Source organism: Psychrobacter piscatorii (assembly GCF_904846415.1).
Lineage (GTDB): Bacteria > Pseudomonadota > Gammaproteobacteria > Pseudomonadales > Moraxellaceae > Psychrobacter > Psychrobacter piscatorii.
This window is the reverse complement of the sequence record NZ_CAJHAR010000026.1, coordinates 1-53389: the sequence shown is the minus strand read 5'-3', so window position 1 is coordinate 53389 and position 53389 is coordinate 1. Positions and strand designations below refer to the sequence as shown.

The window sequence follows — 53389 nt, the reverse complement described above, 5'->3', positions numbered from 1 at the left end:
AACTGGGGCAAACACCGCTGGTGATACGTTACATATCTATCTATCGTTATTTACAGTAAAAATACTTACATAAATTAACAGTTAGTATATGATGGATAAAGATTGCCTGAGTTTTATCGTAAGCAGTAGACCTCTTGCAAAAGTCATAGTCTAAGCTCGGAATTAATGATACCAGCAAACAGCTTCATTCTAAGATCATAGCGCTGACGACGGTTGCGATATTTATGAGCCACGATTTTAAACAACTTGATTAAGCCTATTTTGTGCTCAACCACAATACGGAACTTTGCCAGATAGTGATTGGCCTGTTTGCATATCTCCAATAACTGACCACCACGAGGTTTCTTAAATGGTGTGAAGGTTTGCTTATGTAGATTTGCTATACCCTGATAACCACTGTCTGCTAGATAGTTAGTATTCTCAGGTAACCAATCAGGACAAGTATCTTTATACAGCTTAAAATCGTGGATTGACCCTTTGCAGGTTTGTACATCAAGTATCAACCCTGTTTGCCAATGAACGATAACCTGCGCTTTTAAGGTGTGTTGTTTTTTCTTACCGCTATAGTAGTCGCTTTGGTTTTTTTTGGACGCTCAATAGGGGTTTCGGTGGCATCGACAATGACGACTGACCAATTGGTATCCTCATCGACACGACTAGGCAGCTTTTTAGGCAATTCAAACTTGCCAGAGTCAATCAGGATGTCTTCTACTTTACGAATGATACGGCTAGCAGAAGACTCATGAATACCAAAGTCCATACTGATATGATAAAGCGTGCGGTATTCACGCCAATAAGTCAGGGCTAATAGTATTTGTGCTTTAAGACTGAGCACACTTGGTCTGCCTGATTTGGTCTTAGATGCTTCATGCTTTTGCATGGCCTCAAGCATGTCATAAAAGGTGGCTTTATGAATGCCTGTATAGCGTTTAAAACCAGCGTCACTTTGTTTGAGTAGCTTATCTATGTTTGGCATGGTTCCTAAAAAGTTATGAGTGTCTTCTTATTTTAATTCCCTTTGCTACTTTTGCAAGAGGTCTATTTTATAAGGAAGTGGTACGGATGGATAAAAGATATCAGGTGTTTGTGAGTTCTACATTTGCAGATTTAAAAGATGAGCGAAGCAATGTCATTCAGACACTCATGGAAATGGACTGTATTCCCGCTGGAATGGAGCTTTTCCCTGCGCTTGATGAAGAGCAGTTTGAATTCATCAAAAAGGTCATAGATGACAGTGATTACTACTTACTCATTGTGGGTGGTCGATATGGGAGTGTAGCCGATGAGGGTATCAGTTATACGGAAATGGAGTACGACTATGCTATCAGTCAAGGAGTAAAGGTCATAGCGTTAGTTCATGGTAGTCCTGAAAAGCTATCAGTTGAGAAGGTAGAGATGAATCCTGAAGCTCAAGATAAGTTAGAAAAATTTAGGAATAAGGTAACTACAGGACGTTTGGTGAAGTTTTGGGATGATGCAAAAGAATTATCGGGCTTAGTTGCGCTTAGCCTTCCTAAGACAATAAAAACTTATCCTGCTGTGGGATGGGTGAGAGGGAACCAAGCGGCTGACAACACTGAATTATTAAAGCAGTTGAATGATCTTAGACAAGAGAATAATGAGCTTGAAAAAAAGATTCAGGAACTAGAGAAAAATAAAAGTGAAATACGAGATTTAGCACAAGGTGATGATAAATTTTTAATATTTTTGAGATGTGATGTAGCAGATAAAGGGCAGATAGAGACAAAGTCGTGGCAACAAGAAGTAACTTGGAATAATTTATTCAAATGTATTGGCCCAAAAATTCTGACAAGACAGAACGAAAGTGTCATTTTTAATGCTTTAAGCGAATATGCAGCTTCAAGAAAATATGAAGACTTCAAATTGGCACAAGTAGATTTTACTGACTTTGAGAGAATAAAAGTTCAATTTTTATCACTAGGCTATATTGATTCTACTGGTATCGGAGCCACTAGCTATTGGGAGATCACTTCTAAAGGTAAAAATTATTTGTTTAAAATAATGTCAATAAAACGTGACAGTGAAGAAATGAGTGATGAATAAAACCGCCGTCATCGGCTTTCTCGGAACGACCTTGGACAATGGCTTTAATGACAAGCGTTGGCAGCGCTGGCGTCCGAGCGTCAGCCTGTGCCTGCATGATGACCTGCTGGTCGATGAGCTGCATATCCTCTATAGCAAGCGCGATAAGCGATTGTTTAACGTCATCGTTGATGATGTGGCAAAGGTCAGTGCCGATACCAAAGTCATTGGTCATCAGGTGACGCTGGCGAGTCCGTGGGACTTTGCCGATGTCTATGCCGAGCTGTATGACTTTGTCACAGGCTTTGCCTTTCGTGAGGACACGGAATATTTGCTGCATCTGACCACGGGCACGCATGTCGCGCAGATATGCTGGTTTTTGCTGGTTGAGGCGGGGTTTTTGCCTGCCGATTTGATTCAGACCTCGCCGTGTCCTAAGCCCGACCAATACGACCCACAAGGGCGCTACCAAATCATTGATTTGGACGTGTCGCGTTATGACAGTTTACGCGCACGTTTTGAGGCAGAAAAAGCCCAGCACTGGCAAACCCTGCAAGCCAATCTCGTTACCCAAAACGCCGCGTATCAAAAGCTGATAGCCGATATTGAAAAGGTCGCCACGCGCTCCAACGCGCCGATTTTGCTGATGGGCGCGACAGGGGCAGGCAAGTCGCAACTGGCGACGCAAATCTATGCGCTCAAGAAAAACAAAGCCAAAAACAAACAGGTACTCGGCGCGTTTGTCGAGGTCAACTGCGCCACCTTGCGCGGTGATACCGCAATGAGCGTGCTATTCGGTCATGTCAAAGGCGCGTTTACGGGCGCGGCATCGAGCCGTGAGGGTCTGCTGAAATCAGCGGACGGTGGTTTGTTGTTCTTAGATGAGATTGGTGAGCTGGGGCTGGACGAGCAGGCGATGCTCTTGACCGCGCTTGAGGCACAGCGCTTTTATCCGCTTGGTAGCGACACCCCGATTGATGTGTCATTTCAGCTGATGGCGGGGACGAATAAGGATTTGCGCCAAGCGGTCGCGAATGGGGAGTTTCGTGCCGACCTGTTTGCGCGCCTGAACACGTGGACGTTTTTTTTACCGTCGTTAAAAGATCGTATCGAGGACTTGCCCGCCAATATTGATTACGAGCTGGCGCGTCTCGGCAGTGAGCAGCAGTACCAGTACCGTTTTGAGCCTGAGGCGCGGGCGTACTTTGAAGCCTTTGCCATGAGTCACGCGGCGACATGGCAGGGCAACTTTCGCGATTTAAGCGCCAGCATGACGCGCTTAACGACATTGTGCGAAGGCAAAGTGATTCGTATGCCCGATATTAAAGCAGAAATCACCCGCCTTAAGCATCTATGGGCATTACCTAATAGCGCGCAGCGTCAAGCGGACAAGACGTATGCGCCCAGCCTAACCGAGCAGCAAGCGCACGCGGACACGGTGCTGAGCCGTCATCTATCAAGCGACGACAAAGACGCGCTCGACCCCTTTGACGCAGTGCAGCTCGCATATGTGATTGAGGTTTGTATTAATCATAGAAACCAAGCGCCAGCAGGGCGCTATCTGTATGCCAACTCTAGAAATCAGCTAAAAAGCAATAACGACAGCGACCGACTGCGTAAGTATCTGCTAAAGTTTGGACTGAGGTTTGATGGGTTAAAACGATAATATTAAAAAGGAGAGGATATGAATAACACAGGATTTGTGGCAGGCACGCTCGTTCATACGGATAAAGGTTTAGTACCGATTCAGGATATTAAAGTGGGCGATAGGGTACTCTCCAAGCCTGAAGATGGTAGTGGTGATATAGAGTATAAGCCTGTGGTTAAGACCTCTGTGCATGAAAACAAAGAGATGTGGATCGTGCGTTTAGAGAAAAATCTTGAGAAGTTTAATAAAGATCGAGAGATGGTTGATTATCAAACATACAAGTCAGCTAGTCCCATTAGTCATTTTCTAGCGACGCCCAATCACCCTGTTTGGGTCGTTGGTGCCATGGAAAACCCGCAAGAAGATATTGAGTTCTATGATCAGCCTCACTTTAAACGTGTGGATGAACTACAGCAGTATGAAATTGTTGTGAATGCCGATGGGGTGATGTATACCGTTGAGCGTGTACAACCTACCTATCAAGTCGCTAATGATAATCTAGAATTCAATCCAAATTATTACTGGTATCAAGAGCACTATCATGAAGATTACTACGATGATTATGTGCAAGATGCCGAATCGCACATGCTCGACTATAGCGAAGCAGAATATAAGGGTACAGGCTATGTTAAAGACGTCAGCTATTACCAACAACACGGTTATCTCGATATTGGTATCAAAGATAAGAAAGGTAAACTACTGCTAACGAATCTTTTAAAAGACAATCAAGGCGAGCCTATTCCTTATACGACAACCGTCTACAACTTTGAGGTGGCAGACAACCATACCTACTTCATTGGTCGAGCAGGACTATGGGTGCATAACACCAATATTATCAACCAGTCCCATAAAAAAATAAGGGAATCACGTCTATATTATTATCCTAGAAGTGGCAGATCATCATACATATTTTGTTGGACACGATGCGGTGTGGGTGTTGGACGCTAAAGAGCCAGCCAATTAACCAGCTCTTTAGTTTATATCAGTAGAAAAGCATTATGACTGGCTAAAAGGCTTATATCTTCATCATGTCACTGTTTTAAATTCCACTCCCAATCCGCTCCGCCAACGCCTGCAATTTTGGCACTATGATTGCCGCATAGTCGTCCGCTTCCCAGTTGGCACTTGGCACACTAGCATTAAGCGAATACGCGTATTGTCCTGTTGCGACATCATATACCCCAATCGCGACCGCTAAGATATCAGTAGAAAACTCCCCATCAGAGACGGTATAGCCGTATCTCTCATAATGCTCTGCTGCGCTGGCTAGGGCAGTTTGTGCATGGTTGAGTTCCTCAACAGATAAATTCTCTTTCAAATTGCTAATAATCATTGCCTGTCTCGCTTGCGAGCTTACTGCATAAAAAGCCCGCCCAATAGCAGTACGTGCCACCGGCACCGCTGAGCCAACTTGCAAGTTGACCGATAGGCGTGCAGGACTACGACAGCAAGCGTGATAGCGCATCTCTCCTTCAACTTCGGTCGCTAGATTTACCGATACCTCATTTTCGCTAGCGAACTGACGTAATAATGGTTCAGCTGCTGCGACCATGTCATGACGACTCCATGCGGTCGCGCTTAAACGTACCGCACTACTACCCAATTGATACTGTCCGTGCTCAGTGACACGTAAAAAACCAAGCGTGGTCAAGGTATGAATCAGGCGAGTAATGGTCGCTTTTGGCAGTTTGGTCATCTGACACAACTGCTGATGGGTAAGGCGCTCATGATGTTCAAAGGCAGCCAGTATGATCAATCCACGACCTAATGCCGTCACAAACTGTCGGTCGTTCTCTTCCTTGCTTTGACCAATCAGATGATCCATTCGTTCGAGTAGTGAGGTAGCTGTTGATGTAGATGTTGTCATTTTATTTCCATTTCCCTTAATGATTATCTCTTTTGATGCCTATTTTTCAATAAAGGTTTACAGGGCGGCGAAAGTTTGCTTAAATAGTTTTATATTATGAAACTAAGTTTCGCACAGCGGAATAATAAAGTCAATGACTTGTTAAACCAAATGATTTATTCCTCACTACTCGTCAGTCAGGATGACTGATATCAAGGAGATCCAAATGGCAACATCTACTAGCCCGCGCTTTGATTGGGAAGATCCTTTTTTATTACGCGACCAGCTCACTGAAGAAGAACGTATGGTCACCGACAGCGCCCGTCAGTTTTTTCAAAAAGAGCTCATGCCCGGTATCGTTCAGGCCAACCGCAATGAGAATTTTGACCGTAATATCATGCGTCAAATGGGTGAGATGGGTCTGCTTGGCGTCACAATTGAAGGTTATGGCTGTGCTGGTTTGTCCAGCGTTGCTTATGGTCTGATTGCCAAGGAAGTAGAGGCGGTCGATTCGGGCTACCGTTCAGCGATGAGCGTGCAGTCAAGCTTAGTGATGCATCCGATCTGGGCGTATGGCACAGAAGAACAAAGAGAAAAGTATCTGCCAAAGCTGGCTACAGGTGAGTACGTCGGCTGCTTCGGTCTGACTGAGCCAGATTCGGGTTCTGATCCTGCATCGATGTCAACGCGTGCGCGCGCAGTCGATGGTGGTTACGAGCTGACGGGTAATAAAATGTGGATTACCAACAGTCCTATCGCTGATGTGTTTGTGGTGTGGGCAAAAGATGATGCGGGTGATATTCGCGGCTTTGTATTAGACAAAGGTATGAAAGGGCTATCTGCACCGAAGATTGAAGGTAAGTTTTCACTACGTGCATCGGTCACCGGTGAGATCGTCATGGACAAAGTGTTCGTCCCTGAAGCCAATGCTTTCCCCGATATTCGTGGTCTAAAAGGGCCATTTGGTTGCTTGAATAAAGCGCGCTATGGTATCGCTTGGGGCAGTATGGGCGCAGCAGAATTCTGCTGGAAAGCGGCCCGCCAGTACACGCTAGATCGTAAGCAGTTTGGTCGTCCATTAGCCGCCACGCAGTTGGTACAGTTAAAGCTTGCCAATATGCAAACCGAAATCACCTTAGGTCTACAAGCCGCGTTACGTGTCGGTCGTTTGATGGATGAAGACAACGCTGCACCAGAGATGATTTCACTCATTAAGCGTAATAACTGTGGTAAAGCGCTCGATATCGCTCGTATCGCCCGCGATATGCATGGTGGTAATGGTATCTCTGACGAGTTCCACATCATCCGTCATGTGCTAAACCTAGAAGCCGTCAATACTTACGAGGGTACGCATGATATTCATGCGCTGATCTTAGGCCGTGCGCAGACGGGTATCCAAGCATTCTTTTAAAAAGTTTTTTTGTACAACTGTATTTTATGACGTACGTTGCTGCTTGGCTTTTTGAAAAAGAGCATTGACAGTAGCGTACGTTTTTCAGTTGTTATTCACCATTTATTTATCAGTGTGTCATTGAAAAACACGAAAAACTAGATGATGAATAGCAATTTTCTAATCAGAAAATCGAAGAATACGCCAAAGAGTAAGGGAATCTCATGACAGATATGACGGACATGGATAGTATGCCAGAGGGCGCATTGCAGGGTATCAAGGTGCTCGATTTATCAAGAGTGTTGGCAGGTCCTTCTTGTACGCAAGTGCTCGCTGATCTGGGCGCAGACGTCATCAAAGTTGAGCGCCCTCATATCGGTGATGAAACGCGCCATTGGGCACCGCCAACATTTAGCGATGACACCTCAGCTTATTACGCTACCATCAATCGCAACAAAAAATCGCTCACGGTAGACATCACCACGCCAGCAGGGCAGACCATTATTAAGCAGCTCATTGCTGATAGTGATATTTTGGTCGAAAACTTCAAAGTCGGCGGTCTTAAAAAATACGGCTTGGATTACGACAGCCTAAAGCAAGACAATCCGCGCTTAATTTATGCGTCATTGACAGGGTTTGGGCAGACAGGGCCAGATGCCAAGCGTCCCGGTTATGATTATATTATCCAAGGGTTGTCGGGGCTGATGAGTATTACGGGCCCTAGTGATGGCGAACCGCACAAAGTTGGTGTCGCAGTGGTTGATTTATTCGCGGGCTTACAACTGACCATTGGCATCCAAGCGGCGCTATTGGCACGTCAACATACTGGCGTCGGTCAACACGTGGATGTCGCATTGCTCGACAGTGCACTGTCTATGCTCGCCAATGTCGGCATGAATCATTTGGCTTCAGATAAGATTCCACCAAGACTGGGCAATCAGCATCCTAACATCGTGCCTTATCAAGTGTTTGCTGCTGAAAGGGAGGCGCACTTTATTTTAGCCTGCGGCAATGACCATCAGTTTGCCAAACTGTGTGGGGTATTATCAGTCAATTGGCACACTGATGAGCGCTTTGCGACCAATCCTAACCGCGTTGCCAATCGCGAATTTCTGTGTGCTGAATTGACTAAAATATTTGCCAAGCAGCCTCGTGCTTACTGGTTAGAGATTTTGGATCAGGTGGGCGTACCTTGCGGTGCGATTCATAATGTCGCTGAAGCCTTAGCCATGCCGCAAGCACAAGCCCGTGAAATGATCGTCAATTTTGCGGCACAAGGCAGCCCCGTCCGCGCCCTTGGCAATCCCATTAAACTCTCCGCATCCCCTGTCAGCTACCGTACACCGCCGCCGCGTTTAAGCGAACATACTGATAGCACACTTGCAGATTTGGGTTATGATAGCGAGATGATCGCCAAGCTAAAAGCCGACGGTATCGTATAGAGTAGTATTTATAAATGGCTGTCTGCAAGATCAAGTAAGTGGCGCACCAGTTAGAAAAGTAAACCGTTTAAAGGATGCTATACAAAAGCTAATCTCAAACAAGGAATGTTGAGCATGAAAATATACAGCCATGAAAACCTAAGTCTGCACAGACCGCTACCTTATTTTTCTTATGGCAAGATGCATGAGCCGCTCGAGATACCAGAGCGTATGACCGAACTGCTAAAAGCACCAGTGGCGCTGGGTCTGGAGGTGACCACTGCCACAGATATTGGCATTGCGCCCATATTGGCGGTTCATGATTTTGGGTATGTGGAGTTTCTCAAGCATGGCTATGATGAATGGATGGCGGTCGAGGAAGACTTGGGCGCACAGGTGCAAACGGGTATTTTTGTGCCGTATGACAATCCCGGTATTGGCATCATGGCAAAAGCCGCCAAGTATCAAGCCGATGATAGCGCCCCTATCAGTGAGCATTCTTGGACATCGATTTATTGGTCGGCGCAGACCGCCCTCAATGCTGCCGAAGCTTTATTAGACGATAATACATCAGATAACGAGCTTGCCCAAAATAAAACACAGCTTTGCTTCTCACGTCCGCCGGGGCATCATGCACGCAAGAGCGCAGCGGGCGGATTTTGTTATCTGAATAATGCCGCTATCATTGCCGAACATCTACGCCAGAAATACGCAAAAATTGCTATCATAGACACCGATATGCATCACGGTCAAGGCATCCAAGAGATATTTTATGAGCGCAGCGATGTGCTCTATACCTCGGTACACGGTAGCCCGGTCAATTTTTATCCAGCGATCACAGGTCATGAGTTTGAAAAAGGCATAGGCGTAGGCGCGGGCTACAACATCAATTTCCCGATGCCACATGGCACCGATGAAACTGGGTTTTTTGAGTATGTTGATAAATCGATTGAGGCGGTGACGCTATTTGATCCTGACGTTATTGTTCATGTCTTAGGTTTTGACGTCTATGAGGCTGATCCAGAAGCGAGATGTGCGGTCAGTACAAAGGGCTTTGAGATATTGGCACAAAAGATGATCGCTTTAAACAAGCCGCTGATCGTTTTGGTTGAAGGTGGTTATTACTTGCCCAAGCTTAATGACAGTCTGCAAGCCTTTTTGTCAGGGCTGATGCCAAACGATAGTAGTCGCTAAAAAATATTAACACTAAAGCCAATCAGTTTTAGAAGTCAGTCAGTTGCAGGGTTTGATGGTCATAAGCCCTGCAACGACTGCCTTTGAGTCAGCAGTTATTAGTCAGCCATAAACCCCAAGTGCTGCTCAATCTGCTCAGCCAATTCAATTAATACCGCACTAACCTCAGCCCGTTTAGACTCATACTCTCCTTGCAAAAAACTCACCGCCATGCCAGCGACCGCCGTGCCTGACGCATTACGAATATAAGTACCTAAGCAGTACATCCCATCACGCAACTGTCCATCATCGAGTGACAATCGACTTTCCTGAGTCGCTGCAAGCTCGGTGGATAAATCCGCAAAGTTTTTGACGCCATGTTGGGTCATAGGCGTCGGGAATTTATCCTTATACAATGATTTTATGCTGTCCATCGACAATGTGGATAGCATGGCTTTGCCTGTCGCCGAAAACACCGCAGGCACGCGCACCCCTGCACGAAAGGTAAAACCAAGCGGGGCAGGCGACTCATGGCAGGCCAAAAACACCACTTCTCCCAAATCCAGTTTTGACAACGTCACGGTATGTTGAAGTAATACTGGATATTGCACAATCAAATCTTTAAATAACCGTACGACGCCTTGCTGCTGCTCATATTTTCCAGCCCAATACATTAGATATGAGCCCAAATAAAAGCGGCTTTCAGGATCTTTATAAATGACATGCTTGGTCAGCAAGCTCTGCAAGATATTATGAGTAGAGCTGCGCGGAAGCCCCAGTTCTTTGGCAATATAAGCGGCTGTCAGAGGCTGGGCACTATCGGTAATCAAGTCCAAAATCTGAAAGGTTTTGTCTAGGGCAGGTACGGCAGTCGAGCTCATAAGTAACCTATAAAGTGAAATAAAATAAAGGAGTACAAGAAAATTATCAAAATAATGAGATTAAAGGTTGCAAATCGCGTCATATCGTTCTTATAATGATGTCTCGTATATAGAATAAGTGTTCAGTATATTGAACAAAAAAACAATTATCAATAATTATTTAATGGCTACGGCTATATCCATTCTCATACACATACCTCTATATGACAAGGAGCGTCAACATGTCAAATACGCTACAGTTATCAAATCCAGACCTACTCAAACAATCTTGCTTCGTGAAAGACGGCTGGCACTCTGCCAGTGATGAAGCCGTACTTGAAGTCAATAATCCATTCAACGATGAGCTTATCGGTACCGTGCCTAGCCTTACGACCGATGATGTCAATGAAGCCGTTGCTTATGCGCATGAGGCTCAAGTTGATTGGGCGGCAAAAACCGCCAAAGAGCGTTCAGAGCTGCTGCAAAAGTGGGCCGATCTTATCGATGCCAATAAAGAAGATCTTGCGATCATCATGACCGCTGAACAAGGTAAGCCGCTTACTGAATCACGCGGCGAGATCGGTTATGCCAATAGCTTTATTCGCTGGTTTGCCGAAGAAGGCAAGCGCGTTTATGGTGATGTCATTCCTGCCAATAGTACGCAATTACGTCACGTCGTGCTCAAGCAGCCCGTCGGTGTTTGTGCCGCTATTACCCCTTGGAACTTTCCAGCCGCGATGATCACACGAAAAGTCGCTCCAGCGATGGCAGCAGGCTGTACCATTATCGTCAAACCAGCCACCGAAACGCCATTTTCAGCATTGGCATTGGGCGCTTTGGCAGAGCAAGCGGGCATTCCTGCAGGCGTGCTCCAAATTGTGACGGGTAAATCATCAACTATTGGTGAAATCCTAACGGGTGATGCACGTATTCATAAGCTGTCGTTCACGGGCTCGACAGAAGTCGGTCGTACGCTAATGGCACAATGCGCGCCGACTATTAAGAAGCTATCATTAGAGCTGGGTGGCAACGCGCCATTTATCGTCTTTGATGATGCAGATTTAGAGAAAGCCGCTGCAGGCCTCATCGCCTCTAAATACCGTAATGCAGGTCAGACCTGTGTGTGCGCCAACCGTGTGTACGTGCAAGATAGCATCAAAGATGAATTCTTAGACGTCTTTGTCAAAAAAGTCGCTGAGCTAAAAGTCGGTAACGGCTTGGAAGAGGGCGTCGATATTGGCCCGCTGATCAACAAAAAAGCGTTAGATAAAGTTCAAGCCCTGCTAAAAGACGCCTTGGATAAAGGTGCCAAATTGGTCACGGGCGGTAGTGTCAATGACGCTTCAGAGTTGACGTATAACCCGACTGTTATCACTGATATTAGCAGTGATATGGATATCGCTTCTGAAGAAATATTTGGCCCGATTGCAACCATCTTTACCTTTAAAGACGAAGCAGAAGTGATTCGTGCTGCCAACGATACCATTTATGGCTTGGCGGCTTACTTCTATAGTGGCGACTATGCCCGCTCATGGCGCGTCACCGAAGGGCTGGAGTACGGCATCATCGGCCATAATACCGGCCTCATCTCTACAGAAGTTGCCCCATTTGGCGGTGTGAAGCAGTCTGGCTTTGGCCGTGAAGGCTCAAAATACGGTATCGAAGACTATATTACGACCAAATACTGGTGTTCTGACATCAGCTAATAAATGGCTCGGCTAGCATTTAGCAGAAAATTCGTTTAACAAAAAATTTAATAAAACATTTTAGATGTCGAATGGTGTTTTATCTTAAATAAACATCCCTCGATATCTAAAAGGTATCAACTGAACCGCCATTCACGAGATGGCATTTATGTTACGAACACAGAAAAGGACATTCCCATGACTACCAATCAATCATTACTTGAGCGCCGCAAAGCTGTTTTACCAACAGGACTTGGGGTTGCCTTTCCTATCTTTGCAGAAAAAGCAAAGAACTCAGAAATCTGGGACATCGAAGGCAAGCGTTATATCGACTTTGTCGGTGGTATCTCAGTATTGAACACCGGTCACAGCCATCCAAAAATCACCCAGCGTGTGCATGAGCAGCTCGACAAATTCACGCACACTGCGGCGCAAATGATCAACTATGAGTGCTATGTGGATTTGGCTGAAAAGCTGTGTGAAAAAGCTCCAATCAGCGGCGACACCAAGGCGTTCTTTTTGACCACTGGCGCAGAAGCGGTAGAAAACTGCATCAAGATTGCGCGTGCTAAAACCCGTCGTCCAGGCGTGATCTCTTTTGTTGGTGGCTGGCATGGTCGCACGATGATGTGCATGAGCCTGACTGGTAAAGTACTGCCATACAAAAAGAACTTCGGCCCAATGCCAGGACCTGTGTTCCATGCATTGTTTCCTGCAGAAGAGTTGAACGTGACCGAAGAACAAGCGCTACACAGCCTTGATATGATCTTCCAAGCAGATATCGATCCGAGTGAAGTGGCGGCGATGATTGTTGAGCCAGTCCAAGGCGAGGGCGGTTTCCATCAGGTAACGCCATCATTTGCCAAAGCACTACGCGAGATCTGTGATGAGCATGGCATCGTGCTTATTTTTGACGAAGTACAGTGTGGTTTTGCGAGAACCGGTACGTTGTTCGCCACTGAGCAGTTAGGCGTTGAGCCTGATTTGATGACTGCCGCGAAGAGTTTGGCGGGTGGTTATCCTATCTCTGCGGTCATCGGCCGTGCTGATATCATGGATGCGCCGCAAGTAGGCGGCTTAGGTGGTACTTACTCTGGTAACCCACTGGCTTGTGTGGCCGCGCTTGCTGTCATGGAAGTGATCGAAGAAGAAAACTTACTGGAGCGTAGTATCGAGATTGGCGATACCATTGCTTCATTCCTAAAAGGCTTAAACCTAAGCAGCATTGGTCACATCCGCTATAAAGGCGCGATGCTAGCGTTTGAGTTAATCGATAGCGAAGGCAAACCTGATGCAGCAGCAGCAGCCAATCTAAAAGCAAAAGCATTTGAGCAAGGCTTGCTACTTGCATCTTGTGGCATGTATGGCAATGCTATCCGTGTGATGGTGCCATTAACGGTTGAAGACGACGTGCTACAAGAAGGTCTTGATATCATCAAAGGTATCCTAGCGGCTTAATAGTTATCGAGTGTCATTTACTTTAGCGATGGATCGCTTTTAATCAAACATTGATTTTGATTGAAAAGTTATAGTTAAGATAACGGCAAGGCTGCCCTTATGACACTCACATGGAGTGTGATTTTAAACGGCGCCTTGCAAGTCAAGGCGCCGTTTTTGCTATGTGAATATCAAACAACGAGCAATCGGCTTTCTTTGGCGGAAACGATATATAGTAAATATGATGAGTGATATCTCATTAAACAGAAATAGTGTAACCATAAAAGGTTCACACGGATGACACACAGACAAGGAGTAGGTTATGTCTGAATTAAAGAAAACGTTAGGTGTGTTCGATATCATTGCGCTGGCATTCGGTGCGATGGTTGGTTGGGGCTGGGTCGTGCTGGCGGGTGGTTGGATTATCTCGGCAGGTATCTGGGGCGCAATTAGCGCCTTTTTGATCGGCGGTCTCGTGGTGGTTTTGATTGGTGTGACGTATGCTGAATTGGCAGCATCCATGCCTATCACAGGGGGCGAGCACACGTATACACACCGTGCACTGGGGGTGAATGTTTCCTTTATTTGCTCATGGAGTATTTTGTTTGGTTATTTTTCCGTCGTCGCTTTTGAGGCGGTGGCACTGCCAACCGTTGTTGAATATGTTATTCCCAATTACAGCCAAGGTTATCTTTGGAATATCGCTGGTTGGGATGTTTATGCCACGTGGGTAGCGGTCGGTATGCTCGGCTCAATCATTGTTACATGGCTCAATATACGCGGTATGGAAGTCAGTGCGTGGTTCCAAAAGCTGGCAGTTGTCGGTATTTTCTGCGTTGGTATCTTACTGTTCGTTGGTGCGTTGTTGTTCAATCCTGAAACCTCCAACTCAGTACAAGCACCAAACTTTATCGGTGGTATGGGCGGCATCATGACTGTGATGGTGATGGTACCGTTTTTATTCGTGGGCTTCGATGTGATTCCGCAAGCCGCAGAAGAAATCAATCTAACCCGTCCAAATATCGGCAAATTTTTGATTGTCTCTATTATTATCGCTGTGCTTTGGTATGTGGCTGTCGCTTGGAGTGTGGGTAAAACACTCCCACTATTACAAGCGCAAGACTCAACATTGGCAACTGCGGATGCGATGACCAATGCTTGGAATGGTAAATGGGCGGGTACGTTGCTCGTTATTGGCGGTGTATTGGGTATTTTATCAAGCTGGAATGCGTTTCTTATCGGTGGTAGTCGCTTATTGTACGCCATGGGTAAAACGCACATGTTGCCACAGTTTTTGTGCAAATTACATCCTAAGTACAACACCCCAGTCAATGCGATCTTGTTGATCGGTGGCCTTGCGACACTAGCGCCATTATTTGGCCGCAAAATGCTTGTGTGGATTGTTGATGCGGGCGGCTTTGGTATCGTTATCGCTTATACTTGTGTTGCATTGTCATTCTTAGTGCTACGCTACCGTGAGCCTGATATGGTACGTCCATTTAGAGTACCAGCAGGTAAATTGGTTGGTATCATCACTATTATTTTAAGTCTAGGTATGTTGGCGCTGTACCTACCGGGTATGCCATCAGCCCTAGTTCCTATCGAGTGGTGGATATTCCTTGGTTGGACGGTTCTTGGCGGTGCAATGTATGGCTATGCGTCAATGAAAAACCCTGGTAAGAGTAAAGAGATTATGGATCATGAGCTACACGAGCTCAAAATTGTTAATCAACAATGGTTAAAAGAAAATCCATATAAATAATAGTCTCATTTTAGTCAGTTAACTATAAAAAGCCTAACGTCAAACGCTAGGCTTTTTTTATGGTTTTTATGCTGCTTGAAAATGAGTCAATAGGTTTGAGACGTCAGAATAGAGCTTGAAGTGACGTGCTGATTCTTTTTTTAAAGGGTTAATGGCAATTTAATTTTCCCATATAGAAGTATTTGAGGTTTTAAGTAGAACTGTATCTATTTTTACTGTCATTGAACGATGAATGGTTAGATTTTATAAAAAGCTTGTTTTTAAACGCTTAAAAGATGTCCAGCACCCCTATATTCTTCTGTACAAATATTTATTCATGTGTTTTTTTGTAATTAGCGAGAAAGTATTATATTCATTTATTGACATTTGAAAGTAAAAAAGTAAAATTACGTACTCTTGTTTGCTTTTTTAATTTTGTGGACGATAGAGATATGATTAAAAGTGGAGATAAACTCAAATGTACCTGCGGCAATGATTTTTTTATAGAAGGCTCGGTTTATACTGTAGGTAATATCATAAGCGATAAATTTTTCCAAATAAATGTTGGTGCGAATGACGAGCATTGGTATGCAACGAAAGATAGCGAAGGGATATATGTTCGCTTTAATGCAGAAGACCATCTAGTAAATGATGCTTTTTTCGCTTTATTAAAACGCCAATACTAGATTTTTTAAGCAGTCTTTAAAACTTAAGTGTGCGTTTGAGATTCAGATGAAGATATGAAGCACTATTTATTATATGGTCATCAATAAATTGATTGGTCATTTGTTCGAGGCTTACAGAGTAAGGTTATTCTGCAAGTTTCCTGAACCAGTAAGTTTTCTGAACCAATAGCCATCTACAACATATCTATCATTTTCGGCAGTTACTTGGGCAGCCGTACTTTAGTGCTTTTGTCAGTAGATTTAAGTATCAAGCGATTGATTAAAGTACCGCTGCTACCCGATATCGTCAGTAAATTTCACGAAAAAGCCTAACGCCAAACGTTAGGCTTTTTTAGTTTGTTCAATAAATTGCTTATACGATTAAGATTTATCGCGGATCAGCTTATAGTTTAAGAATTCAGTGATACCAAGTGTACCAAGCTCGCGACCAAATCCTGAGCGTTTAACGCCGCCAAACGGTGTGTTTGCTTCCGTACCAGAAGGTGCGTTGATCGTGACCATGCCCACTTCCAATTTGTCAGCAATGTCAGCAGCTAGGGCAGTATCTTGCGTTTGGATAGAAGCACCAAGACCGAAAGGCACATCATTGGCGATCTTGATAGCGTGGTCGATATCACGAGCCTTGTAGACGACCGCGACAGGACCAAACAGCTCCTCACGGTAGACATCCATTGATTCAGTGACGTCTGTTAGTACCGCAGGTTTGAACCATGCACCAGGCTTATCTTTGACCAGGCCACCTTCTACTAGGACCGTCGCGCCTGCTTCAACGGCACTATCTAATTGCGCTTGCAAGTTGACCGCGGCAGCCTTTGAAGACATCGGGCCGATAAAGGTTTTTTCATCAAGAGGATCGGCCAATGTCATACTACGTACAGCATCAGTGAAGCCCTCAACGAAATTGTCATAGACAGACTCAAGAACGATTAGGCGTTTGGCGGCGTTACAGGCTTGGCCGGCATTGCCAAAACGACCAGAGATTGCGCCTTTTATCGCTTGTTTGATGTCGGCATCTGCTGCAACGATAAAGGCATCGGAGCCGCCCAGTTCTAATACGACTTTTTTGAGTGCGTCGCCTGCTTCTTTGGCAACGGCTTGCCCAGCGCGTTCAGAGCCAGTGAGTGAGATGCCTTGTACACGCTTGTCATGGATAATAGTCGCTGCCTGATCGTTGGTGGCAAAAACATTGTTATAAACGCCTTCAGGTACGCCGACTTCTTTGAACATATCAGCAATAATTTCTGCAGTCTTAGGGCATTGAGGCGCGTGCTTTAAGATAATAGTATTACCCGCCATAAAGTTTGGCGCGACAAAACGTGCCACTTGATAATGCGGATAATTCCACGGCATGATACCGAGTAGGACGCCAACAGGACGTTTTTCTACCGACGCTGATCCTGAGTCAACATCAATGGTATTCGGCGCGAGTAACTGCTCAGCATTGTCTGCATAGTAACGATAGATTTCAGCGACCAGACCGATTTCACCCTTGGCTTGTGCAACGGGCTTACCCATCTCATTGGCGACGATGCAAGCCAGCTCGTCTTGACGTTCCAGATAGCTATCGGCAATTTTATGCAGTAGTGCACTGCGCTCACTCAATGAGACTTGACGCCAGTCTTGATAGGCGTTGTCAGCTTGTTCGATGACTTGCTGGATGTCTTGTTCAGTGGCAGTAGGATAAGTAGCTTCTAGTTCGCCAGTGGCTGGATTGTTGATTTGATAATCACTCATAGTTATGTCCTTTAGTTTAAAATATTCTTGGGTTCAAAATCCATTTGGGTCTATATTTTTATGCGGGTGCTTTTGACTAATGATTTTGGTTGCTGCTGGGTAATACAATGAATATTACCGCCGCCATAGACAATCTCTTTTGTGCGTACTCCCACTACTTGATGCTGCGGAAAGACTTTTTCAAGCTGTGCGATGGCTAAAGCATCATTTATATCATCATATTGCGGTACGATGACCGCATCATTACAAATGAGAAAATTGGCATAAGAGGCAATACAGACATCACCTGTCAAGCGCGGTTTGGCATCGTTAGATTGGACAATGTCATAGTCATCAGGCAAGGTCACTGGCTGCTGGGTGCAGCAAAGCTTATGAACTGTTAAGCGTCTGCCTTTTGCATCGGTCATATTTGAGAGTTGTTCATAGGCTTTTTGCGTGGCGTCATAAAAAGGATGCTCAGGGTCGTCAGTGTATAAACACACCACTTCACCAGGCCGCGCAAAACAGGCGATATCATCGACATGACCTGTGGTCTCGTCAGGATCGATTCCATCATCAATCCACAGCACTTTTTGTACATTGAGATAGGCTTTTAGTTTATCTTCAATTTGTGCTTCAGTCAGATGTGGGTTGCGCCCCGGGCTTAGCAGGCACATACGTGTGGTTAGAACCGTGCCCTCACCATCGACATGAAACGCGCCGCCTTCCATCACAAAGTTATCTGTGCGATAGCGGCTAATATCTAAATGCTCACACAGTCGTTCTGCTAACTTATCATCGTCGTCCCAAGGCGAGTAGAGGCCATCATAGTCGCCGCCCCATGCATTGAACGTCCAGTCACAAGCGCGTATCTCGCCAGCATTATTGACTAAAAATGTCGGCACGATATCACGCGCCCACGCATCATCACTCGGCATGGAAATCACGTCGATATCGGCAGGCAAGCTATCGCGGCACTGCTGATAATCATCAGGATTAACCAGTACGCCAACTTCACAAAACTTGTTAATTGCCAATGCAACATCAGTATAAGCCCTCTTGGCAGGAGTGGCTTGTTGTCGCCAGTTATCCGCACGGTATGGCCATACCATCCATACTTTTTCTATCAGCTCGAATTCTGCTGGCATGTAAAAGCTGTCTTGCTGTGGTGTCGTGTCGGTCAGTAATTTGGACATAAAATCACCTTATCGCATTCATGCGACGATAAAAGTAGTAAGAGATAATTGAAAATAGGGTATCTATTAGCCATGAGTCAGCAGCGTGCCATACATAGATGGACGGCGGTCACGGAACACGCCCCATTGGCGGCGCTCGATAGCCAACTGATCTAAATCAAAGGTCGTACTAATGACTTCGCTAGTCCCCGCAGAGGCTTCTTGTATGATCTCGCCGCGACCATCAGTGATAAATGAGCCACCATAGAACTGCATGGTACTGTCATTACCATTTTGGCTGATGGTTTCCGTGCCGATACGGTTGGATGCGATGACGGGCATCAGGTTGGCAGCAGCATGGCCTTGCATACAGCGCTGCCAATGACCTTTTGAGTTGATACCGAGTGTTGGTTCATCACCAATCGCAGTCGGATAAAATAATAGCTCTGCACCCATCAATGCCATGCTACGGGCGCATTCAGGGAACCACTGATCCCAGCAAATACCTACCCCAATCTTGGCATATTGGGTTTCCCAAACCTTAAAGCCTGTATCACCGGGGGTGAAGTAAAACTTTTCGGCATAAGGAATGCCATCTGGGATATGAGTCTTGCGATAGGTACCGAGTATTTCGCCATCGGCGTCAATCACGGTCACGCTATTAAAAAAGGTATTGCCCGATTTTTCATAAAAGCTGATCGGTAATACCACTTCTAGCTCCTTGGCCAACTGTTTGAAATGATTGATAGCGGCATTATCAGCAACGCTCGTCGCCAGCTTAAAATAATCAAATTCATGAACTTGGCAGAAGTACGGCGTCTCAAACAACTCTTGCAGTAAGATAATATTGGCACCTGCTTTGGCGGCTTTGGTGACCAAATCAGTGGCAGTGGCGATGTTTTGTTGGATATCCCAACCACAGGCCATTTGCGTGGTGGCAACGGTAACGTTTCGCATGATTTAAATCCTTTTAATAATAGATAAGTAATACGGTATAAAGATAATAGGTTTTATGGTTTAACCAACCATTAGAGACTGTTGGTTAAACCATAGTGACAACGCTAACATTGGGTTTGGCTTACGCCATCATGTAACCCAATCCTAAGAAAGCTGCGACAGATAAACCGGCTCCTAGCATGGCATAGGGGAACTGGGTAAAGGCATGCTGCATGGGTGAGCAGCCAGCACCTTGCGCGGCAAGTAATGATGAGTCGCTAAAGAAGCAGGCATGACTACCAAACGAGGACGCGGACAACAACGCACCAATCATAAGCGGCGTACTCACACCAAGAGCAAGCGATATCGGGAAGACAATCGGCATTGCCAACACATACAGCCCCCAACTTGATGATGTGGCGAAGGTTAAGAACGCCATGACTGCAAAGATAACCGCAGGGAAAATAATAATCGTCATATAAGGGGTGATGGCTTCGATCACATAGGTGGTCATGCCAAGATCATCATTGATGGCTTTTAAGAAAAATCCGCCAATAACCGTTGAAAGTGGATAAAGCATGACTTTAAAGCCTTTAAAGATAGACTCTACTTGCGTCTCAAAGCTCAAAATACCTTGCATCCAATAGATAATGACGGTGACAAAACAGGTGAGCAACGCACCGCGCAACAGATCGACTTCGAAGTAAATGGTTGAGACAATAAGCAAGATCATCGGAAAGGCAAAGTTTGCGATATTGGCTTTGAACGATAATTTGCGTTTGGCCTGGACATTTGAGACCAATTGCTCTTCGATAAAGGCTTCAGGGACAGGGTGGCCTGATTTGGCACGTTTCTCAGCTTTTTTCATCGGTCCCCAGTCACCTAATATGCCGTACGCGACCAAAAATACGATTAGGAGAGCGAACCACGCATACGCCATGTAAGGAATGGCGCTGATATAAAGGCCAAGACCAGCACCATCTGCGGCCACACCGTTTTCTTCTAACAGACCTGCAAAATACACCGCCCATGTAGAGATAGGCACGATTACACACATCGGTGCTGCGGTGGAGTCGACGATATAGGCGAGTTTTTCGCGAGAGACACCATACACATCAGTCAGTTTTTTGACAGACGTAGAGACGGCAAGGCAGTTTAAATAATCATCAATAAAGACCACAATACCCAAGGCGAACGTTGCGAGCAATGACTGGCGGCGCGATTTAATGATTTTTTGTAGCCATTCGCTAAACCCATCAAGACAACCACTAATTTCAAGCAATTGAATGAGTCCGCCCATCAGACCACAGACGAGCACAATCCAAATAATGGTCTCATTACCCAATACCATTGACATATTGTCTGCAAAAGGGGAGACCAGATCAAAGGGGTTAAGCATCACAAGGCCCGCGACACAGCCTGCCATCATAGATTCGAACGGTCGCCTAGAGATAATGGCGGTGACGAGCACCAATAACGTCGGTAATAAGGATAGGGCTCCCCACGACTCGTCTGGGCCACGAGTCGTTGATAGCCACGCAAACGCTAAATAGATAGCGAGTGCGCCTAACACGGTGAGAAATACTCGCTTATTGTGATACTGCCCCTCGACAGCATCATTGAGTTTCATGTTCATACTTACGCTCCCTGTAAAACTCTATTTTTAGGACAAATTCTAGGTGTAGTTGATGTCAGGTAGAAAGTAGCGAATTGGCTTTCTATCTAACCCTGCCACAGCACTCCATTGCTATGACAGGTAAATCTAATAACAGTCATTAAGAGCGTTGTATTTGTTCAGTGCTCAGTATTTAAGACTCAGTATTCGAGGTGTTAGTGGGTTTATAGGCCAGTCGTATCTTTTAGTGCATACCACCATGAGCCCATCACTGAATAGGGCACGCGCAGTGCTCGACCGCCCGGGAACGGAATCCATGGGATTTGAGCAAAAGTATCAAATTCTTTGGTTTTACCATTAATGGCATCGGCCAAGATTTGTCCGAACAGATGCGAGCCTGTCACGCCATGACCACTATAACCATGGGCGAAAAACACCCGATCGTGTAGCTTACCCATTTGTGGTACGCGAGAGAATGACAAAGCAAAATTACCGCTCCATGCGTAGTCAATTTTGACATCACGCAGCTCTGGAAAGATCTTGTTCATGTTTGGTCTGATCTTGGCGGTGATATCAGCGGGGTCTTGTCCGCCATATACTGTGCCGCCACCGAACAACATGCGCTTGTCTGCCGAGAGACGATAGTAATCGAGAATATAGCGTACATCTTCGACACAGACATCGGTGGGTAGCAGCTGATCGGCTAAATCACCTAACGGCTCGGTCGCGATGATTTGTGTCGATACGGGCATGACTCGGTCAGTCAACTTAGGAATCACTTTATTAAGATAAGCATTACCGCACAGAATCGCTTGTTTACAAGTGACAGAGCCAAACTCAGTGATGACTTTGATAGAATCATCGGCATACTCAATATCTACCACCAAGGTGTTTTCATAAATAGTGCCGCCACCTTGTTCGATAGCCGCCGCTTCACCTAGTGCAAGATTTAATGGGTGAATATGTCCGCCTGAATGGTCAATGACGCCGCCCACATAAGCATCTGATTTGATATGTTCTTGCATGCCTTGCTTGTCCAGCATCTCTCTATCATGCATACCGTGGCTTTCCCACAGTGCATGCGTCTCTTGTAAGTCTTTTAGCTGTCCTTTGTTCAACGCAGCAAAGATATTCTTTTCTTTGAGGTCGCAATTGATATCGTAATCGTTGACAAAACGGCGAATGATTTTGCCGCCACGGGTAACCAATTGACCGACAAAGTCAGCACTTTGTTGGCCATACGACTTTTTGATTTTTTGTAGACTGGCATTTAAGCCATTGACGATCTGACCACCATTACGGCCTGAGGCGCCCCAACCAATCTGCGCGCCTTCGAGTACGACAACTTCATGATCGGTTTCAATCAGATGCAGGGCAGTCGATAAGCCACTAAAGCCGCCACCAACCACACAGATTTCTACTTGGATGTCATTTTCTAGCGTCGGTCTATCAGGCTTAGGATTGCGACTGGCAGCGTAATAGCTGTCAGGATATTGACCTTTGTCTGAATAGTGCGGGATATTGCGCGTGTTGTTAGACATATTACACATCCTGTAAATAGGTGAGGTATTCAAGGTTGGTGACTTGCTGGGCAAAGCGTTTGGCTTCTTGCTTTTTGACAGCGATCAATAGCTCAATCATCTCGCTTGGGAAGAGCGAATCAATGATGTCGCTGCTTTCAAACTGACGGATCGCTGAGAGCCAATCTAACGGTAAGGTTTTGAGCGTGGCTTCGTCGTAAGTAATACTATTGACGGGTTCTGGCGCCTCTAGTTTGTTTTCGATGCCATATAATATACCTGCCAATACGGCACTACAAACCAAGTAAGGGTTGGCATCAGCGCCAGACACGCGGTGCTCGATACGACGTGCTTTGGTATCGCCACCAGGGATACGTACGGCCGCTGTGCGATTCTCATAACCCCATGACACATTGTTCGGAGCGAGCGTACCGGGGGTAAAGCGACGATAAGAGTTAACGTGCGGTGCAAACAATAATGTACAGTCCGACATGGTTTTTAGAAGGCCCGCAACCGCATGGCGCAAAATCTCTGAACCCTCATCTGTGCCGTTATCAAAGACGTTGTTGCCGTCTTTATCTAACAAGCTGCAATGCACATGAAAACCGTTGCCAGATTGCAGACCAAAAGGTTTTGCCATAAAAGTGGCGGTGAGCTTACGGCGAGCAGCTACTGCTTTGACGACCTGCTTGAACAAAATCGCATCGTCCGCCGCTTTGAGCGGATCGTTCACGTGTAATAAATTAATCTCAAACTGACCACAACCATTTTCAGCCAACGCCGCATCAACAGGAATATCGAGCTTTTCGCACTGCGCATAGACATCATCTAAAAATTCATCGAACTGCAATAAATCATTGATGCTCAAAATTGAGGTTTTATTCAGTCTCAGTCCGCTTTTAGGGCGGATAGGCGGTCTTGGCGTTTCCCCTTCGGTATAGTCAACCAAATAAAATTCTAGCTCCGTTGCCATCACTGGGGTCAGACCAAGCGCTTGGAATTTTTTGCTGATGTAATCTAACACATGACGAGCATCACCGTAGTAAGGTTCATTGTCTTCCGTATAGAGCCAAACGGGCAGTAACGATGAGGGCGCGCTGGTGTTAAGAAGGGGATAAGCGGCGCGCCCTGTCGGTTTGGCAATCGCATCGATATCGCCATTACACTGAGAAGATTCAATAACATCCGCACCCCAGATATCGACCCCTAAAATTGACATCGGTAGTCGTATGGCGCCTTTTTCTGCTTTTTCCATTTGATCGAATGGGATGCGCTTACCACGAAGTAAGCCATTAATATCACCTGCTGCAACATAGACGTATTCTGTGTTATTTGCAGATTCGACCATTCCATTGGTTGTCATCATATCTATTCTTCCTATGAATTTTAGAGCTATTGGGATTGTGGTTATGACAGTTATTGCACCTAAGTACGTATGAATCTGTGATGAAAATGACGATAAATGTTTGATAAAACAGTAATTTATAAGAAAGTTATTATTTACTGTTTATATTCATTAAGAGGTACTTATCAATCTAATATAGGTATGAAAACTATAGTTGTCAATTTTTATTTAAAATTATCGTTAAATCACCCATTTTTCTCTAATTTATGCAAATTAGACCAATTTATATAAAAAAACTACTGATATTGAAGTTTATAGTTTACATTTAATCGAATGCTATGGTAAATTTTAGCTAAACAAGGAATCAAACAATATCGCCTGCTAGGCTTCATTGTTATCAATAGGGAAAACGACATGAAAAATTCTAGACCTATCATCGCGATTGTTGCTTGTCACAAGATGGTCGATGGTCAGCCCTCTCAAGCGGTATATCAAAAATATATCGATGCGGTGAATTTTTATGGCGGTAATCCTATATTGCTACCAAGTACAGCCGCTGATGACGAAAATTTCGATGCACTGCTAGCGATCGCAGATGGTATTTTATTGACGGGCAGCTACAGCAATGTGGCACCAGCACGTTACGGCGCAACGCACATCGAAGCAAAACAAGATTTGGGCCGTGATGAGTTAAGCTTTAAATTACTGGCTTATGCAGACAGAACGGGTACGCCACTATTAGCCGTTTGCCGGGGTCTGCAAGAGATGAATGTTTACTTTGAAGGCACGTTACACCCTGATTGGCGCGAGGTAGAGGGGTTTTATGAGCCGCACTTAGAGGACAGCACGCAACCACTTGAGGTGCAATATCAGCCCGTACATGATGTCATTATCCAGCCTAATGGCAGACTTGCGGCGTTCGGTGAAAAATGGCATGTCAACTCCTTACATAAGCAAGCCATCGATAAAGTAGGTGAACGTTTATTTGTCGAAGCCCTAGCCCCTGATGGCTTGGTAGAAGCCATTAGCTTGTTACAACATCCCTTTATGATTGGTGTACAATGGCATCCTGAGTTAAATTATGCACAAGATAACTTGTCCAAATTTCTATTCACGGAATTCATTCACCATGCCAGCACACCCCAAATCGAGTAGCACCACTAAAGATCCGGTAGATATTGACAGCGCTAACACTGATATCGATAAAAGTGTCGATAGCGAGATTGGTAACAGCATTGACGCTGATGTTGCCAGTGATAAAGATATTGATATCGAGGAAGATGATGACATCAGTAGTGATGACGAAGATGAGTTGATAGATTCTGAAACAGACACATCTAGCGACACTGACGAATCGATAGAAGAAGACATCGGTAAAAAAATCAATCAACTGCGCCTTGCAAAAGGCTACTCGCAGCGTAAATTGGCGAAATTATCAGGATTGACGAACACTTCTATTAGCTCTATTGAGCGTAATAAGGTGAGTCCCGCCGTAAATACCTTGAAGGCGATTTTGGCAGTGTTAGGTTCTGATTTGACCACGTTTTTTAGTGATGAGTGGAAGGAGCCAAAGGCGAGAGTGATTGTAACGCCAAAGGATTTGCTAGAACTTAGTGAGCCCAGTAGCAGAGTATCGTTAAAGCAAGTCTACAACTGTAGCGCGACCAGAAACTTAGGGTTTTTGATCGAAACGTATCAGCCAAACAGCTCAACAGAAGAAAGAATTGCTCATGAAGGTGAGGAAATTGGTACGGTCATCGAAGGCAAAATTATTATCCGTATCAATGAGACCACGTATTTGTTGAATGAAGGGGATAGCTATGTGATTGATACTAATCAACCGCATACTTTTATTAATCCTACGGATGGTGTGTCTCGAATTGTTAGTGCACATACACCAATGACTTATTAGGATCGTGTTCTGTAACTTTAAACTGAATACTCATCTTAATACAGATTGAAAATGCCACTTCCATTGTTGGAAATGGCATTTTTTTTGCTTAATATATCTCATCATGACTGAGATTGGCTTCTGCACAGATAGAGGTAGGCAGTCAGCTTATGACTTTTGATCAGCGTCAGGTGCTTCTGATTTGATATCTGCTTTTGTTGTTTCTTCTACTTTTATTTCATCTTCTATTTCTGGCGATTCCGCTTTGTTTACTTTTTCTTTGATCAGTTTGACTTTTGGGCGCTTGGGGATGGGTTCGACATGTTTGACTGCCGCACCAAAGGCAGGTTTAGAGGTTTTTTTAAGGCTTCTTTTGATTCTTCGTACCGCGAGCGCATCGGCCTCAGCTCGTTCTTCTGCCAGCGCAGTATCGTACAGTCCTTGGTATACCGCGAGGGTTTTTTCGATCATCTCACGCATGGTGAATTTGTTGGTCATCTCAGGCCGCGTCACGCTTTCTAATTGATTGCGCACTGCTTTACACAACGAGTTCGCATTGTGTTTTTTGACCAGTCCTTGCGGATAGAGCGGTTGTAGTATTTCGCTAAAAGCGGCTTGATCCCAGCCAATGACAGGGGTACCCAAATGAATCGCTTGCAGCGCATTAATGCCGATTGATTCTGGCTCGTTGGCAAGTGCCATAACGATATTGGCCGCTGAGAGCCATTCACGCATGTCATTACGTTTGCTACCCACATAAGTAATACGCTCAGCCAACCCCAAACTGTTGGTACGTTGACGAAAGTCTTCATGAGCGACATCACCATCTTTATAATCATCGTCCATGATGATGACATGAATATTGGGAAATTGCTCTTGTAGATTGCCCAAGATATCAATCAGCCACTCTTGACCATACTCATTGCCAATGACTGTTGGAAATACGAGCCACTTCTTATGCTCCAGCTCAGGATATTCCGCAAAGGTATGACGCAACCAATAGACCGAAGGATTGTGCCGATAAGGATAGCGCCGAGTATCGATGCCGCGGTAGATACGTGTGATGACTTTCGGATCGACTTCTTCACGGCGTAACCCTTTTTTGAGGTACTGGGTGACGCTATCAGATACAGTGATAATCGTATCGACATTGAGCAATGCTTGCGAGTACTTATTGATGGGATAAAACCCATACATGGTTGAGACCAGCTTTGGGAAACGTTTGACGCGCGCACGGCGCAGTGCTAAATGCAATATCCATGCAGGCGTGCGCGAGTGTACATGAATGACATCAGGCTCATACTTCTCAATCAAATGCCGCAGTGCTGAGACTTGTAATAAGGATAGCCAGGATTTTTTGTTCATGTATAGCTGATGATATATGTTGCCGTCACGCTTGAGGCGTCTGACCAAGTCATTGTTTTCGCTGGCACTAGCGACAATGATGGAAGTGTGCTCGTTTTTGACCAGTGCGCGCCCAAGATGAAAAATACCGCGCTCGGATTCATCATGCTTCAAAGACGATAGTAAGCGCATAACTTTCATAATAGCGTGGGTCACCGGTTAGTAATATCAAGCTGCTATTGTCAGTTAAAAGCGCTTAAAACTCAACCATCAAGATAAAAAGATAGCGTCAGATATTTAGCTTTCCAGCAGATATGAGCATGATTTTCTCGGCTAAAAACTGCCCAAACGTATTTAGCGGCGTTTTTGTAGATGCTCAGCGTTGGGCAGTACTTGTTTTTCACTTAAGTATTTCCAATAACGCTGCGGTAGATACTGCCTATGCAGCTTGGGGTTTTTACGCTCTTTGATATTGACGTTGGTAAAGTAACCCTGCCAAAACTTTTGATAACGCTGCTCATCGGGACTATGAATGCTGGCAGGGTTGCGGAGGACGGCATCATCGAGGTCGGTGATGGTTTGCAGGGGTGCAGGACGAGTAGGCGTGCTATTACTTTTATCATAATAAATACCATAACCACGCGTCAGATCATAGATCGCCCAGTGCTGGTCTTGATAACGCTGGCGAAAATGCTCTCCAATCAGTGGCAGTACATTAAAATCAGGCTCGACCCGTGCAAAATAAATATCATCAGTGGTGTGCTCAAAGCGTACAAATGCCTCCATGCGATGTTTTTCACGCCCGACAGATTTGACCGTTTGTACTAGCTCAAGCACATCTAAATGACCAAGGTCTTGCATGATATTTCGGCAAGGGTAGTCGATGGCGTATTTGACCACGCGGAATAAAGTTGTGCCGATGTCGTCCTTTTCTGATAAAAACCCCCACAAAATATTACGCATACCTGAGCGACCAAGCAAGCTATTTAGCTTAACCAATACGCGCTCTGCGTTGTATGCATCTGTGGTGACGCTAGTCGCTTGCGCTATTAAGGAGGGTACATAACAGTCTTGAGCGGTGAGCTTGAGTGAGGCGTCTTCTTGCAATCGATTGGCATAAACATAAAACACCGCGCTGAGCCAGCCTTCAAAGCTTGGCTCATACAGCACAATGCTGGGCGTTAACTGACCGATAGCGTAAGCGTCGTTTTGCACAAGTGCTGACATGGTTTATCCTGAAACGATGTGAAATGTATTTTGGCTCGTCATAAAATCTATGTAAGTATTGTCAAATGCTACTGGTGGATATTTTTCTTGCGTGCTGTTCGCATCGCGTGACAGAGGCTGCAAAAAATATCACCAGTAGCGCTACCTTTTTATTTTATCGATTTTAGATTGATTTATATTTACGACAATGCCAAATTTAAAACAACGCCAGCTGACCACTGCGCTGATCTTTAAACTTGGTCTGAGTTTGCGCCAGTACATACTGACGGAAGTTATCGCGTGTTAAATGGGCAAGGTGCTCGTTTTTACCAGTGGTTGCGATAAAGTATTTAGCACGGTTGACCGCAGCGCCCATCTTTTTTAGATGATAGAGTGTCAATTGATTGAATTTGCGCGCTTTGACGATTTTTTTGGCAGTCTTGGTACCGATGCCAGGGATACGTACGATCATCTCATAAGTCGCTGTCTGAATATTGACAGGAAAATGCTCACGATGGCGTATTGCCCAAGCCAGTTTTGGATCGCAGTCTAGGTCCAAAAATGGCGACTCTGGCTCGACAATTTCGTACGCACCAAACCCATAAAAACGCATTAACCAATCTGCTTGATAAAGACGGTTCTCACGCACCATTGGCACAGGCGTTCCAATCGCAGGCAAGCGATTGTCAGAGAGCATCGGTACATAACCTGAGTAGTAGACGCGTTTTAAATCGTAGGTTTTATAAAAGTGACTCGATAGCTGAATCACTTGCAAATCCGTCTCGTTGCTAGCACCGACGATCATTTGACTGGTCTGACCAGCGGGCGTAAATTTAGGCGCTTTTTTATGAGTCTTTCGGCTTTCACGAATGGTGATAATTTCTTCTTTTACTGTTTCCATCGGCGCTTTTAATTGCTCGTGTGATTTTTCTGGCGCAAGTAAAGCCAGTCCTGATTTGGTTGGAATTTCAATATTCACACTCAAGCGATCGGCGTAGAGTCCTGCTTCGAGCAATAGTTCCTTTGACGCGCCGGGTATGGTCTTTAGATGAATATACCCATTAAAGCGCTCGCGAGTACGCAGGATTTTGGCAACTTCGACCAGTCGCTCCATTGTATAGTCGCCACTTTTGAAGATACCAGAGCTGAGAAATAGCCCTTCGATATAGTTACGGCGATAAAACTGCATGGTCAAATCCACGACTTCTTCAACACTAAATGCAGCGCGCGGCGTGTCATTGCTTTTGCGTGAGGTGCAATAAGCGCAATCATAGATGCAATGATTGGTCAAAAGAATTTTTAGCAGGCTGACACAGCGACCATCTTCGGTATAGCTGTGACAGATACCGCTTTTTGAGGCATCGCCTAGACCGCCGCCTTGGTTCTTACGTGTACCAGCAGAGGATGAGCAGGAGACATCATACTTGGCAGCGTCGGCCAAGATATTGAGCTTGCCCTGTAATCTTTCATAATTGATGTTTGCCATAAGTCGGTTATTACCAATTAATTAATGAGTAACCATTTTACCAAAATATGTATTAAGTCATTGTATTTATAAGAAAATTTAAAAAATAACACGACAAATAGTGTCGTATGCGTCAAGAGGTTGTGAACGAGCATACATGCTACTCGATATGACACGCATTAAAAAAGGCCCTGAATATTCAAGACCTTTTGCAAAGTGATACTGTTAAAAATACGTATTTGTAGTGAGCAAGTTATTTACTGAACCTTGGCACGTATCACAACGGTTTGATTACCATTGGCATTAAGATTTGCTAAGTTCCATTTCAGGCCAGAGTAGTTCTCTTGCACAACAACGGTATTGCCAACTTGCTGAATGGTTTGATAACTGTCGCCGCCAGTGGTGGCAAACGTTGGTAATGGGCTATTTAACGATACTAGCTGGACGCCGCTTGGCAATGAAACCATAGCATTGATGTCATTAACTGGCTGTGCCGTGGTGTTGGTGTAGGTGGTGTGATATTCAATGACATCACCAGGGGCGATATGGTTGGCAGGCACCGCAAATTCACGTCCAGCGCCATTTTTCATGATTTTCATGACCTTGGTGTTTGCATTGATGACACCCGGCGTGCTAAAAGTCGGGGTTAATTGCAAGGTATCTAACGTGGTCGTCGTGATTTGATTGGTGATAGGCTGGTTAGTGATGACGGTTGTCGCTGGCGCATTCTTAACAGGCAACTGAGTAGCAGTGGCAACAGGCAGGACTTGTGTCACGGTGCTGACTGGCGCCGTGACGACGTCTACCTTGGTGACGCTATTGGTCATTCGATTGGTGACCGGTACGCTAGTGACGGTTGTGCTTCCTTGAACCACAGGAGACTGACGAACGACATAGCGCGGCACAGTCGTCACTTGTGTCACGGCATAAGGCATGCCATCTTGCATCGTAATACCGTTTGGTGTCGCAGTAATAGTGGCTGTTTGGCCATTAGAATATTGTTCAACTACCGTCGTGCTACCACCAGCAGATGAGCTGATCGCGATTTCAGGCGCAGCATGGGCTGAGGATGCAAGCACCATACCTGCGAGTATTGCAGATACTGTGGTGGTTAGTGCTGATGGTGCATAAGACTTCATGGTCATAATAGACTCCTTAACAGTATCAATAAAAAAAGCAGCGATAAGTAAAACAGCAATAATTAACGTCTAAACAAGCAAAACCCCCGCTAAATGACACCAAAAGGTATGCCAAATAACGAGGGTGTTAGTACTGACGATAGCTGGTGTCTATAATCAGACCATCATTATTTTGAGTAAAAGTGCTTCAGTATAAATTTACATCGATATTACGGGCTAATATCACCTAATATAAAAATTACGATGCACTAAAAACTCAAATAATTATGCGCCAAAACAAATCGTGTATAAAAGCTGCATTGTGTAACCCAAACGGTATAAATGCTATCAATACGTAATGTTGCTTATATCCATGTTATTGGGTAGCGAGTAGCCAGCCGTATCTGTCACTGTCAAACATGTTTACTATTTAAGAGAACTAGTATTTAAAGAGCCTTTTAAGAGAACTATTATTCAAAGAGCCTTTCATCCAAAATTGAAAGTATCAAGATTACAGATGATCAGAAATAGTGAGTCTTATTAGTCGTAGATAACTTTCATCACTTCGTATTCAACCACGCCCTTTGGCGTTTCGATACGTACTTCATCGCCTTCAAACTTACCGATGAGGCCACGAGCGATCGGTGAATTGACTGAGATTTTGCCAGCCTTGAAATCGGCTTCATCATCGCCGACGATTTTGTACTGTTTTTCTTCTTCAGTGTCCATGTTTTCGATTATGACGCTGACGCCAAACACGATACGACCTTCTTTTGGCAATGTTGAAGGATCGATGACTTGTGCGCCGCCAAGTTTGGCTTCGATATCACGGATACGTGCTTCACAAAACCCTTGTTGCTCACGGGCAGCGTGATATTCAGCGTTCTCTTTCAAATCGCCGTGCTCGCGTGCTTCAGCAATTGATGCAGTGATGCGTGGACGATCGACACTTTTTAGCTGTTTTAATTCGGCTTCTAAAGCCGCGTGTCCTTGCGGAGTCATTGGGTAACGTTGCATGTTTTTTCCTTAAACCAATAACACCACACCACCTCATAATGAGATGGTGTTAGTGTTGTTGCAATGGGTATAAAATATAAAAAGAGTGATAATTAAGACGCCGTAATAAATAAGTCGGCTGTCATTTATGAGTGTATCTCACCTCAATTCAAGAATAGGCGTACTTAAGCTTACGTAATAAAAAGCATAGTCGCAATTTAGCCACTATGCTTTTTAGGTCTATCACGATAAAGGTGTCACTCATCAAAAGTGGCTGGTTGATTATAAAGAAAACAACCAGCTATGCTTGAATGAGTTTTTAAGCAAGCCTAACAGTTATGCTTAATCTACTGAAATTATTTAGCCGCGTCAATAGACTTTGCTTGCTCATGCAAATCTTGTAACTTATAGACATCAAACGGTAAGTCAATGGCATAAGATTTACAGACGGCATCTGCCGCGCCTAATGTTGTGACATAGAACACTTTGCCTTGTAGCGCACTACGGCGAATAGAGAATGAATCCTCTTGTGCTTGCTTGCCTTCAGTCGTATTGATGATAAGGTCAATTTTGCCGTTTTTCAAGGCGTCAACGATATGCGGGCGACCTTCAGTGACCTTGTTGATTTGCTGACTTTCGATACCAGCGTCGCTCAGTACTTTTTGCGTGCCAGTCGTTGAGACAATTTTGAAGCCAAAGTCTACCAGTTGACGGGCGATCGGAGCGATTTGCGCTTTGTCACTATCACGTACTGAGATAAAGACAGTCTTAGTCTCGCCTTCAGTAGGCAAGCCTGGCAGACGCTCGTTACTACCGATGATGGCTTTGTAGAATGCTTCGCCAAAAGTCTTGCCCACACCCATGACTTCGCCCGTTGATTTCATCTCAGGACTCAAGATTGGGTCAACACCTGGGAATTTAGCAAATGGGAATACTGCTTCTTTGACCGCATAAAATGCTGGAACAATCTCAGTAGTGAAACCTTGGTCTTTAAGCGAGGTGCCAGCCATACAGCGAGCCGCAACCTGCGCCAATGAAGTACCGATACACTTAGAGACAAAGGGTACGGTACGGGCAGCACGTGGATTCACTTCTAAGATGTAGACCGTTTCGCCTTTGACCGCGAACTGTACGTTCATCAGACCGACAACACCAAGCTCTTTTGCCATGGCAACCGTTTGCGCGCGCATCACGTCACATAGCTCTTTAGACAGTGAGTATGGCGGCAATGAACATGCTGAGTCACCTGAGTGGACACCGGCCTGTTCGATATGCTGCATGATACCGCCGATGACGACATCAGTACCATCACATACACAGTCCACATCGACTTCGATGGCGTCATCTAAGAAGCGATCGAGTAGGACAGGCGCTTCGTTTGAGGCTTGTACTGCAGTACGCAGGTAATGTCTGAGCTCATCTTCGTTGTAGACGATTTCCATCGCGCGGCCACCAAGGACATATGATGGACGTACAACCAGTGGATAGCCCACGTCTTTAGCTTTAACCAAGCCATCTTCCAAGCTGGTTGCTAAGGCGTTCGATGGCTGTACTAGGTTTAGCTGCTGAATCATGTGCTGAAAGCGCTCACGGTCTTCAGCGCGGTCGATCGCATCAGGGCTAGTACCAATGATTTTTACGCCTGCTGACTCTAACGCGCGGGCAAGTTTCAATGGCGTTTGACCACCGAACTGCACAATCACACCGTCTGGGTTTTCGATACGGACAATCTCTAGCACGTCTTCTAATGTGATTGGCTCAAAGTATAGGCGGTCAGAGGTGTCATAGTCGGTTGAGACCGTTTCAGGATTACAGTTGACCATGATGGTCTCGTAACCATCTTCACGCATGGCAAGCGCTGCATGTACACAGCAGTAATCAAACTCAATGCCTTGACCGATACGGTTCGGCCCGCCACCGATAACCATGATTTTCTTTTTGTCAGTTGGGTTGGCTTCACATTCGCTATCGTAGGTTGAGTACATATAAGCGGTGCTGGTCGCAAACTCTGCGGCACAGGTATCCACACGTTTATAGACAGGATAAACGTTCAAATCCCAACGCTTTTTGCGTAGTTGCTTTTGTGAGATACCTAGCAATTTAGCCAAACGCAAATCTGACAAACCTTTACGTTTAAAGCTGCGTAGATTTTTCTCGTTTAGTCCACCAAAACCAAGTGATTTCACAGTGGCTTCTGTTTTAACGATATCTTCAATTTGTACCAAGAACCATGGGTCAATCTTGGTAAAGTTAAACACCTCATCGACGCTCATACCAACGCGGAACGCATCAGCGATATAGTAGATGCGATCTGGGGTTGGAATCGTTAAGCGATTGATAATTTCGCTACGAGCCTTCTCAGCACTGACTTTTGATAAATCAACTTGCTCATCAAAGCCATCCGCGCCTGTTTCCATCCCGCGCAATGCTTTTTGCATCGACTCTTGGAAATTACGACCAATCGCCATCACTTCACCGACCGATTTCATCTGAGTCGATAGGATGTTATCCGCTTGTGGGAATTTTTCAAAGTTAAAACGAGGTATCTTGGTCACGACATAATCAAGTGCAGGCTCAAAGCTCGCTGGCGTCTTGCCACCTGTAATGTCGTTTTGCAATTCATCTAGCGTATAACCAATGGCCAGTTTTGCCGCGATTTTGGCAATCGGGAAACCAGTCGCTTTTGACGCTAGGGCAGAAGAGCGCGATACACGTGGGTTCATCTCGATGACGACCATGCGGCCCGTATCAGGGTTGATACCGAACTGGACGTTTGAGCCGCCCGTTTCTACACCGATCTCACGCAGTACCGCGAGTGATGCGTTACGCATGATTTGGTATTCTTTGTCGGTCAAGGTCTGTGCTGGAGCAACGGTGATTGAGTCGCCTGTATGTACGCCCATTGGGTCAAAGTTTTCGATGGCACAGATGATGATGCAGTTGTCGTTTTTGTCACGGACCACTTCCATCTCGTACTCTTTCCAACCGATAAGTGACTCATCGATGAGTAGCTGATGGTTTGGTGATAAGTCAAAACCACGCTCGCAAATCTCGATGAACTCATCGCGGTTATACGCGATACCGCCGCCTGAACCGCCCATGGTGAATGAGGGACGAATGATACAGGGATAGCCCATCTTTTCTTGGGTAGCAAAAGCTTCTTCCATCGTTTCAGCTGTTTCAGCGCGCGGGCACTCAAGGCCGATACGTTTCATCGCTTTGTCAAATAAATCGCGATCTTCTGCCATCTCAATTGAGTCTTTGGTCGCGCCAATTAGCTCGCAGTTGTACTTAGTCAGTACGCCATGCTTATCTAAGTCTAATGCACAGTTTAGCGCGGTCTGTCCGCCCATGGTTGGCAAGATCGCATCAGGACGCTCTTTGGCAATGATTTGCTCAACTGTCTGCCAAGTGATCGGCTCGATATAGGTCGCATCAGCCATGACAGGGTCGGTCATGATGGTCGCTGGGTTTGAGTTGACCAAGATGACACGGTAGCCTTCTTCTTTTAGTGCTTTACACGCCTGTGCGCCTGAATAGTCAAACTCACACGCTTGGCCGATGACGATGGGGCCGGCGCCAATGATAAGAATGCTTTTTATGTCGGTACGTTTTGGCATAGTTAGAGCTACCTTCGTTTGGGTGATAATTTGAGTAATCTTTATTTTTGATAACGCTCATGGCGTTTTATACTTACCGTGCTTTATTTAATGCCGCCTGAACCGCTGTGGACGATTCAAGCGTTTGCTTATTATTTACTTATGATCAATCATTTAAGCTTGGGCAGTTTTAGACTGCTCCATCATTTCCGCAAACTTATCAAACAATGGCGCGCAGTCATGGGGACCAGGGCTGGCTTCTGGGTGACCTTGGAAGCTAAAGACAGGCTTATTGGTCAGCTCGATACCTTGGTTGGTACCATCGAATAATGAGCGATGAGTAGATTTGACGTTGTCAGGTAGCGTGTCTTCATCAACCGCAAAACCATGGTTTTGACTGGTAATCATCACTGTGCCAGTCGCTAGATCTTGTACCGGATGGTTAGCGCCATGATGGCCAGTTTTCATTTTGATCGTATTAGCACCGCTAGCAAGACCAATCAGCTGATGACCTAAGCAAATACCAAAGGTTGGTACATCTGTTTCTTCAATAATGTGACGCACGGCATCGATGGCATAATCACAAGCTGCTGGATCGCCAGGGCCGTTTGATAAGAAAATACCATCTGGATTCATCGCGAGCACATCAGCAATAGGCGTTTGTGCTGGTACAACCGTCACATGACAGCCGCGGTCGACGAGCATGCGTAGGATATTGGTTTTGCTACCGAAGTCATAAGCGACGACATTGAATTTGGCATCGATATGAGTGCCGAGTTGCTTAAAGAAGCCGCCAGTACCACTGTCATGGCTACCTGCCACGTCACGGTTGAGTAGGGTGTCTGACAGATCCCATGTGCCTGCTGTCCATTCAAAGCTTTCTGTCGTGCAGCATTCTTTTGCCAAGTCCATGCCCTTTAGACCTGCAAAGCCTTTTGCTAGCTCAATCGCTTTTTGCTCATCTTCAACGCTGATCGTCTCGCCATCTGATGCGGTCATGATACAGCCGTTCTGAGCCCCTTTATCACGTAATAGGCGGGTCAATTGACGCGTGTCAATTTCAGCGATAGCGACGGTATTGTTACGTTGTAAGTAGTCGCTAAGTGATTCAGAGTTACGAAAGTTAGAGGTTGCCATGGTGGCGTCACGGATGATGAGACCGTCTGCCCATACTTTGTGACCGTTACCAGACTCGGTATCCTCGGCATTGGTGCCTGTATTACCGATATGCGGATAAGTTAGGGTGACCAGCTGTCGCGCATAACTTGGATCGGTTAGAATTTCTTGATACCCTGTCATGGCGGTATTAAATACCACTTCACCAACACGATGACCTAGGCTGCCGATACTGACACCGCGAAAAATTGTACCGTCTGCTAGTGCCAAAATTGCTTGTGTTTCTACCGATGAATTCAAGGATTGCCTCCGCTATTATTGGTGAGTGCCATCATGTTTTGTTGGTCTAAAATTGCTCCGTATCCTTTTATTTACGGCATTTGACTGTTGTCATATAGAGGTAACAAAAGGACGATACACAAAAATTTTCCACAAAAAAGCGAGAAGACATTATTGATGAAAACTACAAAACCCACTAGATAGTGAATAGGTAACTTGCATCATGTCCGCTCGCTTAGGCACAGATTTTGCGTATTATATACAAAATAGTGAGTTATGGCTAGCCGATTTATTGGATTAATAGTCATTATATAGGTAATAGCTGATCCTTTATAAAAAGCTGCAACGTATTAAAAAATAGCCTAAGCAAAAATATGATAGTTTTGATTATCCTGATATTCATCAGCCATTAATAGCGCTAGATTTTCGCATTCGGCTTTGTCACAATGAACAGCGCAACGCTAGACCCAATTTTTATGATCGTTTGTTATAACAATAATGAAGATGACAAGGAATCGTTATGATTTATCAATATTTAGACAAAACCCCTGAGTTTGCCGTACCGTTCAATGGTTGGGTGGCAGACTCAGCGCAAGTGATGGGCGATGTGTATCTAGGTCATCAGGCCAGTGTTTGGTTTGGTGCGGTGATACGCGGTGACAACGATCGTATCCATATCGGTGATTATAGTAATGTACAAGAAAACAGTGTGATTCACACTGATGCAGGTATCAAAGTGACTATCGGTAATTACGTGACTATCGGTCATCTGGCGATGCTACATGGCTGTGAAGTCGGAGACAATAGCTTGATTGGTATTGGTGCTGTGGTGCTTAATAATGTCAAGATTGGTAAAAACTGCCTGATAGGGGCAAAAGCTTTAATTACTGAAGGTCAGGTTATTCCTGATAACTCACTAGTGATGGGCGCACCTGCCAAAGTCGTTAAGACACTGACAGATGAGCAAGCAGCGATGCTAAAAATGTCAGCCATGCACTACGCTGAGCGTTGCCAAAAATTCAAAGCAGGCTTAACAGAAGTAGCGATGCCTGACTAAAGTTAGATAGACTTGCCTCCTACGTTTATATAATCTCATTCAACACTTCATATTTTTTCGCAACCAACGATAAGGTCTCACCATGCAGGCAAATCAAGCACAAACACAACAAAAACAACTGGCATTATTTGATTTAGATCATACCTTACTGGATGTCGATAGCGATTATCTTTGGGGTGAGTATATCGTCAAGCATGACCTTGTTGATGAGGCGCAGTACCGTACGGCCAATCAGAAATTTTATAATGACTATATTGAAGGTACGCTAGACGCAACAGAGTACAATGAATTTGTCGCGCAGTTTTTAAGCAGTCTGCCGCTTGATAGACTTGATGAGCTAAGAGAAGACTATATCAAAAGTGAAATCGAGCCACATATTCGCCCAAAAGCGATGGAAGCGTTGTGCCAGCATGTTGAGAAAGGGCATGACGTGGTGATTATTTCTGCGACCAATGACTTTGTAGTGTCTGCCATTGCCAAGCGTTTTGGCGTCGAATCAGCCAATGTATTGGCAACGCCGCTTGAGATCAAAGATAATCGCTATACAGGCAAGCTGACCGATAAGCCAAACTTTCAAGCGGGCAAGATCTACCATCTAGATAAGTGGCTCAATGAGCAGCAAGCCGCTGGTATCACCTTTGAAAAAACCTATGCCTATTCAGACTCCAAAAACGACATCCCATTGCTAGAATGGGCGGATGTGGCAATCTGTGTGTCACCTGATGAGGCGCTACATGCTCATGCCTTGGCGCATCGCTGGGCAGTAGAGGATTGGTCAATCTAGATTACTTAATCTAGTAATAGTAGGAACAAGAATAATTAGCCAACCATTTATGATCAATCTCATTTAAAATAGCGCCGTATTCGTTATTTATTTTTATTAGAAAAACAGGAATATTTATGGAAATCAATCCGTATCAAGAACAGATTAAAGATTTATCAGAGCGTGGGCAGGATTTGCGGAGGTATCTTTGACTTCGATGGTAAGCAAGAACGCTTAGAAGAAGTCAATTTAGAGTTAGAAAACCCTGAGCTATGGAACGATCCAGAGCGTGCCACCAAGATTAATAAAGAAAAAAGCCATCTTGATGGTGTCATCGATGTGGTGGTCTCGCTTGAAACCACGCTAGAAGACGCGTCTGCCATGCTAGAGTTGGCAGTAGAGGCAGAAGATGAGTCGTTGCTTGCTGATGTGCAGAGCGAGCTAGATAGCGCTGAGCAGCGCGTAGCCGATTTGGAATTCCGCCGTATGTTTAGCGGCGAGATGGACCCAAACAACTGCTACTTGGATATTCAATCAGGTAGTGGCGGTACCGAAGCGCAAGATTGGGCCGAAATGCTACTACGTATGTATACACGCTGGGCAGAAGCTCACGGCTTTAAGGTAGATGTGATTGAAGTGTCTGCTGGCAGTGTCGCGGGTATCAAGTCGGCCACGATCGAGATCAAAGGCGACTACGCGTTTGGTTGGTTGCGTACTGAGATTGGCGTTCATCGTTTGGTACGTAAGTCACCATTTGATAGCAACAATGGTCGCCATACCTCGTTTGCAGCGGTGTTCGTCTCGCCTGAGATTGATGATAATGTTGAGATTGACATCAACCCTGCTGACTTGCGTATCGATACCTATCGTTCATCTGGCGCGGGTGGTCAGCACGTAAACACGACAGATTCTGCGGTACGTATTACCCATGAGCCATCGGGCGTGGTAGTGACTTGTCAGAACGAACGTAGTCAGCATGGCAACAAAGCGACGGCGATGAAGATGCTGCGTGCTAAGCTCTATGAGCTTGAGATGCAAAAACGTATGGAAAAACAACAAGCGGTTGAAGACAATAAGTCCGATGTCGGTTGGGGCAGCCAGATTCGCTCATACGTGCTCGATGATTCTCGTATCAAGGATCTGCGTACTGGTGTTGAAACCTTTAACACAGGCGCGGTACTAGACGGTGATCTCGATCAGTTTATCGAAGCCAGTCTAAAAGCAGGTCTATAAAATAAAATACCAACTAACATGCAATTAAGGAAGATTATGCCAAGCGTAAATAATTATTTTGATGACAAAGTGACCTCCATTGCCTTTCAAACGGCCACTAAGCCTGCCACTGTCGGTGTTATGGAAAGCGGTGAGTATGAATTTGGCACCAGTGAGTTTGAGACTATGAGTGTGGTGAGCGGTGCATTGACGGTTAAATTACCTGAAAGTAGTGAATGGCAAACGTTTAATGCTGGCGAGCAATTCACCGTTGAAGCTAACAAAAAGTTTCAAGTAAAAGTAGACGTCGAAACGGCTTATTTATGCCTGTACGGCAAATAATCACTTTTATATTAAAGTAGTATAAAAACAAAAAAAGCCAAGCATTTGATGCTTGGCTTTTTTTGTGGGTACTCCACTCTCTAGCTCACTCTTTATAAGTCCTTACGGTACTGAACCATGTCTGTCTGAGTCGCAATGGCATCATAGAGTTTACGAGCGGCGACGTTGCTGTCTTGTGTCGTCCAGTAGACGCGGTTGCAGTCTTTGTCCTTAGCAAAGGAGTATACATGTTCAATCAACGTACGTCCCACGCCTTGACCACGGACATTATCCGCGACGTATAAATCTTCTAAGTAACAACATGCGTTAGTATTCCATGTATTGGGATGCAGTACCACATGGGTAATGCCTACCAAAACATCCTCTTTCCACGCCCCAAATCCATAAACAGGGATGTCATCATCAAGCAGATTGCGCCACGTCGTATCCGTCGTGCTTGATGGCAAATGGGTCTCATAAAATGTCAGATAGTTTTGCCATAAGTGCGCCCAAAGATCGTGATCGGCGAGAGTTAGTGGCTTTATTTTCACAGGTGAATGGTTCATCTTTTATAAACTTAAGTCGTGAATAGTGCTGAATTATGCCTCAAAAGCACAGCACTTAGAACCCTTGTCACTATTTTTATCACTGCTTTATTTTACACAGGATTACACTTTGTCCGTGGCAAACAAACAGCAAAAATAAGCGCAGTTGATTATGCTAAAACCATAAAATTATTGGAAGAGTGTTTTTATGGGCAAAACAAACGAGCAGTCGACAACGCAGGATGTACGCCATGATTATGAGCGTCTCGCACGCCGTGCCAATCTGCGTTATGTGAGTGACGACGAACCAGGTTATGAGCGTAGACGTTGGGGCCGCGGCTTTACCTATCGCGATGCAACGGGCAAGACAGTCAAAGACAAAGCATTGCGTCAGCGTTTTGATGCATTGGTGATACCGCCTATGTGGTCGGGGGTGTGGATATGCCAAGATGAAAAAGGCCATCTGCAATCGACAGGACGCGACGAAAAATCTCGTAAGCAGTACTTGTATCATCCTTCGTGGAATAACATCCGTGACCAAGCCAAGTTTGATGCGATGATAGGCTTTGCAGAAGCGCTGCCCAATTTACGCGCGCAGGTCGAGACAGATTTGGAAGCAGAATCATTGTCACGCACCAATGTACTCGCTGCCGTTGTTAAATTGCTAGAGACCACTTTGATTCGTATTGGTAACAGCCGCTATGCCAAGCAAAACAAAAGTTATGGTCTGAGTACGTTACGTAGTAAGCATGTCAGCGAAACGGATAATGGACTTGCGTTTGATTTTGTTGGAAAAAGCGCTAAGGAACATCATATTGAACTGCAAGATGAGCGTTTGATTGACATCGTGCAGGCATGCTCTGAGCTGCCAGGTTATCAAATATTCAAATACTTAGATGACGATGGGCATAAACAAGTTGTCGATAGCAGCGATATTAATGAGTATTTGCGTAAGCATACGTGCGGGATGGACTGCGAAAGCAAATTATATAGTGCTAAAGATTTTCGTACATGGATGGCAAGTGTGCTTGCGGCAAGCTACTTATATGACGAGCTACAAACGACGGCAGGCGCTAGCATACTTGCCAGCGCACCAGAAAGCGCTGAGCGTCAGCAGCTGGTCACAGATATGGTAAAAAGCGTGGCGGCAGAGCTGGGCAATACGCCAACCGTATGCCGCGCGTCGTACATTCACCCCATCATTATTGAGCGTTTTTTGGTAGGGCAATTTTATGATGACTACAAGCAAGCGCGCCGCGGTCGTACTAAAAAATATCAAAGCTGTGAAGAGAAAGCCTTACTAGGTTTTCTCAGTGCTGATCGTTAAGTATCGCTGCTTGAGAAAATACTTCAAAAGTAGCTTAAATGTATGATTATAAATGTTTTTTAAATTTGATGATAAATAATTATAGGTCATGCTTATTTATATAAAATAAAAATGATACGTTATGTATTGAAATAAGTGTAAAAATGCGTTACTAATAGAGCATGTTAAATACGAAGATACTAAACGGTCTATAGGATGTGACCATTTTACAACCATGAATATCATTTTATCTGCTATTGCTAAAGGATTAGCTTATGAACACCGCCTCTCAAACTCCTACCATCAATCATACAGATGCTTCAACGACACTAAAAAACTATACCGATTATTATAATAATTTTGATATGGATACATTGCTGTCAGAAATTTTTGGCAAGAATGTCGATGATCGACTAAATGCTTATATGGCTTGCTGTGGTCGTCATGTACGTGATGGCCGCGCGGATAATGCCGCACTGGTACACGAAGATACGACAGGCAATGTCACGCGCATGAGCTTTGGTGAGCTTGATAAATCAAGCGCGCAAGTTGCTAACCTACTACAGTCGTATGGCGTAAAAGCAGGGGACAAGGTAGCGACGATGCTACCGCGTACGCCTGAGCTGCTGACGGTTGTATTGGCAACATGGCGCATCGGCGCGGTATATCAGCCGTTATTCACCGCTTTTGGCTATGACTCGATCAAATATCGCATGGATAAAGCCGATACCAAAGTTGTCTTTACCAATGTAGAAAATCGCAACAAGTTTGATGATTTGGCCGCACAAACCAAAATGGTATTGGTCGGCAGTACTGAGGACGCTCAGACGTGGGGTGACGATCATTATAGCCAGTCTATGGCAGCACAGGCGCAAACGATGGAACCCGTTACGCTCGATATGGATGCGCCATTTTTGCAAATGTTTACCTCAGGTACAGTCGGTAAATCAAAAGGCGTCAGCGTTCCATTAGCCGCATTACCTGCATTTTACCTCTATATGCGTTATGCCATTGACCTACGCGAAGACGATCAATATTGGAACATGGCCGATCCTGGCTGGGCATATGGCTTGTACTATGCCATTACAGGGCCGCTGCTACTGGGCATCACTACTTATTTTAATGAAGCAGGATTTGACGCGACCAATACCCGTGACTTTATGGTGCGCCACCAGATTACCAATTTAGCGTCTTCACCCACCGCATTTCGTATGATGAAATCCAGCGGCGTATTTGATAATAAAGACGGCAATGAAGATGACCTTGAGACTAATGCCAAACTCGCTTTGCGCTGCGCGAACTCGGCAGGGGAGACACTGAACACCGAAGTCGTTAACTGGGTTGAGACCTATCTGGGCTGTCAGGTAAAAGATCAATACGGTCAAACAGAAACCGGCATGACTTGCTGTGCGCATCATGCGCTAAAACACGAATCTCCAGTAGGCTCGATGGGAATGGCGCTACCAGGTCATACGCTAGTGGTACTAGATGATGATATGAATGTCCTGCCAGATGGAGAGCAGGGTCAGCTAGCAGTCGTCGTCAGTCAGTCACCTGCGTTTTATTTCCGTGGTTATAGCTGGAACGAAAAACAAGCCTTTGTAGATGACTACTATCTGACAGGTGATGTGGTCGAGCGTCATAGTGATGGCAGTTATTGGTTCTCAGGGCGTGATGATGACATTATCATTACGGCAGGTTACCGCGTAGGGCCCACTGATGTCGAAAACACTGTATTAGAGCATGACGCAGTGGCAGAATCTGCGGCGGTAGGCGTGCCAGACGAAGTGCGTGGACATACGATCAAATCTTACGTGGTACTAAAAGAGGGTATCGAAGGTAGCGAGCAAATCGCCAAAGAAATCCAAGAGCTGGTGCGCAAACGTCTATCAACTCATGCCTATCCGCGTGAGGTCGAGTTTGTGACCGAATTACCAAAAACACCAAGTGGCAAGATTCAACGCTTTTTGCTACGTAGTTTATCTGCCGCGTAACTACCCAATAGAGCGTTTATAGATAATTCATAGAAAACAGCTAATAAGAAATGAAGATTTAAAGGAATAAACATGCAAATTAAAGAAAGCAGCTTTTTGGTCACAGGCGGCGCATCAGGTTTGGGCGAGTCAGTAGCTCGTGCGATTGTAGAGCAGGGTGGTAATGTCGTTATCGCTGATCTAAATGAAGCAGCAGGTCAAGCACTGGTCGCTGAGCTGGGTAATAGTGCGCGCTTTGTGCGCTGTGATATCACTAACGGCGATGAAGTACAATCAGCGGTTGAGATGGCAGAGTCAGCTTTCGGTGGCCTACAAGGTTCAATCAACTGTGCTGGTATTGTAGTGGTACAAAAACTGTTAGATCGTGATAACAATCCGGCAGACCTTGAGGCATTTAGCCGCGGGGTCAATGTCAATCTCGTCGGTTCATTTAATGTCGCCCGTTTGGTCGCTGCTAGCATTGCAAAGCGCATAGCTAATGATAGCAATGCAGGCGACCATGTAGAGAAGAATGTAGATCAAGGTATTATTATTAATACAGCCTCTATCGCAGCCTTTGACGGACAAGTAGGTCAAGCCAGCTATTCTTCGTCTAAGGCAGGCGTGGTTGGTCTGACCTTGCCGCTTGCTCGTGAGCTGGCTCGTCATGGTATTCGCGTGATGACTATCGCACCAGGTGTCTTTGCTACGCCGATGATGGAGTCTATTCCAGAAAAAGCCCGCGAGCAGCTAGAAGCAGGCGTGCCATATCCTAAACGTTTGGGCGCACCCAATGAGTTTGCCAAATTGGTGACTCATATCATTGACAATGCCTATCTAAATGGCGAGGTGATCCGCTTAGATGGTGCGATTCGCATGGTGTAACAGCATAGCGATTGATTCATTACTTTTGCACAAAATTTATCTACAGAATCTGACATAGTGTTTTGATACATATGATTAATGACGAAAAATTAATTATGAGGATCAAAGCCTATGTCATTTTTTTATAAAAAATTTCACCCATCTAATGAGCAGCGTACGCCTTGGTTGCCCATTATCATTGTTCTTAGTCTTGCTGCTATTGTCAGCACCAGCGCCATTGCTTATGCCAAAACCACCTCAAAATCCAAAAACCCCATTCCTGCGTCGGCAGTCATTGATCGAGTCTTCGTCGACAAATCAGATCGTGTCTTAAAATTGATGAGCGATGGTAAAATCATTAGGTCGTATCGTATTGCGCTAGGGGGTAGTCCATCGGGACATAAGCAACAAGAAGGCGATCAGCGTACGCCCGTTGGGATTTATACCTTAGATTATAAAAACGAGAACTCTATTGCGCATCGTTCTATCCATATTAGCTATCCTAATGATGAAGACAAGGCACGAGCGAAGTCATTAGGGGTCAATCCGGGCGGCGATATTATGATTCATGGGCAAATGAATGGCTTTGGACATTTGGGCTGGTTGAATCAACGACGCGATTGGACCGATGGTTGTATCGCTGTCACCAATGATGAGATGGATGAAATTATGGCAGCGGTGACACTTGGTACTCCTATTGAAATCGTGGAGTAGCATAGTCGGATTATGATTGGGTCTATGCTCAATAAGTGCATTGCTTATTACCGTATTCAATGGAGAGTTCTCTTTAACTTACATCAATAAAATGGCGTTTCCTACCTACTAACTATATTTAACTGGCATTAATAACCCGTTTAAATATTATTAATAATAAATATCATTGTCTTAAGTAAGGCTTTATTTGGTAATCGTCTTGAAATAGGTGTATATATACCTTATATAAGTGACAGATAACAGTGGGCACTAGACTAAGATAATCCTTAGAAGGCTCACTGAAAATACTAATTATAAAAGGATATAAACATGAGATTTGAGAAGTTTACGCAAAAACTGCAATCCGCCATTCAAGAAGCTCAAAGCCTAGCATTAGGTCGCGACCACACGGGCATTGATCCTGTACATTTGCTTGCAGTGTTGCTACAAGATGAGTCTAATTTATCTATTTGCCAACAAGCAGGCGCTTCTGTCCCAGCGCTAAAAAATGGCGTGGCAAAAGCATTAGATAACCAAGCGACCATTTCGGAGCCTACAGGTGACGTCAACCTAAACCCAAACTCGGTAAAAATATTGAACTTGGCAGATCGTCAGGCACAAAAAGAAGGCGATGATTTTATCGCAACAGAATGGGTGATGTTGGCACTCGCCGAACAAGGCGAAACCAAAAAGATATTTGAAAGTGCTGGAGTGACAGCAAGCAAACTAAAAGCGGTGATTGAGCAGCTGCGCGGTGATGATACGGTAAATAACCAAAACGCCGAAGATCAGCGTGATGCGCTCAACAAGTACACGATTAATCTGACTGAGCAAGCAGAGCTTGGCAAGCTAGATCCAGTCATTGGCCGTGACGAAGAGATCCGCCGTACCATTCAGGTACTGTCGCGCCGTACCAAAAATAACCCTGTACTCATTGGTGAGCCGGGCGTTGGTAAAACCGCCATCGTCGAAGGCTTGGCACAAAAAATCATCAATGGTGATGTACCAGAAGGGCTACGCCGTAAAGAAGTACTGTCGTTAGATTTGGGCGCGCTCATTGCAGGGGCAAAATTCCGCGGTGAGTTTGAAGAGCGCCTCAAAAGTGTATTGAGCGACTTGGCTAAGCAAGAAGGTAATGTCATTTTGTTCATTGATGAGCTGCACACGATGGTGGGTGCGGGCAAATCAGAAGGCGCGATGGACGCAGGTAATATGCTAAAACCTGCACTGGCACGCGGCGAGCTGCATTGTGTTGGAGCCACGACATTGGATGAGTATCGCAAGTATATCGAAAAAGATGCTGCCCTTGAGCGTCGTTTCCAAAAGGTTTTGGTCGATGAGCCAACGGTGGAAGATACTATCGCCATATTACGCGGTCTAAAAGAGCGTTACGAGCTGCATCATGGCGTCGATATTCAAGATAGCGCAATCATTGCTGCTGCGCGCATGAGTCATCGCTATATCACTGATCGTAAGCTCCCAGATAAAGCTATCGACTTGATTGATGAAGCAGCCAGCCGTCTGCGTATGGAAATGGATAGCAAGCCTGAGTCACTAGGTAAGCTCGATAGCCGCCTCATTCAGTTAAAAATGCAGCGTGAAGTACTCAAAAACGAAGAGGATGCTGGCGCGCAAGCCGAGCGTAAAGTGCTCGATGCGCAAATAGAAGAGCTAGAAAAAGAGTACGCTGATCTCAACGAGGTTTGGCAAGCAGAGAAGGCACTGGTCAAAGGCAGTCAACAGCTAAAAGACGAGCTAGATAAGGCCCGTATTGCGTATGACAAAGCCAGCCGCGAAGGCGATTATGAGACCATGAGTAAGCTGCAATACGAAACCATTCCGCAGTTAGAACGACGTATTCATGAGTCTGATTTGGCTGAGCAAAAAGAACAGACAGGTGAAGGTAGCGGTGTCAAATTGCTACGTAATAAAGTCACCGACAATGAAATCGCAGAAGTCGTTGCAGCCGCAACTGGTATACCAGTCAGTAAAATGATGCAAGGCGAGCGTGACAAGATGATTGCAATGGAAGAAAAGCTCCATGAGCGTGTCATCGGTCAAAATGAAGCGGTCGAATCGGTGGCTAATGCGGTACGTCGTAGCCGTGCAGGCTTGTCTGATCCCAATCGTCCTTCAGGCTCGTTTTTATTCTTAGGACCTACTGGTGTTGGTAAAACTGAGCTGACCAAATCACTAGCGAACTTTTTGTTTGACTCTGAAGATGCGATTGTACGTATCGACATGAGTGAGTATATGGAAAAACACAGTGTCAGCCGCCTAGTTGGTGCGCCTCCAGGCTATGTCGGTTATGAAGAAGGCGGTACATTGACGGAAGCAGTACGCCGTAAGCCATATAGTGTCATATTGTTCGATGAAGTAGAAAAGGCGCATCCTGATGTGTTCAACATCTTGCTGCAAGTATTGGATGATGGTCGCTTAACTGACTCGCAAGGTCGGGTGGTAGATTTCAAAAATACCGTCATTATCATGACCAGTAACTTGGGTTCGCACAAGATTCAAGAGATGGTTGGCGAGAGCTATGAGGATATTAAAGCGGAAGTAATGGATTCGGTTGGGCAGCATTTCCGTCCAGAGTTCGTCAACCGTATTGATGAAATTGTGGTCTTCCATCCGCTTGGTATGTCGCAGATGGCAGGTATTGCTGATATTCAATTGAATCGTTTACGTCAGCGTATCCAAGAGCGTGAGATGGATATTGAGCTATCAGCCGATGCGATGAATAAATTGGTTGCCGTGGGTTATGACCCTGTTTATGGCGCTCGTCCTTTGAAGCGTGCCATTCAACAAGAGATCGAAAACCCATTGTCATTGAAGCTATTGGCAGGTGATTTTGTCGCTGGTGATATTATCAAAGTCGATGTAGGTGCCGACGACAAGCTAACTTTTGATAAGCTTAGAATGAGCTAATCACTCTAGCCTTGAGGTCTTTATGACCTAACTGTACGTTTAAAACAAACCCCTTATCTACAATCGTAGGTAAGGGGTTTTTTATTTATAAGACGCGTTTTACGTTACTGTTTTTTTACCATTTAAATATCTCTTAAATATCAAGACTATGCTATAAATAAATGGATGACCAATAAAATAAATACCAATTGGATAGAAAGGACAAAACAATGACAACCCCTATTGAACGTGTAAGTCTACCCTTAACATCGCCGTTGCTCACTGCGGCTTTATTATTCAGCACATCAGCTTGCTCCAACCCTGCAACCGTCAATACCAGCAACAACGTACCAGAACAGAAAGAGAGCCAAACCTCTAAAGCAGATATGCAGACAAGTGATGCTCAAGTTAGCGCAGACAAGCCTGAGTTTACAACCAAAGCGGTCGCAACTTTTGATGAGCCTTGGGCCATGACAGCACTACCCAGTATAGATAGCAAAGCGCCCAAACTACTGGTGACGCAAAAAACAGGGGAGCTGTTCATTGTAGATACGGCGACGGGTAGCAAAACACAAGTAGCAGGCATCCCTAAAGTGGCCTACGGTGGTCAAGGTGGTTTGGGAGATATTATATTAGCACCAGATTTTGCGACTTCGAATGCTGTATATATCAGCTATGCGGAAGCAGGAAAGGGGGGTGATAGTAATAAATTTGGGGCAAAAGTAATCAAAGCGACGCTTGCAGGATTAGGCACAAATGCGCCCACACTACAGGCCATCACGCCTATTTGGGAACAATCTCCAAAAGTCACGGGGCAAGGTCACTACAGCCATCGCTTATTGTTTTCACCTGATGGACAGTATCTATATATCAGCTCAGGAGAACGCCAGAAAAAAGAGCCTGCACAAGATATGAGCATGAATCTAGGTAAGATTATTAGATTGTATGCTGACGGCTCGGTGCCAAAAGACAATCCATTTGTCAATGATAGCAATGACATTGCCTCTCAGTTTTGGACAATGGGTAATCGCAATGTGCTCGGCATAAGATTTGATGAAAGCGGCAGGCTTTGGGTAAACGAGATGGGGCCAAAGGGCGGTGATGAATTTAATCTGATTGAAAAAGGCAAAAACTATGGCTGGCCGATTGTATCAAATGGCCGCAATTATTCAGGTACACCAATCCCAGATCACGACACTCGTCCTGAGTTTGAAATGCCCAAAATCACATGGACGCCCGTTATTTCACCGTCATCACTGAGTCTATATACGGCTGGTAGACACAATGATTTTCCAGCATTACAAGGCGATTTTTTAATCAGTGGTTTATCTTCAAAAGCGCTTATTGTCGTAAGTGTCGATGAAGATGATAGTGCTATTGAACGCTATCGTTATGACATGGGTGAGCGTGTTCGTAGCGTGCTGGCAGTTGATAAACAAGTGTGGGCATTGGAAGATGGTGATGGTGGACGATTACTCAGATTATTGCCTAAATAACATCATGATAAAGCTGCTTTTACATCTGTATTTATGTAGACATTTTAAAAAAACTATCAATCTTATTAGAATAAGTTAAAGGTTTTATCAAGTTTTATTTTGTAATTGATTGATAGTTAAAGCCTATTTTGTTAAGGTAATATTCCTTAAATTTTGAGACTTGCACATGGAAGAAGTAAAAGTAGGCAGATTAGGACCTTTTCCACGGGTGAGTAAACCTGTGTTTATTACATCGTCACTGTTGATCGTTGGATTTATTATTTTCGGTGCGCTTTTCACTGAAACAGCAGGGGCAGTTTTTAGTTTTTTACAGAATTTCATTACCGATAAATTCGGTTGGTTATTTATTATCTTAGTGAATACAGCGCTCGGGCTTTGCATTTACTTAGGAATGAGTCGCTATGGTGATATTCGTTTAGGCAACCAAACGGAGCGACCGCAATACAATCTGTTTTCTTGGATTGGTATGTTGTTCTCTGCTGGTATTGGTATTGGTCTCGTTTATTGGGGTACAGCGGAGCCGTTGTATCACTTTATGGCACCACCAATGGGCGAGGCCGAAACGGTTGAAGCCGCAAAGCAAGCGATGAATATCTCATTTATGCATTGGGGTCTACACGCTTGGGGCATCTATACGATTGTGGCACTGTCGTTAGCGTATTTTCATTTTCGTCGTGGTTTGCCTTTATCGATTCGCTCAACCTTGTATCCTTTACTCGGCAAAAGAATCTATGGTCGCTGGGGGCATACGGTCGATATCTTGGCCGTGTTCGGTACGATGTTTGGTGTGGTTACCTCACTCGGGCTTGGAGTGATGCAGATCAATGCGGGACTTGAGAAACTATTTGGTATGCCGAATAGTCTCACTGTACAGTTCGGTTTGATAGCTTTCATCACAGCGCTTGCAGCCGCTTCCGTTATGATGGGTCTGGATAAAGGTATTAAGCGCCTTAGTGATATCAATATTGGTTTTACAATCGTTTTATTGGTATTCATGGTGGCTTTAGGGCCGACACTCTTTATCTTCGATAGCTTTATCGAAAATATCGGTAACTATCTGACCGTAATCGTACCTTTGGGTACGTGGGGCGAGTCTTATAGTGGAACAGACTGGCAAAGTGCTTGGACGATATTTTATTGGGCATGGTGGGTGAGCTGGGCACCATTCGTTGGTATCTTTATTGCCCGTATCTCTCGTGGTCGTACTATCCGTGAGTTTACGTTTGGGGTGCTATTAATCCCTATGCTTATTTTGTTTTTCTGGTTCACAACTTTTGGCGGCGTGGCTATTCACATGGAGCTTGCCTCTGCTGTGACAGGTATTAGCCCAGGATTGGTTGAAGCAGTACAAGCAGATACGGGTAGCGCAATCTTTAAGCTGGTTGAGTACTACCCACTAGCTAAACCGATTACGCTAATGATTGTTGTCATGATTATGCTTTGGTTTGTGACTTCATCAGATTCGGCCAGTTTTGTGATTGACATGCTGACCGCTGGTGGCGATACCAATCCACCAAAGATTCAGCGTTTGTTTTGGGCAACCACAGAAGGCATTATCGCTGCTATATTGTTAGCGGCTGGTGGATTGTCTGCTTTGCAGGCAGCTGCCATCGTAGCAGGATTGCCATTTGCTTTAGTGGTTTTCGTCATAATGTATGCGTTGTTGCGAGGTCTTAGCCGTGACCGTTTGATTCTATATCGAGCGCAGCAAAGCTTTATTACAGATGAATCAGCAGATCATAACTCTGCAGATGAGTTTGTTGATGAGCATTTACTCAAAGGCCCACCCAAGATTGTTAAGGGTGATTAAGCAGTAAAATCGTTATTTTAACCGTTGTTCTAATCGTTAATAGAAGCCCCAATTTATTTTTAAATTGGGGCTTTTTTGTGACTACTCAAATATCTTTTTTGGAATGAAGTATTTTTATGAATTAACTACATTCGCCTTTTGTATAACCGATGGCTTCAGGAATATTACAAGCTGAGCAGGCATTACCAGCAGTACGGTAACTTATCACTGAGCCAACTTTCGTTTTCACACAGACAGGGTCATATTGCATGGTACACATGGTGCTCTCAGAGTGAGAGGTTGGACATTGGGTCAGCGTATTTTCAAGCATTTGGCTATTATTCGTGCTTGATTGAGTAGGCACAGTAGTCGGCGTAGTTGTATTCAGTGTAGAGCTACAAGCTGTCAATACTATTGCTAAAGATAATATAAGTGATGATGGTTTCAGTACCGAGAGTCGTTTGGATAAGCTGTTTTGCATGATTACATTTCCTTATTAATGGCGTTCGATAGCGTCCTGCTATCGCTCGTGAGCGTTATTGTGATATTGGTAAAGCGCTTAAAACATTATAATATTTAATCGATGGCTGTCTACTCAATCATTTTGCACAAAAAACCCAAGCTTAATTTAGCTTGGGTTTTTTGTGTACTTTATTTGCTACTCTCTTAATAAAAGAGCATCTAAACGGACAAGATTTACTTATTCAGCTGGTTTGTCGTCTTGGTTTAGCTGCACGTATTTATCAAAGTTCTGTGCATAATCTGTCAAGTTGTCGCTTAACATCTGGCGATACTGTTTGACATAAAACTCGACGATATCATCTTTTTCTTTAGCAAAATCATCGCCTTTCACAAATCCAATCGAGGCAACGGACGCGCTATAGCGTGCGGCAGCATACAACAAAGAAGCACCTACCTGTCCTGAATGGGCATCAGGGCCTAGCTGACTATTGGCGACACCGATGATGGCATCAGCACGTTGGTAAAATGCCTGCATTTCAGGGGTGATTTCAATGCTTGCATCCACATTGTTGTCTTGAGTGTTGCTGTCTTGAGACATAAGCTGCTCCTAATAATAAGTGTCGATAATTTGGTGGTGTATCAAAAAGTATGCTGGGGTAATAAAGGAAGGGTGACAGTCAAAGCAAGATGATATATTTGAGGTTATGAAGACACAAATACAGATCAATTGCCCCGACTGTCACAGTCTTAGTC

The 53389-nt window shown here is 44.9% G+C and carries 42 protein-coding genes and 1 pseudogene; 23 read left to right on the top strand and 20 right to left on the bottom strand.

Annotation, left to right across the window (positions count from 1 at the left end):
• Positions 1-143: 143 nt before the first annotated feature.
• Together JMX83_RS11450 and JMX83_RS11445 are read right to left on the bottom strand one after the other, a co-directional pair.
• Positions 144-527: pseudogene (locus JMX83_RS11450) on the bottom strand (transposase family protein); the annotation flags it as partial.
• An 8-nt stretch (positions 528-535) separates the two neighbouring features.
• The gene (locus JMX83_RS11445) at positions 536-976 is read right to left on the bottom strand and encodes a transposase family protein (RefSeq protein ID WP_201601856.1); all 441 of its coding nucleotides are present in this window, start codon (positions 974-976) and stop codon (positions 536-538) included.
• Positions 977-1062: 86 nt separating this feature from the next.
• On the opposite strand from JMX83_RS11445, the gene JMX83_RS11440 reads away from it, so the two are divergent.
• The 3 genes from JMX83_RS11440 to JMX83_RS15255 are packed head-to-tail and all read left to right on the top strand — an operon-like array spanning position 1063 to position 4639.
• Entirely contained in the window at positions 1063-2064 is a 1002-nt protein-coding gene (locus tag JMX83_RS11440) for a DUF4062 domain-containing protein (protein ID WP_201601854.1), read from the top strand.
• On the top strand, positions 2057-3709 hold the full coding sequence (gene rtcR / locus JMX83_RS11435) for an RNA repair transcriptional activator RtcR (protein ID WP_201601852.1): 1653 nt from the start codon (positions 2057-2059) through the stop codon (positions 3707-3709). The genes JMX83_RS11440 and rtcR overlap by 8 nt, the downstream gene beginning before the upstream one ends.
• An 18-nt stretch (positions 3710-3727) precedes the next feature.
• On the top strand, positions 3728-4639 hold the full coding sequence (locus tag JMX83_RS15255) for a polymorphic toxin-type HINT domain-containing protein (protein WP_227675833.1): 912 nt from the start codon (positions 3728-3730) through the stop codon (positions 4637-4639).
• Between the two features lie 91 nt (positions 4640-4730).
• Here the strand turns inward: JMX83_RS15255 and JMX83_RS11425 are convergent, their stop codons facing one another.
• Positions 4731-5558 (bottom strand): IclR family transcriptional regulator, encoded by an 828-nt coding sequence (locus JMX83_RS11425; RefSeq protein WP_201601850.1) that lies wholly within the window; start codon positions 5556-5558, stop codon positions 4731-4733.
• A 205-nt stretch (positions 5559-5763) separates the two neighbouring features.
• On the opposite strand from JMX83_RS11425, the gene JMX83_RS11420 reads away from it, so the two are divergent.
• From JMX83_RS11420 to JMX83_RS11410, 3 genes are all read left to right on the top strand, one after another.
• Entirely contained in the window at positions 5764-6948 is a 1185-nt protein-coding gene (locus JMX83_RS11420; protein ID WP_201601848.1) for an acyl-CoA dehydrogenase, read from the top strand.
• 212 nt (positions 6949-7160) lie between these two features.
• The gene (locus JMX83_RS11415; RefSeq protein ID WP_201601860.1) at positions 7161-8369 is read left to right on the top strand and encodes a CaiB/BaiF CoA transferase family protein; all 1209 of its coding nucleotides are present in this window, start codon (positions 7161-7163) and stop codon (positions 8367-8369) included.
• Positions 8370-8483: 114 nt separating this feature from the next.
• A complete protein-coding gene (locus JMX83_RS11410) occupies positions 8484-9542 on the top strand; it encodes a histone deacetylase family protein (protein WP_201601846.1) in 1059 nt (352 codons plus the stop codon).
• A 98-nt stretch (positions 9543-9640) separates the two neighbouring features.
• Here the strand turns inward: JMX83_RS11410 and JMX83_RS11405 are convergent, their stop codons facing one another.
• Positions 9641-10402 (bottom strand): IclR family transcriptional regulator, encoded by a 762-nt coding sequence (locus JMX83_RS11405; protein ID WP_201601844.1) that lies wholly within the window; start codon positions 10400-10402, stop codon positions 9641-9643.
• A 221-nt stretch (positions 10403-10623) separates the two neighbouring features.
• Here JMX83_RS11405 and JMX83_RS11400 point away from each other — a divergent pair, with 221 nt between their 5' ends.
• The 4 genes from JMX83_RS11400 (at position 10624) to JMX83_RS11385 (ending at position 15930) form a co-directional block, all read left to right on the top strand.
• Positions 10624-12087 carry an NAD-dependent succinate-semialdehyde dehydrogenase gene (locus JMX83_RS11400; RefSeq protein WP_201601841.1) on the top strand — a complete coding sequence of 488 codons (1464 nt, stop codon included), beginning with the start codon at positions 10624-10626 and terminating at the stop codon, positions 12085-12087.
• A 177-nt stretch (positions 12088-12264) separates the two neighbouring features.
• Positions 12265-13524: a 4-aminobutyrate--2-oxoglutarate transaminase gene (gene gabT, locus JMX83_RS11395; RefSeq protein ID WP_201601838.1), complete on the top strand. Its 1260-nt coding sequence runs from the start codon at positions 12265-12267 to the stop codon at positions 13522-13524.
• A gap of 301 nt (positions 13525-13825) precedes the next feature.
• Positions 13826-15265 carry an APC family permease gene (locus JMX83_RS11390; protein WP_201601835.1) on the top strand — a complete coding sequence of 480 codons (1440 nt, stop codon included), beginning with the start codon at positions 13826-13828 and terminating at the stop codon, positions 15263-15265.
• A gap of 431 nt (positions 15266-15696) precedes the next feature.
• On the top strand, positions 15697-15930 hold the full coding sequence (locus tag JMX83_RS11385) for a hypothetical protein (RefSeq protein WP_201601832.1): 234 nt from the start codon (positions 15697-15699) through the stop codon (positions 15928-15930).
• A gap of 360 nt (positions 15931-16290) precedes the next feature.
• Here the strand turns inward: JMX83_RS11385 and JMX83_RS11380 are convergent, their stop codons facing one another.
• From JMX83_RS11380 to JMX83_RS11355, 6 genes are all read right to left on the bottom strand, one after another.
• Positions 16291-17664, bottom strand: a complete 1374-nt coding sequence (locus JMX83_RS11380) for an NAD-dependent succinate-semialdehyde dehydrogenase (protein WP_201601829.1) — start codon at positions 17662-17664, stop codon at positions 16291-16293.
• Between the two features lie 50 nt (positions 17665-17714).
• Positions 17715-18839 carry an agmatine deiminase gene (gene aguA / locus JMX83_RS11375; protein ID WP_201601827.1) on the bottom strand — a complete coding sequence of 375 codons (1125 nt, stop codon included), beginning with the start codon at positions 18837-18839 and terminating at the stop codon, positions 17715-17717.
• A gap of 66 nt (positions 18840-18905) precedes the next feature.
• Positions 18906-19775, bottom strand: a complete 870-nt coding sequence (gene aguB / locus JMX83_RS11370; RefSeq protein ID WP_227675832.1) for an N-carbamoylputrescine amidase — start codon at positions 19773-19775, stop codon at positions 18906-18908.
• Positions 19776-19896: 121 nt separating this feature from the next.
• Positions 19897-21390: a Na+/H+ antiporter NhaC family protein gene (locus tag JMX83_RS11365; protein WP_201601826.1), complete on the bottom strand. Its 1494-nt coding sequence runs from the start codon at positions 21388-21390 to the stop codon at positions 19897-19899.
• Between the two features lie 203 nt (positions 21391-21593).
• The gene (locus JMX83_RS11360; protein ID WP_201601825.1) at positions 21594-22910 is read right to left on the bottom strand and encodes an NAD(P)/FAD-dependent oxidoreductase; all 1317 of its coding nucleotides are present in this window, start codon (positions 22908-22910) and stop codon (positions 21594-21596) included.
• Between the two features lies 1 nt (position 22911).
• Positions 22912-24255: a glutamine synthetase family protein gene (locus tag JMX83_RS11355; RefSeq protein WP_201601824.1), complete on the bottom strand. Its 1344-nt coding sequence runs from the start codon at positions 24253-24255 to the stop codon at positions 22912-22914.
• Between the two features lie 393 nt (positions 24256-24648).
• Here JMX83_RS11355 and JMX83_RS11350 point away from each other — a divergent pair, with 393 nt between their 5' ends.
• Together JMX83_RS11350 and JMX83_RS11345 are read left to right on the top strand one after the other, a co-directional pair.
• A complete protein-coding gene (locus tag JMX83_RS11350; RefSeq protein WP_201601823.1) occupies positions 24649-25389 on the top strand; it encodes a gamma-glutamyl-gamma-aminobutyrate hydrolase family protein in 741 nt (246 codons plus the stop codon).
• The gene (locus JMX83_RS11345; RefSeq protein WP_201601822.1) at positions 25364-26146 is read left to right on the top strand and encodes a cupin domain-containing protein; all 783 of its coding nucleotides are present in this window, start codon (positions 25364-25366) and stop codon (positions 26144-26146) included. The genes JMX83_RS11350 and JMX83_RS11345 overlap by 26 nt, the downstream gene beginning before the upstream one ends.
• A 147-nt stretch (positions 26147-26293) precedes the next feature.
• On the opposite strand, the gene JMX83_RS11340 is transcribed toward JMX83_RS11345, so the two are convergent.
• The 7 genes from JMX83_RS11340 to carA all read right to left on the bottom strand — a co-directional run bounded on the left by JMX83_RS11340 (position 26294) and on the right by carA (position 37269).
• Positions 26294-27670, bottom strand: a complete 1377-nt coding sequence (locus tag JMX83_RS11340; RefSeq protein WP_227675831.1) for a glycosyltransferase — start codon at positions 27668-27670, stop codon at positions 26294-26296.
• A gap of 153 nt (positions 27671-27823) precedes the next feature.
• A complete protein-coding gene (locus JMX83_RS11335; RefSeq protein WP_201601820.1) occupies positions 27824-28696 on the bottom strand; it encodes a TIGR03915 family putative DNA repair protein in 873 nt (290 codons plus the stop codon).
• Positions 28697-28892: 196 nt separating this feature from the next.
• Positions 28893-30161 carry a putative DNA modification/repair radical SAM protein gene (locus JMX83_RS11330; protein ID WP_201601818.1) on the bottom strand — a complete coding sequence of 423 codons (1269 nt, stop codon included), beginning with the start codon at positions 30159-30161 and terminating at the stop codon, positions 28893-28895.
• 236 nt (positions 30162-30397) lie between these two features.
• Entirely contained in the window at positions 30398-31285 is an 888-nt protein-coding gene (locus tag JMX83_RS11325; protein WP_201601815.1) for a hypothetical protein, read from the bottom strand.
• A gap of 513 nt (positions 31286-31798) precedes the next feature.
• Positions 31799-32275: a transcription elongation factor GreA gene (gene greA / locus JMX83_RS11320; protein WP_201601811.1), complete on the bottom strand. Its 477-nt coding sequence runs from the start codon at positions 32273-32275 to the stop codon at positions 31799-31801.
• 335 nt (positions 32276-32610) lie between these two features.
• Positions 32611-35874, bottom strand: coding sequence for a carbamoyl-phosphate synthase large subunit (gene carB / locus JMX83_RS11315; protein ID WP_201601808.1), 3264 nt, complete (start codon positions 35872-35874; stop codon positions 32611-32613).
• A 153-nt stretch (positions 35875-36027) separates the two neighbouring features.
• Positions 36028-37269, bottom strand: coding sequence for a glutamine-hydrolyzing carbamoyl-phosphate synthase small subunit (gene carA / locus JMX83_RS11310; protein ID WP_201601805.1), 1242 nt, complete (start codon positions 37267-37269; stop codon positions 36028-36030).
• Positions 37270-37768: 499 nt separating this feature from the next.
• On the opposite strand from carA, the gene JMX83_RS11305 reads away from it, so the two are divergent.
• The 4 genes from JMX83_RS11305 (at position 37769) to ppnP (ending at position 40622) form a co-directional block, all read left to right on the top strand.
• Positions 37769-38305, top strand: a complete 537-nt coding sequence (locus JMX83_RS11305) for a gamma carbonic anhydrase family protein (RefSeq protein ID WP_201601792.1) — start codon at positions 37769-37771, stop codon at positions 38303-38305.
• Between the two features lie 82 nt (positions 38306-38387).
• Positions 38388-39089 (top strand): HAD family hydrolase, encoded by a 702-nt coding sequence (locus JMX83_RS11300; RefSeq protein WP_201601790.1) that lies wholly within the window; start codon positions 38388-38390, stop codon positions 39087-39089.
• Positions 39090-39205: 116 nt separating this feature from the next.
• A protein-coding gene (gene prfB, locus JMX83_RS11295; RefSeq protein WP_201601788.1) for a peptide chain release factor 2 occupies positions 39206-40301 on the top strand; the annotation gives its coding sequence in 2 pieces (ribosomal slippage) (positions 39206-39277 and positions 39279-40301; 1095 coding nt in all).
• 36 nt (positions 40302-40337) lie between these two features.
• Entirely contained in the window at positions 40338-40622 is a 285-nt protein-coding gene (gene ppnP, locus JMX83_RS11290) for a pyrimidine/purine nucleoside phosphorylase (protein WP_201601787.1), read from the top strand.
• 92 nt (positions 40623-40714) lie between these two features.
• On the opposite strand, the gene JMX83_RS11285 is transcribed toward ppnP, so the two are convergent.
• The gene (locus JMX83_RS11285; protein ID WP_201601786.1) at positions 40715-41167 is read right to left on the bottom strand and encodes a GNAT family N-acetyltransferase; all 453 of its coding nucleotides are present in this window, start codon (positions 41165-41167) and stop codon (positions 40715-40717) included.
• 187 nt (positions 41168-41354) lie between these two features.
• Here JMX83_RS11285 and JMX83_RS11280 point away from each other — a divergent pair, with 187 nt between their 5' ends.
• The 7 genes from JMX83_RS11280 to JMX83_RS11250 all read left to right on the top strand — a co-directional run bounded on the left by JMX83_RS11280 (position 41355) and on the right by JMX83_RS11250 (position 52195).
• A complete protein-coding gene (locus JMX83_RS11280) occupies positions 41355-42473 on the top strand; it encodes a DNA topoisomerase IB (protein ID WP_201601785.1) in 1119 nt (372 codons plus the stop codon).
• A 254-nt stretch (positions 42474-42727) separates the two neighbouring features.
• On the top strand, positions 42728-44446 hold the full coding sequence (locus JMX83_RS11275; protein ID WP_201601784.1) for an AMP-binding protein: 1719 nt from the start codon (positions 42728-42730) through the stop codon (positions 44444-44446).
• A gap of 72 nt (positions 44447-44518) precedes the next feature.
• Entirely contained in the window at positions 44519-45310 is a 792-nt protein-coding gene (locus JMX83_RS11270) for an SDR family NAD(P)-dependent oxidoreductase (RefSeq protein ID WP_201601783.1), read from the top strand.
• Positions 45311-45421: 111 nt separating this feature from the next.
• A complete protein-coding gene (locus tag JMX83_RS11265; RefSeq protein ID WP_201601782.1) occupies positions 45422-46003 on the top strand; it encodes a L,D-transpeptidase family protein in 582 nt (193 codons plus the stop codon).
• Positions 46004-46312: 309 nt separating this feature from the next.
• Positions 46313-48910: an ATP-dependent chaperone ClpB gene (clpB, locus tag JMX83_RS11260; protein WP_201601780.1), complete on the top strand. Its 2598-nt coding sequence runs from the start codon at positions 46313-46315 to the stop codon at positions 48908-48910.
• Between the two features lie 209 nt (positions 48911-49119).
• On the top strand, positions 49120-50385 hold the full coding sequence (locus JMX83_RS11255; protein ID WP_201601778.1) for a PQQ-dependent sugar dehydrogenase: 1266 nt from the start codon (positions 49120-49122) through the stop codon (positions 50383-50385).
• A gap of 166 nt (positions 50386-50551) precedes the next feature.
• Positions 50552-52195, top strand: a complete 1644-nt coding sequence (locus tag JMX83_RS11250; protein WP_201601776.1) for a BCCT family transporter — start codon at positions 50552-50554, stop codon at positions 52193-52195.
• A gap of 121 nt (positions 52196-52316) precedes the next feature.
• Here the strand turns inward: JMX83_RS11250 and JMX83_RS11245 are convergent, their stop codons facing one another.
• Together JMX83_RS11245 and JMX83_RS11240 are read right to left on the bottom strand one after the other, a co-directional pair.
• A complete protein-coding gene (locus tag JMX83_RS11245) occupies positions 52317-52655 on the bottom strand; it encodes a hypothetical protein (protein WP_201601774.1) in 339 nt (112 codons plus the stop codon).
• A 219-nt stretch (positions 52656-52874) separates the two neighbouring features.
• Positions 52875-53234, bottom strand: a complete 360-nt coding sequence (locus tag JMX83_RS11240; RefSeq protein WP_101205642.1) for a DUF3144 domain-containing protein — start codon at positions 53232-53234, stop codon at positions 52875-52877.
• Positions 53235-53389: the final 155 nt, after the last annotated feature.

Coding starts and splice junctions, on each gene's coding strand:
- JMX83_RS11355 (WP_201601824.1), bottom strand. CDS start 24,255: ATGATGACAACCAATGGAATGGTCGAATCTGCAAATAACACAGAATAC.
- JMX83_RS11390 (WP_201601835.1), top strand. CDS start 13,826: ATGTCTGAATTAAAGAAAACGTTAGGTGTGTTCGATATCATTGCGCTG.
- gabT (WP_201601838.1), top strand. CDS start 12,265: ATGACTACCAATCAATCATTACTTGAGCGCCGCAAAGCTGTTTTACCA.
- JMX83_RS11415 (WP_201601860.1), top strand. CDS start 7,161: ATGACGGACATGGATAGTATGCCAGAGGGCGCATTGCAGGGTATCAAG.
- JMX83_RS11245 (WP_201601774.1), bottom strand. CDS start 52,655: ATGCAAAACAGCTTATCCAAACGACTCTCGGTACTGAAACCATCATCA.
- JMX83_RS11350 (WP_201601823.1), top strand. CDS start 24,649: ATGAAAAATTCTAGACCTATCATCGCGATTGTTGCTTGTCACAAGATG.
- ppnP (WP_201601787.1), top strand. CDS start 40,338: ATGCCAAGCGTAAATAATTATTTTGATGACAAAGTGACCTCCATTGCC.
- JMX83_RS11360 (WP_201601825.1), bottom strand. CDS start 22,910: ATGTCTAACAACACGCGCAATATCCCGCACTATTCAGACAAAGGTCAA.
- JMX83_RS11340 (WP_227675831.1), bottom strand. CDS start 27,670: ATGAAAGTTATGCGCTTACTATCGTCTTTGAAGCATGATGAATCCGAG.
- JMX83_RS11305 (WP_201601792.1), top strand. CDS start 37,769: ATGATTTATCAATATTTAGACAAAACCCCTGAGTTTGCCGTACCGTTC.
- JMX83_RS11325 (WP_201601815.1), bottom strand. CDS start 31,285: ATGACCATGAAGTCTTATGCACCATCAGCACTAACCACCACAGTATCT.
- JMX83_RS11285 (WP_201601786.1), bottom strand. CDS start 41,167: ATGAACCATTCACCTGTGAAAATAAAGCCACTAACTCTCGCCGATCAC.
- JMX83_RS11345 (WP_201601822.1), top strand. CDS start 25,364: ATGCCAGCACACCCCAAATCGAGTAGCACCACTAAAGATCCGGTAGAT.
- JMX83_RS11280 (WP_201601785.1), top strand. CDS start 41,355: ATGGGCAAAACAAACGAGCAGTCGACAACGCAGGATGTACGCCATGAT.
- JMX83_RS11410 (WP_201601846.1), top strand. CDS start 8,484: ATGAAAATATACAGCCATGAAAACCTAAGTCTGCACAGACCGCTACCT.
- JMX83_RS11400 (WP_201601841.1), top strand. CDS start 10,624: ATGTCAAATACGCTACAGTTATCAAATCCAGACCTACTCAAACAATCT.
- JMX83_RS11330 (WP_201601818.1), bottom strand. CDS start 30,161: ATGGCAAACATCAATTATGAAAGATTACAGGGCAAGCTCAATATCTTG.
- carB (WP_201601808.1), bottom strand. CDS start 35,874: ATGCCAAAACGTACCGACATAAAAAGCATTCTTATCATTGGCGCCGGC.
- aguA (WP_201601827.1), bottom strand. CDS start 18,839: ATGTCCAAATTACTGACCGACACGACACCACAGCAAGACAGCTTTTAC.
- JMX83_RS11255 (WP_201601778.1), top strand. CDS start 49,120: ATGACAACCCCTATTGAACGTGTAAGTCTACCCTTAACATCGCCGTTG.
- JMX83_RS11420 (WP_201601848.1), top strand. CDS start 5,764: ATGGCAACATCTACTAGCCCGCGCTTTGATTGGGAAGATCCTTTTTTA.
- JMX83_RS11380 (WP_201601829.1), bottom strand. CDS start 17,664: ATGAGTGATTATCAAATCAACAATCCAGCCACTGGCGAACTAGAAGCT.
- JMX83_RS11270 (WP_201601783.1), top strand. CDS start 44,519: ATGCAAATTAAAGAAAGCAGCTTTTTGGTCACAGGCGGCGCATCAGGT.
- JMX83_RS11335 (WP_201601820.1), bottom strand. CDS start 28,696: ATGTCAGCACTTGTGCAAAACGACGCTTACGCTATCGGTCAGTTAACG.
- JMX83_RS11385 (WP_201601832.1), top strand. CDS start 15,697: ATGATTAAAAGTGGAGATAAACTCAAATGTACCTGCGGCAATGATTTT.
- JMX83_RS11250 (WP_201601776.1), top strand. CDS start 50,552: ATGGAAGAAGTAAAAGTAGGCAGATTAGGACCTTTTCCACGGGTGAGT.
- JMX83_RS15255 (WP_227675833.1), top strand. CDS start 3,728: ATGAATAACACAGGATTTGTGGCAGGCACGCTCGTTCATACGGATAAA.
- JMX83_RS11425 (WP_201601850.1), bottom strand. CDS start 5,558: ATGACAACATCTACATCAACAGCTACCTCACTACTCGAACGAATGGAT.
- JMX83_RS11405 (WP_201601844.1), bottom strand. CDS start 10,402: ATGAGCTCGACTGCCGTACCTGCCCTAGACAAAACCTTTCAGATTTTG.
- clpB (WP_201601780.1), top strand. CDS start 46,313: ATGAGATTTGAGAAGTTTACGCAAAAACTGCAATCCGCCATTCAAGAA.
- JMX83_RS11275 (WP_201601784.1), top strand. CDS start 42,728: ATGAACACCGCCTCTCAAACTCCTACCATCAATCATACAGATGCTTCA.
- JMX83_RS11265 (WP_201601782.1), top strand. CDS start 45,422: ATGTCATTTTTTTATAAAAAATTTCACCCATCTAATGAGCAGCGTACG.
- JMX83_RS11445 (WP_201601856.1), bottom strand. CDS start 976: ATGCCAAACATAGATAAGCTACTCAAACAAAGTGACGCTGGTTTTAAA.
- greA (WP_201601811.1), bottom strand. CDS start 32,275: ATGCAACGTTACCCAATGACTCCGCAAGGACACGCGGCTTTAGAAGCC.
- rtcR (WP_201601852.1), top strand. CDS start 2,057: ATGAATAAAACCGCCGTCATCGGCTTTCTCGGAACGACCTTGGACAAT.
- JMX83_RS11365 (WP_201601826.1), bottom strand. CDS start 21,390: ATGAACATGAAACTCAATGATGCTGTCGAGGGGCAGTATCACAATAAG.
- aguB (WP_227675832.1), bottom strand. CDS start 19,775: ATGCGAAACGTTACCGTTGCCACCACGCAAATGGCCTGTGGTTGGGAT.
- JMX83_RS11440 (WP_201601854.1), top strand. CDS start 1,063: ATGGATAAAAGATATCAGGTGTTTGTGAGTTCTACATTTGCAGATTTA.
- JMX83_RS11240 (WP_101205642.1), bottom strand. CDS start 53,234: ATGTCTCAAGACAGCAACACTCAAGACAACAATGTGGATGCAAGCATT.
- JMX83_RS11300 (WP_201601790.1), top strand. CDS start 38,388: ATGCAGGCAAATCAAGCACAAACACAACAAAAACAACTGGCATTATTT.